43 protein-coding genes and 1 riboswitch (1 of these 44 only partly in view) are annotated in these 57,671 nt (G+C 56.3%); of the genes, 21 read left to right on the forward strand and 22 right to left on the reverse strand.

Going from position 1 to position 57,671, the window contains the following annotated elements; genetic code table 11:
* Positions 1–420 precede the first annotated feature (420 nt).
* From nikA to nikR, 6 genes are read left to right on the forward strand one after another with little or no spacing between them, the layout of a single operon-like run.
* Positions 421–1,995 (forward strand): nickel ABC transporter substrate-binding protein, encoded by a 1,575-nt coding sequence (gene nikA, locus OGX81_RS13380; RefSeq protein WP_104868072.1) that lies wholly within the window; start codon positions 421–423, stop codon positions 1,993–1,995.
* Complete coding sequence (gene nikB / locus OGX81_RS13385; RefSeq protein ID WP_012135612.1) at positions 1,995–2,939, forward strand: nickel ABC transporter permease subunit NikB; 945 nt, start codon at positions 1,995–1,997, stop codon at positions 2,937–2,939. The genes nikA and nikB overlap by 1 nt, the downstream gene beginning before the upstream one ends.
* On the forward strand, positions 2,936–3,769 hold the full coding sequence (gene nikC, locus OGX81_RS13390; RefSeq protein WP_012135613.1) for a nickel ABC transporter permease subunit NikC: 834 nt from the start codon (positions 2,936–2,938) through the stop codon (positions 3,767–3,769). The genes nikB and nikC overlap by 4 nt, the downstream gene beginning before the upstream one ends.
* Complete coding sequence (nikD, locus tag OGX81_RS13395; RefSeq protein WP_104868071.1) at positions 3,769–4,533, forward strand: nickel import ATP-binding protein NikD; 765 nt, start codon at positions 3,769–3,771, stop codon at positions 4,531–4,533. The genes nikC and nikD overlap by 1 nt, the downstream gene beginning before the upstream one ends.
* Positions 4,530–5,336 carry a nickel import ATP-binding protein NikE gene (gene nikE / locus OGX81_RS13400; RefSeq protein WP_104868070.1) on the forward strand — a complete coding sequence of 269 codons (807 nt, stop codon included), beginning with the start codon at positions 4,530–4,532 and terminating at the stop codon, positions 5,334–5,336. Before nikD ends, nikE begins: the two co-directional genes overlap by 4 nt.
* Before the next feature lie 5 nt (positions 5,337–5,341).
* Entirely contained in the window at positions 5,342–5,743 is a 402-nt protein-coding gene (gene nikR, locus OGX81_RS13405) for a nickel-responsive transcriptional regulator NikR (RefSeq protein WP_012135616.1), read from the forward strand.
* Between the two features lie 104 nt (positions 5,744–5,847).
* Here nikR and OGX81_RS13410 read toward each other — a convergent pair whose 3' ends face one another.
* The 3 genes from OGX81_RS13410 to OGX81_RS13420 are packed head-to-tail and all read right to left on the reverse strand — an operon-like array spanning position 5,848 to position 10,783.
* Positions 5,848–6,972, reverse strand: a complete 1,125-nt coding sequence (locus OGX81_RS13410) for an ABC transporter permease (protein ID WP_049011518.1) — start codon at positions 6,970–6,972, stop codon at positions 5,848–5,850.
* Positions 6,972–9,719, reverse strand: coding sequence for a ribosome-associated ATPase/putative transporter RbbA (gene rbbA, locus OGX81_RS13415; protein ID WP_104868069.1), 2,748 nt, complete (start codon positions 9,717–9,719; stop codon positions 6,972–6,974). Before rbbA ends, OGX81_RS13410 begins: the two co-directional genes overlap by 1 nt.
* Entirely contained in the window at positions 9,716–10,783 is a 1,068-nt protein-coding gene (locus OGX81_RS13420) for an HlyD family secretion protein (protein WP_012135621.1), read from the reverse strand. The genes rbbA and OGX81_RS13420 overlap by 4 nt, the downstream gene beginning before the upstream one ends.
* Positions 10,784–11,196: 413 nt before the next feature.
* A riboswitch (M-box (ykoK) riboswitch) is annotated at positions 11,197–11,380 on the forward strand.
* 56 nt (positions 11,381–11,436) lie between these two features.
* Here OGX81_RS13420 and OGX81_RS13425 point away from each other — a divergent pair.
* Positions 11,437–12,450: a magnesium transporter gene (locus OGX81_RS13425; RefSeq protein ID WP_104868068.1), complete on the forward strand. Its 1,014-nt coding sequence runs from the start codon at positions 11,437–11,439 to the stop codon at positions 12,448–12,450.
* 37 nt (positions 12,451–12,487) lie between these two features.
* Here OGX81_RS13425 and OGX81_RS13430 read toward each other — a convergent pair whose 3' ends face one another.
* Positions 12,488–13,681, reverse strand: coding sequence for a BaiN/RdsA family NAD(P)/FAD-dependent oxidoreductase (locus OGX81_RS13430; protein WP_104868067.1), 1,194 nt, complete (start codon positions 13,679–13,681; stop codon positions 12,488–12,490).
* Positions 13,682–13,911: 230 nt separating this feature from the next.
* Here OGX81_RS13430 and pitA point away from each other — a divergent pair, with 230 nt between their 5' ends.
* Positions 13,912–15,408 (forward strand): inorganic phosphate transporter PitA, encoded by a 1,497-nt coding sequence (gene pitA, locus OGX81_RS13435; protein WP_012135626.1) that lies wholly within the window; start codon positions 13,912–13,914, stop codon positions 15,406–15,408.
* 142 nt (positions 15,409–15,550) lie between these two features.
* Here the strand turns inward: pitA and uspB are convergent, their stop codons facing one another.
* Entirely contained in the window at positions 15,551–15,886 is a 336-nt protein-coding gene (uspB, locus tag OGX81_RS13440; RefSeq protein ID WP_012135627.1) for a universal stress protein UspB, read from the reverse strand.
* Between the two features lie 391 nt (positions 15,887–16,277).
* On the opposite strand from uspB, the gene uspA reads away from it, so the two are divergent.
* The 4 genes from uspA to nadS all read left to right on the forward strand — a co-directional run bounded on the left by uspA (position 16,278) and on the right by nadS (position 19,221).
* Positions 16,278–16,712 carry a universal stress protein UspA gene (gene uspA, locus OGX81_RS13445; RefSeq protein WP_000323571.1) on the forward strand — a complete coding sequence of 145 codons (435 nt, stop codon included), beginning with the start codon at positions 16,278–16,280 and terminating at the stop codon, positions 16,710–16,712.
* Between the two features lie 299 nt (positions 16,713–17,011).
* Positions 17,012–18,484 (forward strand): dipeptide/tripeptide permease DtpB, encoded by a 1,473-nt coding sequence (gene dtpB / locus OGX81_RS13450; protein ID WP_104868066.1) that lies wholly within the window; start codon positions 17,012–17,014, stop codon positions 18,482–18,484.
* A gap of 111 nt (positions 18,485–18,595) precedes the next feature.
* Positions 18,596–18,937: a type II toxin-antitoxin system RelE/ParE family toxin gene (locus OGX81_RS13455; protein WP_308385090.1), complete on the forward strand. Its 342-nt coding sequence runs from the start codon at positions 18,596–18,598 to the stop codon at positions 18,935–18,937.
* Positions 18,934–19,221, forward strand: coding sequence for a NadS family protein (nadS, locus tag OGX81_RS13460; protein WP_058668245.1), 288 nt, complete (start codon positions 18,934–18,936; stop codon positions 19,219–19,221). The genes OGX81_RS13455 and nadS overlap by 4 nt, the downstream gene beginning before the upstream one ends.
* Positions 19,222–19,286: 65 nt before the next feature.
* On the opposite strand, the gene OGX81_RS13465 is transcribed toward nadS, so the two are convergent.
* Positions 19,287–19,790, reverse strand: a complete 504-nt coding sequence (locus OGX81_RS13465) for an RrF2 family transcriptional regulator (RefSeq protein WP_012135633.1) — start codon at positions 19,788–19,790, stop codon at positions 19,287–19,289.
* 233 nt (positions 19,791–20,023) lie between these two features.
* Here OGX81_RS13465 and OGX81_RS13470 point away from each other — a divergent pair, with 233 nt between their 5' ends.
* Positions 20,024–21,226 (forward strand): NAD(P)/FAD-dependent oxidoreductase, encoded by a 1,203-nt coding sequence (locus OGX81_RS13470; RefSeq protein ID WP_012135635.1) that lies wholly within the window; start codon positions 20,024–20,026, stop codon positions 21,224–21,226.
* Positions 21,227–21,299: 73 nt separating this feature from the next.
* Here the strand turns inward: OGX81_RS13470 and rsmJ are convergent, their stop codons facing one another.
* Positions 21,300–22,058: a 16S rRNA (guanine(1516)-N(2))-methyltransferase RsmJ gene (gene rsmJ, locus OGX81_RS13475; RefSeq protein WP_047460446.1), complete on the reverse strand. Its 759-nt coding sequence runs from the start codon at positions 22,056–22,058 to the stop codon at positions 21,300–21,302.
* 8 nt (positions 22,059–22,066) lie between these two features.
* A complete protein-coding gene (gene prlC, locus OGX81_RS13480) occupies positions 22,067–24,109 on the reverse strand; it encodes an oligopeptidase A (protein ID WP_104868065.1) in 2,043 nt (680 codons plus the stop codon).
* A 206-nt stretch (positions 24,110–24,315) separates the two neighbouring features.
* Between prlC and OGX81_RS13485 the strand changes: the two genes are divergently transcribed.
* Together OGX81_RS13485 and gorA are read left to right on the forward strand one after the other, a co-directional pair.
* Positions 24,316–25,158 (forward strand): 23S rRNA (adenine(2030)-N(6))-methyltransferase RlmJ, encoded by an 843-nt coding sequence (locus tag OGX81_RS13485; RefSeq protein WP_012135639.1) that lies wholly within the window; start codon positions 24,316–24,318, stop codon positions 25,156–25,158.
* A 104-nt stretch (positions 25,159–25,262) separates the two neighbouring features.
* Positions 25,263–26,615 (forward strand): glutathione-disulfide reductase, encoded by a 1,353-nt coding sequence (gene gorA, locus OGX81_RS13490; RefSeq protein ID WP_047460436.1) that lies wholly within the window; start codon positions 25,263–25,265, stop codon positions 26,613–26,615.
* Positions 26,616–26,769: 154 nt separating this feature from the next.
* On the opposite strand, the gene OGX81_RS13495 is transcribed toward gorA, so the two are convergent.
* Positions 26,770–28,164 carry a cytochrome-c peroxidase gene (locus OGX81_RS13495; RefSeq protein ID WP_071259278.1) on the reverse strand — a complete coding sequence of 465 codons (1,395 nt, stop codon included), beginning with the start codon at positions 28,162–28,164 and terminating at the stop codon, positions 26,770–26,772.
* Between the two features lie 427 nt (positions 28,165–28,591).
* Between OGX81_RS13495 and OGX81_RS13500 the strand changes: the two genes are divergently transcribed.
* A complete protein-coding gene (locus OGX81_RS13500) occupies positions 28,592–30,241 on the forward strand; it encodes an alpha,alpha-trehalase (RefSeq protein WP_012135642.1) in 1,650 nt (549 codons plus the stop codon).
* A 5-nt stretch (positions 30,242–30,246) separates the two neighbouring features.
* On the opposite strand, the gene OGX81_RS13505 is transcribed toward OGX81_RS13500, so the two are convergent.
* Positions 30,247–31,836: an STY4199 family HEPN domain-containing protein gene (locus OGX81_RS13505; RefSeq protein ID WP_104868064.1), complete on the reverse strand. Its 1,590-nt coding sequence runs from the start codon at positions 31,834–31,836 to the stop codon at positions 30,247–30,249.
* A gap of 281 nt (positions 31,837–32,117) precedes the next feature.
* On the reverse strand, positions 32,118–32,876 hold the full coding sequence (locus OGX81_RS13510; protein ID WP_104868063.1) for an SDR family NAD(P)-dependent oxidoreductase: 759 nt from the start codon (positions 32,874–32,876) through the stop codon (positions 32,118–32,120).
* A 119-nt stretch (positions 32,877–32,995) separates the two neighbouring features.
* Here OGX81_RS13510 and OGX81_RS13515 point away from each other — a divergent pair, with 119 nt between their 5' ends.
* The 3 genes from OGX81_RS13515 to OGX81_RS13525 all read left to right on the forward strand — a co-directional run bounded on the left by OGX81_RS13515 (position 32,996) and on the right by OGX81_RS13525 (position 36,596).
* Positions 32,996–33,895 (forward strand): LysR family transcriptional regulator, encoded by a 900-nt coding sequence (locus tag OGX81_RS13515; protein WP_012135645.1) that lies wholly within the window; start codon positions 32,996–32,998, stop codon positions 33,893–33,895.
* 47 nt (positions 33,896–33,942) lie between these two features.
* Complete coding sequence (gene yhjD / locus OGX81_RS13520; protein WP_012135646.1) at positions 33,943–34,971, forward strand: inner membrane protein YhjD; 1,029 nt, start codon at positions 33,943–33,945, stop codon at positions 34,969–34,971.
* A gap of 302 nt (positions 34,972–35,273) precedes the next feature.
* Positions 35,274–36,596 (forward strand): MFS transporter, encoded by a 1,323-nt coding sequence (locus tag OGX81_RS13525; RefSeq protein WP_104868062.1) that lies wholly within the window; start codon positions 35,274–35,276, stop codon positions 36,594–36,596.
* Between the two features lie 59 nt (positions 36,597–36,655).
* Here the strand turns inward: OGX81_RS13525 and OGX81_RS13530 are convergent, their stop codons facing one another.
* A complete protein-coding gene (locus tag OGX81_RS13530) occupies positions 36,656–38,713 on the reverse strand; it encodes an AsmA family protein (protein WP_104868061.1) in 2,058 nt (685 codons plus the stop codon).
* A 121-nt stretch (positions 38,714–38,834) separates the two neighbouring features.
* Complete coding sequence (gene pdeH / locus OGX81_RS13535) at positions 38,835–39,602, reverse strand: cyclic-guanylate-specific phosphodiesterase (protein WP_012135651.1); 768 nt, start codon at positions 39,600–39,602, stop codon at positions 38,835–38,837.
* A 232-nt stretch (positions 39,603–39,834) separates the two neighbouring features.
* On the opposite strand from pdeH, the gene kdgK reads away from it, so the two are divergent.
* Positions 39,835–40,764, forward strand: coding sequence for a 2-dehydro-3-deoxygluconokinase (kdgK, locus tag OGX81_RS13540; protein ID WP_049011537.1), 930 nt, complete (start codon positions 39,835–39,837; stop codon positions 40,762–40,764).
* Between the two features lie 85 nt (positions 40,765–40,849).
* On the opposite strand, the gene OGX81_RS13545 is transcribed toward kdgK, so the two are convergent.
* The 9 genes from OGX81_RS13545 to bcsR form a co-directional block, all read right to left on the reverse strand.
* Positions 40,850–42,343: a M16 family metallopeptidase gene (locus OGX81_RS13545; protein WP_047460417.1), complete on the reverse strand. Its 1,494-nt coding sequence runs from the start codon at positions 42,341–42,343 to the stop codon at positions 40,850–40,852.
* A 219-nt stretch (positions 42,344–42,562) separates the two neighbouring features.
* A complete protein-coding gene (gene dctA, locus OGX81_RS13550; protein WP_012135654.1) occupies positions 42,563–43,849 on the reverse strand; it encodes a C4-dicarboxylate transporter DctC in 1,287 nt (428 codons plus the stop codon).
* Between the two features lie 157 nt (positions 43,850–44,006).
* The gene (hmsP, locus tag OGX81_RS13555) at positions 44,007–46,013 is read right to left on the reverse strand and encodes a biofilm formation regulator HmsP (protein WP_024131042.1); all 2,007 of its coding nucleotides are present in this window, start codon (positions 46,011–46,013) and stop codon (positions 44,007–44,009) included.
* 277 nt (positions 46,014–46,290) lie between these two features.
* Complete coding sequence (gene bcsC / locus OGX81_RS13560) at positions 46,291–49,875, reverse strand: cellulose synthase complex outer membrane protein BcsC (protein WP_104868059.1); 3,585 nt, start codon at positions 49,873–49,875, stop codon at positions 46,291–46,293.
* Entirely contained in the window at positions 49,857–50,966 is a 1,110-nt protein-coding gene (gene bcsZ, locus OGX81_RS13565) for a cellulose synthase complex periplasmic endoglucanase BcsZ (RefSeq protein WP_080750344.1), read from the reverse strand. The genes bcsC and bcsZ overlap by 19 nt, the downstream gene beginning before the upstream one ends.
* Before the next feature lie 3 nt (positions 50,967–50,969).
* A complete protein-coding gene (gene bcsB, locus OGX81_RS13570) occupies positions 50,970–53,321 on the reverse strand; it encodes a cellulose biosynthesis cyclic di-GMP-binding regulatory protein BcsB (protein WP_104868058.1) in 2,352 nt (783 codons plus the stop codon).
* A gap of 10 nt (positions 53,322–53,331) precedes the next feature.
* Positions 53,332–55,938, reverse strand: coding sequence for a UDP-forming cellulose synthase catalytic subunit (bcsA, locus tag OGX81_RS13575; RefSeq protein WP_104868057.1), 2,607 nt, complete (start codon positions 55,936–55,938; stop codon positions 53,332–53,334).
* A complete protein-coding gene (gene bcsQ, locus OGX81_RS13580) occupies positions 55,935–56,687 on the reverse strand; it encodes a cellulose biosynthesis protein BcsQ (protein ID WP_286487575.1) in 753 nt (250 codons plus the stop codon). The genes bcsA and bcsQ overlap by 4 nt, the downstream gene beginning before the upstream one ends.
* Positions 56,688–56,698: 11 nt before the next feature.
* Positions 56,699–56,893 carry a cellulose biosynthesis protein BcsR gene (gene bcsR, locus OGX81_RS13585; protein WP_012135663.1) on the reverse strand — a complete coding sequence of 65 codons (195 nt, stop codon included), beginning with the start codon at positions 56,891–56,893 and terminating at the stop codon, positions 56,699–56,701.
* Positions 56,894–57,183: 290 nt separating this feature from the next.
* Between bcsR and bcsE the strand changes: the two genes are divergently transcribed.
* On the forward strand, positions 57,184–57,671 hold the 5' end (the start) of the coding sequence (gene bcsE, locus OGX81_RS13590) for a cellulose biosynthesis c-di-GMP-binding protein BcsE (RefSeq protein ID WP_104868056.1). Its footprint extends 1,072 nt past the window's final position; only the first 488 of its 1,560 coding nucleotides appear in the window; the start codon lies at positions 57,184–57,186; the stop codon falls past the right edge of the window.

Here is a 57,671-nt window from a genome sequence, read left to right on the forward strand (position 1 = left end):
ATGCCCCTGTTCCGGCTGAAAATCGATGAGACGTTGACGGCTGACCGGGTCCGCCCGCAGGGACGCGGGCGGAGGGGACGCAGGCTCGGCCCCGACCCGAAAGGCAGACGGAATAAGGCGAATAAACCGCGCAGCGGCGATTTTCCCTGCCGGAGAGCCTGGGTTGCAAGGGAGGCGGCGGCGAGCCTCCCTTGCACGTTCACAGGTGACGAGGCTCCAGATAAATGCTGAACCTAAAGTGAACGGAACAATATTTCAGAGTGAAATAATCTCCTCATAGAAAACATCCGCTACCATATGATTTTCGTATACCTTTCCCCTTTGACCGCCCAACTATTGATCCAGAACACGTCAAAAGTATGATGAATCTTTAGAATCGTCATACTCATTTAGTCGTACCTCTTTTTAATCGGGGCCACCATTTTGTCCAGACTACGCCACACACTTTTTGCGCTGCTGGCCTGTGCGTCATTCCTCGCGCATGCCGCCGCACCTGACGAGATCACCACCGCATGGCCGGTAAACGTAGGGCCGCTAAACCCGCACCTTTATACGCCTAACCAGATGTTCGCCCAGAGCATGGTGTATGAACCGCTGGTGAAGTATCAGGCGGATGGTTCAGTAAAACCCTGGCTGGCAAAAAGCTGGACCCACTCGGCAGATGGCAAAACCTGGGTGTTTACGCTGCGCGATGACGTAACCTTCTCTAACGGCGAAGCGTTTAACGCCCAGGCCGCAGCAGAGAACTTCCGCGCGGTGCTTGATAACCGCCTGCGCCATGCCTGGCTGGAGCTGACGAACCAAATCACCGACGTCAAAGCGCTGAGTAAAACCGAACTGCAAATCACCCTGAAAAGCGCCTATTATCCTTTCCTGCAAGAACTCGCCCTGCCGCGCCCTTTCCGCTTTATCGCCCCGTCCCAGTTTAAAAACAACGAAACGATGAACGGCATTAAAGCGCCTGTCGGAACCGGGCCGTGGGTTCTGAAAGCGTCGAAGCTCAACCAGTACGACGTGCTGGTACGCAATGACCACTACTGGGGCGAGAAACCCGCGATCCGCCAGATAACGATTAAAGTGATCCCGGACCCGACGACCCGCGCGGTGGCCTTTGAGACCGGCGATATTGACCTGCTGTATGGCAATGAAGGACTGCTGCCGCTCGATACCTTCGCCCGTTTCAGCCAGACGCCGGAATACCGTACCCAGCTTTCCGCGCCGGTTGAGACCGTCATGCTGGCGCTGAACTCCGCCAAAGCGCCAACCAACGAGCTGGCGGTGCGTGAAGCGCTGAACTATGCGGTAAATAAAAAATCGCTGATCGATAATGCCCTGTACGGCACCCAGCAGATCGCCGATACGCTGTTTGCCCCCTCCGTGCCTTACGCCGACATTGGCCTGAAACCACGCCAGTACGATCCCCAACAGGCTAACGCGCTGCTGGAAAAAGCGGGCTGGACATTGCCTGCCGGGAAAACCATTCGTGAAAAAGCCGGTCAGCCGCTGCACGTTGAGCTGGCCTATATCGGCACCGACGCGCTGAGCAAATCAATGGCGGAAATCATCCAGGCCGATATGCGCAAAGTGGGCGTCGATGTGTCGCTGGTAGGCGAGGAAGAGAGCAGTATTTATGCCCGTATGCGCGATGGCCGTTTCGGGATGATTTTCTCCCGCACCTGGGGCGCGCCATACGATCCGCATGCGTTTATGAGCTCAATGCGCGTACCGTCCCACGCCGATTATCAGGCGCAGCTTGGGCTGCCGGACAAAGCGCAAATTGATAAAGAAATTGGCGAGGTGCTCACCACCACCGATGAGGCGCAGCGTAAGTCTCTGTATCGCGACATCCTGACGCGTCTGCATAACGATGCGGTGTATCTGCCCATCAGCTATATGTCGATGATGGTGGTGGCGAAACCCGAGCTGGGGAAAATTCCTTATGCGCCCATCACCTCCGAGATCCCATTTGAACAGATCAACCCGGTGAAACCCTGATGCTGCGTTATATTGTGCGGCGCATTTTGCTGCTGATCCCGATGATTTTCGCCGCGTCGGTGATTATCTTTTTGATGCTGCGCATGGGCACCGGCGACCCGGCGCTCGACTATCTGCGGCTCTCTAACTTACCGCCAACGCCAGAGATGGTCGCCTCCACGCGGGTTATGCTGGGGTTGGATCAACCGCTGGTCGTGCAGTACGGCTCCTGGCTGTGGAAAGCGCTGCATCTGGATTTTGGCATCTCTTTCGCCACTCAGCGCCCGGTGCTGGAGGACGTACTGAACTTTCTGCCCGCCACGCTACAGCTGGCGGGCGCGGCGCTGGTGCTGATCCTGCTCACGTCTGTACCGCTGGGGATCTGGGCGGCGCGCCATCGTGACCGTTTGCCGGACTTCATCGTGCGGCTGATCGCGTTTCTCGGCGTATCAATGCCCAACTTCTGGCTCGCCTTCCTGCTGGTGATGTTCTTCTCGGTGTATTTAAAGTGGCTACCGGCAATGGGCTACGGCGGCTGGCAGCACATCATTCTGCCTGCGGTGTCGATTGCGTTTATGTCGCTGGCGATTAACGCCCGCCTGCTGCGCGCCAGCATGCTGGAAGTCGCCGGGCAGCGCCACGTCACATGGGCGCGTCTGCGCGGCCTGAACGCGAAACAAACCGAGCGCCGCCATATTCTGCGTAACGCGTCGCTACCCATGATTACCGCCGTCGGGATGCACATTGGCGAACTGATTGGCGGCACGATGATTATCGAAAACATCTTCGCCTGGCCGGGCGTCGGGCGCTATGCGGTGTCAGCCATTTTTAACCGCGACTACCCGGTCATTCAGTGCTTTACGCTCATTATGGTGGTGGTTTTCGTGGTCTGTAACCTGATTGTTGACCTGCTGAACGCCGCGCTGGACCCGCGCATTCGTCGCCATGAAGGAGCGCATTCGTGAATTTTTTTCTCTCTGCACGCTGGCCGGTGCGCCTGGCGCTCCTCATTATCGCTTTGCTGGCGATCATCGCGCTCACCAGCCAGTGGTGGTTGCCGTACGATCCGCAGGCGATTGATTTACCGTCACGTTTACTGTCGCCGGACAGCCAGCACTGGCTGGGCACCGACCATCTGGGACGCGATATTTTCTCCCGCCTGCTGGCGGCAACCCGCGTCTCGCTCGGTTCCGTAATCGCCTGTTTGTTGCTGGTGTTAGCGCTGGGGCTGATCGTCGGCGGCAGCGCCGGGCTGATGGGCGGTCGCGTCGATCAGTTCACCATGCGCGTCGCGGATATCTTTATGACGTTCCCGACCTCCATCCTCTCTTTTTTCCTCGTGGGCGTGTTGGGGACGGGGTTGACCAACGTCATCATCGCAATCGCCCTGTCGCACTGGGCCTGGTATGCGCGGATGGTGCGCAGCCTGGTGATCTCCCTGCGCCAGCGTGAATTTGTGCTCGCCTCGCGCCTTTCCGGCGCCGGGCATGTGCGCGTGTTTATCGACCACCTGGCCGGGGCGGTAATTCCCTCCCTGCTCGTGCTGGCGACGCTGGATATCGGCCATATGATGCTGCACGTCGCCGGGATGTCGTTCCTCGGCCTCGGCGTCACTGCGCCAACGCCGGAATGGGGCGTAATGATTAACGATGCGCGCCAGTATATCTGGACTCAGCCGCTACAGATGTTCTGGCCGGGACTGGCGCTGTTTATCAGCGTGATGGCCTTTAACATGGTGGGTGACGCCCTGCGCGATCACCTCGACCCTCATCTGGTGACGGAGCATGCCCACTGATGCCACAACAAATTGAATTACAAAACATTGTGTTGCAAGCAGACAGACCGTTGGTGCACGGCGTGTCGTTAGCGCTCAGGCGCGGGCGCGTACTGGCGCTGGTAGGCGGCAGCGGCAGCGGTAAATCGCTGACCTGCGCGGCGACGCTGGGCATCCTGCCCGCAGGCGTGCGTCAGACAGCGGGCGCCATTCTGGCCGATGGTCAGCCGATTTCCCCCTGCAAGCTGCGTGGAATTAAGGTCGCGACCATCATGCAGAACCCGCGCAGCGCCTTTAATCCGCTGCACACGATGGCGGCCCACGCAAAAGAAACCTGCCTGGCATCAGGTAAACCGGCGGATGACGCCACGCTTATCGCGGCACTGGAGGCGGTAGGTCTGGAAAATGCCGCGCGGGTGCTGAAGCTTTACCCGTTCGAGATGAGCGGCGGCATGCTGCAACGCATGATGATTGCGATGGCGCTGCTGTGTGACGCGCCGTTCATCATCGCGGACGAACCAACAACCGACCTGGACGTGGTCGCCCAGGCACGAATCCTCGATCTCCTGGAAAGCATTATGCGCAGCCGCGCGCCCGGTATGCTGCTGGTCACTCATGATATGGGCGTCGTCGCGCGACTGGCGGACGATGTGGCAGTAATGGACAACGGCAAGATCGTAGAACTGGGTGACGTTGAAACGTTATTCCGCACCCCGCAGCATAGCGTGACGCGTAATCTGGTTTCGGCGCATCTCGCGCTGTACGGTATGGAGTTAGCCTCATGACGTTACTGACGGTAAGCGGTATTTCCCATCAATACGCGCACGCTAACCTCAGCGGCAAACATCAGCATCACACGGTGCTGAAAGAGGTGTCATTAAGCCTGAAAAGCGGCGAAACCGTGGCGTTATTGGGGCGTAGCGGCTGCGGGAAAAGCACGCTTGCCCGCCTGCTGGTCGGGCTGGAATCGCCGACGCAGGGCCGCGTCTGCTGGCAGGGCGAGCCGCTCTCCACGCTTAACCGGGCCAGACAAAAAGCGTTTCGCCGTGATATCCAGATGGTGTTTCAGGACTCAATCAGCGCGGTAAACCCGCGTAAAACCGTACGCGAGATCCTGCGTGAACCGATGCGCCATTTGCTGTCGCTTTCCAGAGCCGAGCAAATCGCGCGCGCCAGCGAGATGCTGCGGGCGGTGGATCTGGACGACACGCTTCTGGATAAACGTCCGCCACAGCTGAGCGGCGGGCAATTACAGCGCGTCTGCCTGGCGCGGGCGCTGGCGGTCGAACCCAAATTACTGATTCTGGATGAAGCGGTCTCCAACCTCGATCTGGTATTGCAGGCGGGCGTCATTCGTCTGCTCAAAAAGCTGCAACAGCAGTTCGGCACCGCCTGTCTGTTTATCACCCACGATTTACGTCTGGTGGAACGTTTTTGCCACCGGGTAATGGTGATGGATGAAGGGCAGATTGTTGAGACGCGAACCGTAGGTGACACATTAACCTTTTCCTCTGACGCCGGGCGTGTGTTACAAAATGCGGTACTTCCCGCATTTCCCGTGCGCCGTCGCGCAACAGAAAAGGTTTAATTCAGATGCAACGTGTCACTATTACTCTCGATGACGATTTACTCGAAACGCTGGATAGCCTGAGCCAGCGTCGGGGTTACAACAACCGCTCCGAAGCGATTCGTGACATTCTGCGCGGCGCGCTGGCGCAGGAGGCCACGCAGGAGCACGGCACCCAGGGTTTCGCGGTGCTCTCGTATGTTTATGAGCATGAGAAACGCGATTTAGCCAGCCGCATCGTTTCCACTCAGCATCATCACCATGATTTGTCGGTGGCGACGCTGCATGTACACATTAATCACGACGACTGTCTGGAGATCGCCGTACTGAAAGGCGATATGGGCGACGTTCAGCATTTTGCCGATGACGTCATCGCCCAGCGCGGCGTGCGCCACGGTCATTTGCAGTGTTTGCCGAAAGAAGAGTGATTGCCTGTTTCGTTGCCGGGGGCGCTTCGCTTGCCCGGCCTACGTCCGTTTTCGTTGGTAGTTCACAGGCCGGATAAGGCGTAGCCGCCATCCGGCAATAATGTTTACGCCATCGTGCCAATCGTCTTTCTGAAACGCAGTAGCGCTATCAGGAAGAAAGCGCTGCCGATCGCCAGTAGCGTCAGAAACTGCGGCCAGACGATGCCAAACCCGGCGCCGCGATAAAGTATCGCCTGCGCGAGGCTGACAAAGTGAGTGGTCGGCATCGTCAGCATGATGTCCTGCACCATCTGCGGCATACTTTCACGCGGCGTGGAACCGCCGGAGAGCATCTGCAACGGCAGCAGCACCAGAATCATCAGCAGCCCCAGTTGCGGCATCGAACGCGCCAGGGTGCCCATAAAAATGCCGATAGACGTGGTGGCGAACAGGCTTAACGCGACCCCCAGCATAAACAGCGGAATGGAGCCCTCAATCGGCACGCCGAGTGCCCCCTTCACCATCAGCATCAGCGACAGCCCGGAAACCACCAGCACCACCAGCCCCATCGACCAGACCTTCGCCATCATGATCTCAAACGGGGTGATCGGCATCACCAGCAGGTGTTCAATCGTCCCGTGCTCCCGCTCACGGATCAGCGCCGAGCCGGTCAGCACAATTGCCAGCATGGTGATGTTATTAATAATCGCCATTACGCCGCCGAACCATGCCGGGTCCAGATTCGGGTTGAAGCGCATCCGGGTTTCCAGCGAGACCAGCGGCTCGCTATTGTCGCGGTAACGCGCCACAAAGCTGTTCACCTCGCCGCTGATAATGTTCTGGATATAGCTGTTGCCGGTAAACGCCTGACTCATGCGCGTCGCATCGACGTTCACCTGAATATCCGGCTGCCGCCCCGCCAGCACATCCCGTTGGAAATTGGGCGGAATATTGACGGCAAAGGTGTAACGTCCGGCATCCAGTCCGGCGTCCATCTCATCGGCGGTGATCATCTCCGGCGGCAGGAACCACGGGCGATAGAAGCTGTTCACAATGCGATTCGACAGCTGAGACTGGTCCATATCGGCAATCGCGATTGGCGCAAGGTGCAACGAACCCGGCAGAACGGTGGCGGAGGAGTACACCGAAATCGTGAAGGCAAAGACAATCAGCGTCAGCATTGCCTTATCCCCCAGCAGGCTGCGTAACTCTTTGATACCGAGGTTATAAATATTGCGTAATCGGCGCATCACCCCTCCTGTTTTTTCAGCAGCAATACGCTCAGGCCAATCACCAGCGGAATGGCGATCGCCAACGGCACGAACAGCGGCCAGAGATCCATCAGATCCAGCGCTTTCGAGAACGTACCGCGCGCGATCGTCAGAAAATGGCTGGTCGGGTAGATCTCGCCGATCCATCTCCCCGGCCCTTCCAGCGACGCCACCGGGTCGATCATCCCGGAGAACTGGGTCGCCGGGATCAGCGTAATGATCGAGGTGCCGAAAATCGCGGCGATCTGGCTTTTCATAAACGTCGAAATCAGCAGCCCCATTCCGGTGGCGATGGTGACGTAAAGCAGCGCCGCCAGGGTGAGCGTCAGGAAGCTGCCCTTATGCGGCACGCCAAAAACGGACACCGACAGCGCGCAGAGCAACAGGAAGTTCAGCATCCCCAGCGCGATGTACGGCAACTGTTTACCGAGTAAAAATTCGCTGCGGGTGGTCGGCGTCACATACAAGTTGATAATCGATCCCAGCTCTTTTTCACGCACCACGCTCAGGGCGCTGAGCATCGACGGGATCATCATCAACAGCAGCGGAATCACCGCCGGCACAATCGCTGGCAGGCTTTTCACATCCGGGTTGTAGCGATAGCGCGTTTCAATGGTCATCAGCCCGCCCTGGCTGCTGGCATTCGGCTGACGGCTCGCTACATCCTGTAGCCAGCTCTGGTGCATCGCCTGTACGTATCCCCTCACCGTTTCCGCGCGACTGGGCATTGCGCCATCCACCCACACGCCAATCTGCACCGGCGTGCCGCGGGCGATATCCCGTCCAAAATTGGGCGGAAGTTCTATCGCGACCGCCACCTCGCCCGAGCGCATACGTCGGTCAAGATCGTCATAGCTGGTGAGCGGCGACTGCTCGATAAAATAGCGAGACCCCGCCAGGTTCAACGACCAGGCCTGGCTGCTGACGGTCCGATCGCGATCGAGCACGGCAAAGCGCAGATTTTCCACATCCATGCTGATACCGTAGCCCATGATCAGCATCAAAATGACCGTCCCCAGCAAGGCCAGCGTTGACCGCACCGGATCGCGGCGCAGCTCCAGCGCTTCACGGCGGCTGTAGCTGAACAGGCGTCGCAGACTAAAGCCCTGGCGCGGCGGTTTACTCGTTTTATGCGCGTCTGGCGCGTCCGCTGGCGGCAGCGGTGATACAGGCGCTGGCCCTGCGGCTTCCTGTAACCAGGAGATAAACGCCTCTTCAAGACTGGCTGCGCCCCGCCGCTCTACCAGTTCCTGCGGCGTGCCGCTGGCAAGCACCTTTCCGGCGTGCATCAGCGACATACGGTCACAGCGTTCCGCTTCGTTCATAAAGTGGGTGGAGATAAAAATGGTCACCTTATCCTGGCGCGACAGATCCACCATCAACTGCCAGAACATATCCCTGGCGACCGGATCCACACCGGAGGTCGGCTCATCCAGAATCAGCATTTCCGGGCGATGGATCACCGCCACCGCCAGCGACAAGCGCTGGCGAATACCGAGCGGCAGCGCTTCCGGCAGCATATCTTCGACGTCAGAGAGCATAAAACGCTCGCTCATCTGCGCTACGCGCTGCGGAATCTCTGCGTCCGGGATGTGGAACAGGCGGGCATGTAGCTCCAGGTTTTGCCGCACGGTCAGCTCGCTGTAGAGTGAAAACGCCTGCGACATGTAACCCACCCGGCGGCGGGTTTCGATATCCTTCGGGTCAACCGACTGTCCGAACAGCCAGGCTTCCCCTTCGCTGGCAGGCAGCAGCCCGGTGAGCATTTTCATGGTGGTGGACTTGCCGCAGCCGTTCGAGCCCAGAAAACCAAAAATCTCTCCGCGCGGGATGCGGAAATTGACGTGATCGACGGCGACGAAATTGCCAAACCGCATGGTCAGATCTTTCGCCTCAATGGCGATCTCTTCCTGCGTCGCATCATAAGGCGGGATAACAACGGGTTTGTGCGCCTGGCGCTGCGCCTCTGGCAACAGGGCGATAAACGCCTGCTCCAGCGTGGCGCTGCCGGTTTTGTCCCGCAGTTCTTGCGCACTGCCCGTCGCCATCACTTCACCTGCGTTCATCGCCACCAGCCAGTCGAAACGCTCGGCTTCTTCCATATAGGCCGTGGCGACCAGCACGCTCATGTTAGTCTGGCGCTGACGAATGCTGTCGATCAACGCCCAGAACTGGGCGCGGGAAAGCGGGTCAACCCCGGTGGTAGGCTCGTCAAGAATCAGCAGTTCCGGGTCATGGATCAGCGCGCAGCACAGCCCCAGTTTTTGTTTCATGCCGCCCGAGAGCTTCCCCGCCGGGCGATCGCGAAACGGCGCCAGCCCGGTGCTGTTCAGCAGATCGGTAATTCGCGCTTCACGCTCCGCTTTATCATGCCCGAAGAGACGCGCGAAGAAATCGACGTTCTCATACACCGACAGCGTATGGTAGAGGTTCTTTCCCAGCCCCTGCGGCATCCAGGCTATCCGTGGGCAGACATCGCGGCGGTGCGTCGCATCGCGCATGTCGCCGCCCAGCACCCGCACATTGCCTTGCTCGATAACGCGCGCGCCGGAGATAAGCGACAGCAGGCTCGACTTACCGACGCCATCCGGGCCAATCAGCCCCACCATACAGCGAGCGGGGATATCCAGCGTGATGTTGTTCAGCGCCACCGTTGCCCCGTAATGCTGACTCACGCCGTCAAGGTGCGCCACGGGAGGAATGGGAAGACGCGCCAGGTTCGTCATTGCGGTAGCCTCACCGCCAGATCGTCAGGCCAGGGACGCTGTTCATCCAGCCGCACCCATGCCATACCCGGCAAACCGGTTTTAACGTATTCCAGATGCTGCTGTAACAGCGCTGGCGGGATACGCGCCTTCACGCGGAACATCAGCTTCAGCCGTTCATCGCTGGTTTCGACGGTTTTCGGCGTGAACTGCGCGACGCTGGCGACAAAACTGATGGTGGCCGGAATGCGCAGGCTGGGCGCGGCATCCAGCACCAGGCGCGCTTCTCCGCCAATTTTCAGCAGGCCGGCCTGCTCGGTCGGCAGGAAGAAGGTCATGTAGACATCGCTGAGATCGACCATATTCAGCACCCGACCGCCCGCAGACAGCACCTCTCCCGGTTCGGCAACGCGGTACTGGACGCGGCCATCTCGCGGCGCTTTTAATTCACTGTCATCGATGTCCGCCACAATGCGTCGCTCGGTAGCCTGCGCCGCGTCTACGCGGGTCTGCGCCTGAATAATGCTGGTGCGGGCCGCTTCAATCGCCGCTTTCGTCGCAGAGACCTGGGCTTTGGCGGATTCCAGCGCGGCGCGAGCGCTTTCGGCAGCGGCGCGATCGTCATCCAGCTGTTGAGCGGAAACCGCACCGCGCTGCGACAGCGAGCGGGAACGCACATGACGTTTGGAGACCGAATCCAGCTCTGCTTCACGCTGCTTCACCACCGACTGGGCGGCGCGCGTTTCGCTCTGGCGTTGCTCCAGCAGGGCGCGCGCGGCGGCAACCGCGCTTTCAGCCTCTTTGATTTGCGCGATGGCTTCCAGCCGCTGTTCCTGCAACACGCGGGTGTCCATCTTCGCCAGCACCTCGCCCTGGCGCACAAACTGCCCTTCCGACACCAGAATGGTGTCAATTCGACCGGCGATTTTGGTGGCAATATCGACTTCTGTTGCCTCAATTCTGCCGTTGCTGGCGGCAAAGCCATCCGGTACGCCAGCAGGACGTAGCATCCACCACGCTACGGCTGCTATTGCCACCAGGATGCCAACACTCCACCACACCAGATGACGCTTTATTTTGTCCATATCCGACCCGCCGTGATCCCTGTTAGCCAACAATGCGTGTCACAACACCCCCGAACACATGTTCAGCGGGATATTCCATCCGGGATAAGAAGGAAAAAAAGAAAATGGCCAGACGGCATGCAGGCGTCAGCGCGGCGCTCGCCGTAAAGGAAAGTGAATGACGGAAATGCTCGAAAAACGGGTACTAATGTTGTCATCATCAGCGTTCCTGGCCGTAAATGAAACACGCATACTCATATGTACTATCAATGAAATACTAACACCAATACCCGTGATGTCTATTCACTTCATTCTTTAATGGGTTTCGCTGGCTTTTATTGGCAGAGAGACAATGTGGTATATCAACCGTTGATAAACCATCTAAATTATAAACATTGTGAATGGTTAACATTCTCTATACTGGCGGCTCATTTTATCGATCTCGTTATGGCGAGGCTCCTGCACAAATATAAGTTACCGCCCTGCTGGTATCGAGAGAGACCACTCAGGGAAATACAGGCATCCATCGAATCAAGGTGTTGCCAAGGTAACTTCTGACGGCGTAAACACCGGACAGATACGTTGTGCAGTGCTAAAACCAGGACGTAGGGATCTGCCTGTGCTCATCCTGTCTTGTTCGCCCCTATGAGAGCTTTTTATAGGGAATTACATCAATGTCATCCATCCACGTTTGCAACGCACATCACCCGGCTCCGGCTTTTGACGGCGATGCTATCGCGCAATATATGCGTACCGATTTTATTACGCTGCCGGATCATCTCAGCGTTCACGAGGCGCGTGAATTCTTTGTGTCGCAACTCACCTCAGATGATATTCCCGGCCAGGTGTTTGTGGTTGCGGAAAAACAGCTGCGCGGGGTTTTATCCATCAAGAAACTTTTACAGGCAAGCGACACGGCGCAATCTATCCACGCCTTAATGGACAGTTGCCTGTTTCGCGTCAAACCCGACGACGAACGTCCACACATCATTGCCGAGCTGACCGAACGCCAGCTCGATCTGGTGCCGGTCGTCGATAAAGGCGAGCTGGTCGGCTGCCTGATGGAAAAAGAGATTGCCCATCTTCTGGAAGATGACGTCACTGAAGACGTGCAGCGCCAGGGGGCGACGCTGCCGCTGGAGAAACCGTATCTGGACATCAGCCCGTGGACGCTGTGGAAGAAACGTTCTGTGTGGCTACTGTTGCTGTTTGTGGCGGAAGCCTATACCAGTAGCGTACTGCAACATTTCGAAGAGGCGCTGGAGTCAGCGATTGCGCTGGCCTTCTTCATCCCCCTGCTGATTGGCACCGGCGGCAACAGCGGTACGCAAATAACCTCTACGCTGGTACGCGCAATGGCGCTGGGCGAAGTGCGGCTGCGCGACATGGGGCGGGTCATTCGCAAAGAGGCGTCGACCTCGCTGCTGATCGCCATAACGCTGGGCCTGGCGGGTTGTCTGCGCGCCTGGATGATGGGTATCGGCGTAGAAATCACGCTGATCGTCAGCCTGACGCTGGTATGCATTACGCTGTGGAGCGCGGTGGTGTCATCGGTGATCCCGATGGTGCTCAAGCGCATCGGCATCGACCCTGCGGTGGTCTCCGCGCCGTTTATCGCCACGCTGATCGACGGCACCGGACTGATTATCTACTTTAAAATCGCCCAGTATTTTCTTGGCCTGAACTGACAACTGCGCCCGACCGCTCTCTGGTCGGGCAAACCCGTTATCCTTCGCTCAGCGCCTGCGCGCATGCCCACGCGCTCGACCAGGCCCACTGGAAGTTGTAGCCCCCCAGCCAACCGGTGACATCCATCACCTCGCCGATAAAATAAAGTCCCGGCACTTTTCGGGCCTCCATCGTGCGCGAAGAAAGTTCATCGGTGTTCACGCCGCCAAGCGTCACTTCCGCCGTGCGATAGCCTTCCGTACCGTTAGGCTGTACGCGCCATTCGGTCAGCGTTTCAATCAGCGCTTGCTGCTCGCGTGCGTTCAACTGTTTCAGGGAAACATCCGGGATCTGCCCAAGCTGCTGTAAACATTCCACCAGGCGCTTCGGCAACTGCATCGCCAGCGTATTTTTCAGGCTTTGATTCGGGTGCGCGCAACGTTGTTCATTGAGGAAATCATCAGGATCGACCTCCGGCAGCAAATTGATGCTGACAAATTCGCCGGGCTGCCAGAAACTCGAAATCTGTAAAACCGCCGGGCCTGACAGCCCACGGTGGGTAAAGAGCAGATTTTCACGGAATACCGTACCGTCCTGCGCCGCGATCACCGCAGGCACCGAAACGCCGGATAACACCTGAAGCTGCTCCAGCAGCGGTTTATGCAACGTGAAGGGCACCAGCCCGGCGCGGGTCGGCAGGACATCCAGACCAAACTGTTCAGCAATTTTATAACCCAACGGCGACGCGCCCAGACCCGGCATGGAGAGACCGCCCGTGGCGATCACCACTTTTTTCGCCGCGACCGTCATGCCGTTCAGTTCCAGGGTAAACCCTTCGTCATCACGCGCAATACTGAGCACTTCGCTGCGCAGGCGCATCGTCACGTTGCCCTTTGCGCATTCCGCCACCAGCATATCGACAATTTGCTGCGCAGAGTCGTCGCAGAACAGCTGGCCAAGCGTCTTTTCATGCCAGGCGATGCCGTGTTTGCCCACCAGATCGATAAAGTCCCACTGGGTGTAACGCGCCAGCGCCGATTTGCAGAAATGGGGGTTCTGGCTCAGATAGGCAGCAGGTTCGACATACAGATTCGTAAAGTTGCAGCGCCCGCCGCCGGACATCAGGATCTTACGCCCCGGTTTTTTACCATTATCGACGAGCAGCACGCGGCGCCCCGCCTGACCGGCCTGCGCCGCACAGAACATACCCGCCGCGCCAGCGCCTATAATAACGGCATCAAACCTTTCCACTTTGCGATCCTCTCTGAAAACAGGGCGTGAATTGTAAAGATTCCTCAGTGGTCGCACCAGCGACAAAATCAATGGATATGAGTATTTAATTGAATTCTATAAGATAATTCTTTAGTGGCATGACATTAAGCAGGCGTTATATCAAAAAAAGTCTATATTTCACTTTGCCCGCGCCGCGAAAGTCACTGATAATGCGCCGCGTTCATGTCCTCAAAATGGCGTAACGTCCTATGCTACATTTGTTTGCTGGCCTGGATTTACATACCGGGCTTTTATTATTGCTTGCTCTGGCTTTTGTGCTGTTCTACGAAGCGATTAACGGCTTCCATGATACAGCCAACGCAGTGGCAACCGTGATTTATACCCGTGCGATGCGTTCGCAACTGGCGGTTGTTATGGCTGCGGTCTTTAACTTCTTTGGCGTTCTACTGGGCGGTCTGAGTGTAGCCTATGCCATCGTGCATATGTTGCCTACGGATTTGCTGCTTAACATGGGTTCCGCACATGGCCTCGCTATGGTGTTCTCTATGTTGCTGGCGGCCATTATCTGGAACCTCGGTACATGGTACTTTGGTCTGCCTGCCTCCAGTTCCCATACGCTGATTGGCGCCATCATTGGTATCGGTTTAACCAATGCAATGATGACCGGCACTTCAGTGGTGGATGCGCTAAATATACCTAAAGTTATCAATATCTTTGGGTCATTGATTGTCTCCCCTATCGTAGGCCTGGTGTTTGCTGGCGGTCTGATCTTTTTGCTGCGTCGCTACTGGAGCGGCACTAAAAAGCGCGCACGTATCCACCTGACCCCTGCTGAACGTGAAAAGAAAGACGGTAAGAAAAAGCCGCCATTCTGGACGCGTATCGCACTTATCCTCTCGGCTATCGGCGTGGCGTTCTCTCATGGCGCTAACGATGGTCAGAAAGGCATTGGTCTGGTCATGCTGGTTCTGATTGGCGTGGCGCCTGCGGGCTTCGTCGTCAATATGAACGCATCCGGCTATGAAATTACCCGTACCCGCGACGCCATCAACAACGTCGAAACGTACTTCCAGCAGCACCCTGATCTGCTGAAAAAAGTCACCGGCGTGGATCAGCTGATTCCCGCACCGGAACCGGGCGCGACAGAACCCGCAGAGTTCCATTGCCACCCGGCGAATACCATCAACGCGCTTGATCGCGCGAAAGGTATGCTGGCGAATCTGGAAAGCTACGACACGTTAAGCGTTGACCAGCGTAGCCAGCTGCGTCGCATTATGCTGTGCATCTCCGACACGACCGATAAAGTCGTGAAGCTGCCTGGCGTAAGCAATGACGACCAGCGTCTGCTGAAAAAACTGAAAACCGATATGCTGAGCACCATTGAGTACGCGCCGATCTGGATCATCATGGCCGTCGCGCTGGCGCTGGGTATTGGCACCATGATCGGCTGGCGCCGCGTGGCGACCACCATCGGTGAGAAGATTGGTAAGAAAGGCATGACCTATGCGCAAGGGATGTCGGCGCAGATGACGGCCGCAGTCTCTATCGGTCTCGCCAGCTACACCGGTATGCCGGTATCCACCACACACGTCCTTTCTTCCTCCGTCGCGGGGACAATGGTTGTGGACGGTGGCGGTCTACAGCGCAAAACGGTCACCAGCATTCTGATGGCCTGGGTGTTTACCCTGCCAGCGGCGATTATTCTGTCCGGCGTGCTGTACTGGATCTCGCTGAAGATTATCTAAGCGCGACCGTGCCGGATGGCGGCGATGCCTTATCCGGCCTACAAAAACGCAGCACGTAGGCCTTAAAGCGACGCGCCATCAGGCAAAGGAATGCAGAATCAACCGTATTGAGCGGGTCAGGAAACTGACCCGCTTTTTTTGCTCAGTGCCAAATCAACAGCGCAACCATACTGATCAGCACCAGACCGCATAATGCGCTGGTGAGGATGAACTGGCCGCGAACGCGTTCACAACGGCGGATGAATTCATCATCGTGGTGATCGCGATAACGTTGCGCGTAGATATACCACACCAGACGCATCTGTTTGTTGGGTTGACCATGCGAGGTAAAGAAGCCACCTCCATCCACATATTGGTAGAGCAATGGATCGCAACCACGCAGTACCACTAACAGCGCGCGTAACGATGAGAAATAGCGCGCCATATTAACAATGCAAACGACACATAAAGCCCAGAATAATGCGACGGTGCTTATCATACCTCCTCCCCGGCGACCCGCCCACGGAGCTCCTCTCCGGGACTACCGCTCCCCCGATACTCAGCCAGACAGTTCAGTGAAAGAGTCCTGCTAAACCGTTCACGCCAGTGCCCTGCATCCGAACGGCTCTATTAAATAGTGTAGGAGATCAGTTAATTTTTTTGCCAGAAGGTTAACCGCTATCAATGCAATTAACTGAAAATTTTGTTTAACTGATTGGCAAGCAAGGCGGATTGACGGATTATCCAGGTCGCTATAATGTAAGGATAGTCTTTACATTCACTTCTCGGCTGGGCTAGCCCCGCGCTGTAGTTCGCAGGACGCGGGTGACGCGGCGGCACAAGAAACGCTAGCTGGCTAGTCATCGACAACTTATGGAAGGAGTAACACTATGGCTTACAAACACATTCTCATCGCGGTTGACCTTTCCCCGGAAAGTAAAGTTCTGGTAGAAAAAGCGGTTTCAATGGCGCGTCCTTACAACGCGAAAGTCTCTCTTATCCACGTTGATGTCAATTACTCTGACCTGTACACCGGCCTGATCGACGTGAATCTGGGCGATATGCAAAAACGCATCTCTGAAGAAACACACCATGCGCTGACCGAACTTTCCACCAATGCCGGTTACCCTATCACCGAAACCCTGAGCGGCAGCGGCGATCTGGGTCAGGTACTGGTTGACGCGATCAAAAAATACGATATGGATCTGGTCGTTTGTGGTCATCATCAGGACTTCTGGAGCAAACTGATGTCTTCAGCACGCCAGCTGATTAATACCGTGCATGTCGACATGCTGATTGTTCCGCTGCGCGACGAAGAAGAGTAAGTTCCTGTTGTGCCGGATGGCGGCTGACGCCTTATCCGGCCAGACATTCATCAGCCCGATATACACAGCGCCCGCCAATGCGGGCGTTTTTGTTTATGCCTTCCCTCGAACACATTCCAGTACAACATTCCAGGCCACAAATCATAATTAGTGTGATCAACTAATTAGATCGAAAACCATCTCTATAATAATCTATTCATTCGGTTAATGACCGCAGTCTATAACAGAGTCAGACTTTTTCGGCGCGTTTTGGCATACGCGTTCATACTTTTCGGGATGGCATTGAAAGGCGAAGGAATATGAATACAACTGCACCTACGGGCTTGCTACAGCAACCCCGTCCGTTCTTCATGATCTTTTTTGTAGAATTATGGGAGCGATTCGGCTATTACGGCGTCCAGGGCATCCTGGCGGTTTTCTTTGTTAAACAGCTTGGCTTCTCTCAGGAACAGGCATTTATCACCTTTGGCGCATTTGCCGCACTGGTGTACGGCCTGATATCCATTGGCGGCTACGTTGGCGATCACCTGCTGGGAACTAAGCGTACCCTGGTACTGGGGGCGATTGTCCTGGCGATCGGCTACTTCATGACCGGGTTATCGTTACTGAAACCGAACCTGATTTTTATCGCGCTAGGGACGATTGCCGTCGGTAACGGGCTGTTTAAAGCCAACCCTGCGAGCCTGCTGTCCAAGTGTTACCTGCCCAAAGACCCCCGTCTGGACGGCGCGTTCACCCTGTTTTATATGTCGATTAACATCGGGTCGCTGCTGTCGCTCTCCCTCGCCCCGGTCATCGCCGACAAATTCGGCTATGCCGTTACCTATAACCTGTGCGGCGCCGGGCTGATTGTCGCGCTGCTGGTCTACTTCGCCTGTCGCGGCATGGTGAAAGATATCGGTTCAGAGCCAGACCATAAGCCGCTGAGCTTCCGTAATCTGCTCGCCGTACTGATCGGCACCGTCGCCATGATTTTCCTCTGCGCCTGGCTGATGCATAACGTAAAAATCGCCAACCTGGTGCTGATCGTCCTGTCGATTGTGGTCATCATTTTCTTCTTCCGTGAAGCGTTTCGTCTGGATAAAACCGGACGCAACAAAATGTTCGTCGCTTTTATCCTGATGCTTGAAGCGGTGCTGTTTTATATTCTGTACGCACAGATGCCTACATCGCTGAATTTCTTCGCAATCAATAACGTACATCACGATATTCTCGGTTTTACCATTAACCCGGTCAGCTTCCAGGCGCTGAACCCATTCTGGGTGGTGGTTGCCAGCCCGGTACTGGCGGCGATTTACACGCGTCTGGGGAGCAAAGGCAAAGATCTGACCATGCCGATGAAGTTTACGCTGGGCATGTTCCTCTGTTCGCTGGGCTTTCTGACCGCCGCCGCCGCAGGCATGTGGTTTGCCGATGCGCAGGGGCTGACTTCACCGTGGTTTATCGTGCTGGTGTACCTGTTCCAGAGTCTGGGTGAGTTGCTGATTAGCGCCCTGGGGCTGGCGATGGTTGCCGCGCTGGTGCCTCAGCACCTGATGGGCTTTATTCTCGGGATGTGGTTCCTGACGCAGGCGGCGGCTTTCCTGCTAGGCGGCTATGTCGCAACCTTCACCGCCGTACCGGAAAACATCACCGACTCGCTCCAGACGCTGCCTATCTACACCGGCGTGTTCAGCAAAATAGGCCTCGTCACACTGGCGGTCACCGTTGTGATGGCGATTATGGTGCCGTGGTTGAACCGGATGATTAATACGCCGGATAGCAGTAAATAAGCGTCAACTTTTAGTTCTGACCGCGAGTAACATCGCGGTTTTTTTATCTGTTAACTCTTACGATGTAAGAGTATAATTTGAACAAACAGGTCATCATGGACGGACATGACCATGAACTACATTGAATTTATTGAGACTTCTGTCTTTGCCCGCCAGCGGGAAACGCTGCTCACCGAGGATGAATATCGCGCATTTCAGGAAATGCTCATTATAAACCCGCTGGAAGGTGATTTAATTCAGGGTACAGGTGGTTGCAGGAAAGTTCGTTTTGCTCCAGCAAGCCACTGTAAGGGCAAAAGCGGCGGGATTCGTAGTATTTACTATTTTCAAAATAGCGAAGGGCGTATCTGGCTTTTCATGGCTTACCCTAAGAACAAAAAGGATAGTCTGAGCGGCGAAGAAAAAAACGCCCTCAAATCCATCATTCACCAACTAAAAGAGGGCTCGTTATGAACGATTTCTTTAAAGATCTGATGGAATCTGCAAGCGAGGCCGTTGAAATCAGCCAGGGTCGCAAACCTGCTGCCCGAATCACCCGATATGAACTTCCAGATGTCAAAGCTATCAGGAAGAAAGCCAATATGAAGCAGAATGAGTTTGCACAGGCAATAGGCGTCTCATCTTCCCTGATTCAGGCCTGGGAGCAGAAGAGGCGTATCCCTACCGGAACTTATCTTAAGGTTCTTCGGGTGATAGAGCGTAATCCAGAGATGGTTAATCTTTTCAAAACAGTCTAATCGCAACATAGTCCGATAAGCACAGCGCTATCGGACATAGCCGCATCCGGCCTGCGTTCGGGCATTTACCCTTTACGCGCGTCAATCCATTCCTGCACTTCAACCACAAAGGTCTCTGGCGCTTTGCGGTACATCTTACGCGCCAGATCGAGAATGGTATGCTGCCCTAACGCTTCTTCCATACGCTGCTGCGCCATGTCCATTACCGAGCGCACGCCGCAGATACCTTCGCAGGCCCACGCCGGAGGTTGCTCATCAAAAACAGCCAGACGCTGGCGAATTTCACGGCATTCAAAGATGCGCTTGTCACCGTCAATGGCGTTGACCACATCCAGCACCGTGATGTGTTCGGCAGGCCTGGCGAGCTGAAAACCACCGCCTTTGCCTTCGATGCTGCGCACCAGGCCCGCTTTCGACAGACGGGTAAAAATCTTGGCCAGATAGTCGTAGGGCACGCTTTGCAGGTCAGCAATTTCGCGAACGCTCATATCGCGGGCGTCGCCTTTGCTGTCCACCATACACATCAGGCTATGGATGCCGTACTCAACCCCGGAACTGTAGAATGCCATGCTCTTATCTCAGCCAAAATAATTCTGAGTTATTGTAGCTTTTTCGACAGGCGCTTGCCAGACAGAGAACCACAGCACATTAGGAATTAAAATTTAATTCATTATTTATCATAATGATAACCAACAGATCTGGATCATTTTCCACCGGATCGCACAAATGACATTGCATTCATTAACTACGACCAATAAAATCCGAGTAAATAACTTCATCGTTAACATTGAGTGCAACCTAAATGCGTAAACAAATTCTGATCGTTGGTGCAGGTTTTTCCGGGATGTGGGCCGCGCTGAGCGCCGCCCGTCTGGCAGATAAACACCAGAATGACACAATTGATATCACCGTTATCGCCCCACAACCCGAACTTCGCGTACGCCCTCGCTTTTATGAAAATGCCGTCCAGACGCTGGTCGCTCCCCTGCAACCGCTGTTCGACGAAACCGGCGTCAACTTCCTGCGCGGGACGGTTGCGCAGATCCTTCCCGACTCAAAAGAGGTGAGCTGGGCGGATGCCTCTGGCAAAACGCACTTGCATCGCTACGACCGTTTGATTCTGGCAAGCGGCAGCCACGTTAACCGTTCACTCGTAACGGGCGCAGATGCGCATGCGTTCGATCTGGATCAACTGGAAAGCGCCGCCGTACTGGAGCAGCACCTGAAGGATCTGGCGAACAAAGAAGAAAGCGACGCGCGCAATACCGTTGTTGTTTGCGGCGGCGGCTTTACCGGGATCGAGATGGCGCTGGAGTTGCCTGGCCGTTTGCGTGATATTCTCGGCGCTGATGCTAAGACCAGAGTAGTCGTAGTTGAACGCGGCCCGCAGCCTGGCGCTCGCTACAGCGAAGAACTGCGCAACGTGATTATCGAAGCGTCGGCAGAACTGGGCGTGGAGTGGCTGGTGAATACAGAAGTGGAAAGCGTAGACGCAACGGGCATCACGCTGAAAGACGGGCAAACCATCGCGTCGCAAACCGTCATCTGGACCGTCGGCGTTCAGGCGAACGATCTGACCGGGCAGATTGACGCTCCGCGCGACCGTCAGGGGCGTTTACATGTGAACGCTCAGCTTCAGGTGGTGGGTCACGATGACATTTATGCCACTGGCGATGTGGCGTACGCCGCAACCGATGACAAAGGCAACCATGCGTTAATGACCTGCCAGCACGCGATTCTGCTGGGCAAGTTTGCCGGGAATAACGCGGCCGCTGACCTGCTGGAGGTCGCTCCTCTGCCGTATCGTCAGGAAAACTATGTCACCTGTCTGGATCTTGGCGCATGGGGCGCGGTCTACACCGAAGGCTGGGATCAGCAGGTAAAACTGACGCGTGCGGAAGCGAAAAAACTCAAGCTGTCGATTGTCAGCGAGCTGATCTATCCACCGAAGGCCGACAGAGCCGTGGCGTTTGAGATTGCCGATCCGCTGGCGCCGTTTGTTTAGTCAGCCTTGCCGGATGGCGGCATACCCTGCATGAACCGTAGGCCCGATAAGCGAAGCGCCATCGGGCAACTCGTTACTCCACCAACGCCGTACCGGCATAAATATCAAACCGGTGGCCTTTGGTGACAACCGCGTTCGGCGTGGCGACATCCGCTAACGGTGGCGCGTAATCCGGGCGCTTCACCACGACCCGTTTGGTCGCCAGCTGGCGCGCTGGCGCCAGCAAACCATCGGCATCAAGATCCGGCCCGACCAGCGACTGAAACACCCGCATCTCTTTTTTCACCAATGCGCTTTTCTGCTTATGCGGGAACATCGGATCGAGATAAACCACCTGCGGGCGCGGCGTGATATCCGTCAGCGCCGTCAGGCTGGAGGCATGGATCAACTGCAAGCGTTCCTGCAACCACGGGCCGATTTCCGGGTCGGCATACCCGCGCGCCAGACCGTCATCCAGCAACGCTGCGACCACCGGGTTGCGCTCCAGCATGCGCACTCGACACCCCACGGAAGCCAGCACAAAAGCATCGCGCCCCAGTCCCGCCGTCGCATCGACCACGTCCGGCAGGTAATCGCCTTTAATGCCGACCGCTTTCGCGACCGCTTCGCCGCGACCGCCGCCGAACTTGCGGCGATGAGCCATCGCCCCGCCGACGAAATCGACAAAGATGCCGCCAAGCTTCGGCTCATCGCGCTTACGCAGCTCCAGATGCGCAGTCGTCAGCACCAGCGCCATCGGGTTGTTTTCGTCATGCTCTAACCCCCAGCGGGCGGCAAGAACAGATAAGGCGCCGTCTCCGGCGCCTGTTTCATCAACTAAGCAGATCTTCACGTACGCTATCAGCCTTTAATGCCGTAGTGCGTCAGCATCGCGTCCAGCTGCGGTTCACGACCACGGAAGCGCTTGAACAGCTCCATCGGCTCTTCCGAACCGCCGCGCGTCAGGATGTTGTCGAGGAACGACTGCCCGGTATCGCGGTTGAAAATGCCTTCTTCCTCAAAGCGCGAGAAGGCATCCGCCGCCAGTACATCGGCCCACAGATAGCTGTAGTAACCTGCCGCATATCCCCCGGCGAAAATATGGCTGAAGGCGTGCGGGAAGCGGCCCCATGACGGCCCCGGCACCACGGCGACCTGTTTTTTGATCTCAGAAAGCGTCTCCAGAATTTTCGCCCCTTGTTCCGGGTTAAATTCCGCATGCAGACGAAAGTCGAACAGGCCAAACTCCAGCTGACGCAGAATAAACAGCGCCGCCTGGTAGTTCTTCGCCGCCAGCATTTTATCCAGCAGTTCCTTCGGCAGCGGTTCGCCGGTCTCGTAGTGACCGGAGATAAACGCCAGCGCGTCCGGCTCCCAGCACCAGTTTTCCATAAACTGGCTCGGCAGTTCGACCGCATCCCACGGCACGCCGCTGATGCCGGAAACGCCCGCCGTTTCGATGCGGGTCAGCATGTGGTGCAGACCGTGGCCGAACTCGTGGAACAGGGTGATCACTTCATCATGCGTGAACAGCGCCGGTTTACCGTTAACCGGACGGTTAAAGTTACAGGTCAGGTAGGCGACCGGTTTTTGCAGCGAGCCATCGGCTTTGCGCATCTGGCCGACGCAGTCATCCATCCACGCCCCGCCACGCTTGTGCTCACGCGCATACAGATCGAGGTAGAAACTGCCACGCAGTTCGTTGTTTTCGTCATACAGCTCGAAGAAGCGCACGTCGGGATGCCAGACATCCACATCGTTACGCTCTCTGGCCGTAATGCCGTAAATGCGTTGTACCACTTCAAACAGGCCGTTCACGGCTTTGTTTTCCGGGAAGTACGGGCGCAGTTGCTCATCGCTGATGCTGTAAAGGTGCTGCTTTTGTTTCTCGCTGTAGTACGCGATATCCCACGGTTGCAGTTCATCGACGCCGAACGTCGCTTTCGCGAAGGCGCGCAGTTGCGCCAGCTCTTTCTCGCCCTGCGGACGCGCGCGTTTCGCCAGATCGGTTAAGAAATCCAGCACCTGCTGCGGGTTTTCCGCCATTTTGGTGGCGAGCGATTTAAAGGCATAGCTGTCGAAACCCAGCAACTGCGCCAGTTCATGACGCAGCGCGAGGATCTCTTCCATCACCGGGCTGTTGTCCCATTTACCCGCGTTCGGCCCCTGATCGGAGGCGCGCGTCACATAGGCGCGGTACATCTCTTCACGCAATACCGGGTTGTCGCAGTAGGTCATCACCGGCAGATAGCTTGGAATATCCAGCGTCAGCAGCCAGCCTTCCTGTTCTTTCGCTTCCGCCTGCGCTTTCGCGGCGGCCAGAGCGCTTTCCGGCATGCCCGCCAGTTCCGCGTCGTCAGTCACTAACTTCGTCCAGCCCATCGTGGCGTCGAGCACGTTGTTGCTGTACTGATTACCCAGCTCGGACAGGCGAGTGGCGATTTCACCATAGCGCTGCTGTTTTTCCTTCGGCAGACCAATACCGGAAAGCTCAAAATCACGCAGCGCGTTATCAACCGCTTTTTTCTGCGCGACGTTCAGGGTCGCGTAATGGTCGCCATCGCGCAGGTCGCGGTACGCATTGTACAGACCCTCGTGCTGACCAACCCAGGTGCTGTATTCAGACAGCAGCGGCAGCGTCTGCTCATAGGCTTCGCGCAGTTCCGGGCTGTTTTTAACGGAATTCAGGTGGCTGACCGGAGAGAAAATGCGCCCCAGCACGTCGTCCACTTCCGCCAGCGGCTGGCAGAGATTTTCCCAGGTGTACGGCGCGCCCTGCGCCACTACCCGCTCCACGTTTTCACGGCAGTCATTCAGCGCCTTTGTCACGGCAGGCACCACATGCTCAGGCTGGATTTGGGAAAACGGCGGTAGCGAGAAAGGCGTCAGTAATGGATTGGTCATAAGCGCTGTCCTGTTGAATGAGGTGAATGAAGCGCGCATCCGGCGCTGTGCATATTTGTTTCAGATGGGGGTAAGTGTAGTGAATTTCAATGGCGAGCGTAGCGGAAAAATACCCGGTAGCGCTGCGCTTACCGGCCTACGGGTAATCTGCCCTTTTCTGCTGTAAACTGTGACAAATCGTCTATTTCAGCGGAATTTAATTACCCATGCTCAGTTATCGCCACAGCTTTCACGCTGGCAACCACGCCGACGTCCTCAAACACACTGTTCAGAGCCTGATTATCGAGTCGCTCAAAGAGAAAGAGAAACCGTTTCTTTATCTGGACACGCACGCTGGCGCTGGCCGTTATCAGCTGAGCGGCGAACACGCCGAACGCACCGGTGAATATATGGAAGGGATCGCCCGCATCTGGCAGCAGGACGATTTACCGGCCGAGCTGGAGCCTTATATCGGCGTGGTAGAGCACTTTAACCGTAACGGGCAACTGCGTTACTACCCGGGTTCCCCGCTCATCGCCCGCCAGCTGCTGCGTGAGCAGGACAGCCTGCAACTGACGGAGCTGCATTCAAGCGATTTTCCGCTACTGCGTTCTGAGTTTCAAAAAGACAGCCGCGCCCGCGTGGAGCGTGCCGACGGCTATATGCAGTTGAAGTCCAAACTGCCGCCGGTTTCGCGTCGCGGCCTGATCCTCATCGACCCGCCTTACGAAATGAAAACCGATTATCAGGCGGTCGTCAGCGGCATCAGCGAAGGGTATAAGCGCTTTGCCACCGGCACCTATGCGCTGTGGTATCCGGTGGTGTTACGCCAGCAAATTAAACGCATGATTCACGACCTGGAAGACACTGGAATCCGCAAAATCCTGCAAATTGAGCTGGCAGTTCGCCCGGACAGCGACCAGCGTGGCATGACCGCCTCTGGCATGATCGTCATTAACCCGCCGTGGAAGCTGGAACAGCAGATGAACAACGTGCTGCCGTGGCTGCACAGCAAGCTGGTTCCAGCGGGCACCGGGCACGCTTCCGTCAGCTGGATCGTGCCAGAGTAATCACAGCCATCGGTGGAACCTTTTAATTCCAGGTATACAATCGCGAATATTTTGGCGAATGGCATTGCGCTCATTCGCCCTACAATGAACATGAAGGAGCGGTCATGACCAAACACTATGATTACATCGCGATCGGCGGCGGAAGCGGCGGTATTGCCTCGATTAACCGTGCCGCTATGTACGGTCAGAAATGTGCGTTGATTGAAGCCAAAGAGCTGGGCGGCACCTGCGTCAACGTCGGTTGCGTCCCTAAAAAAGTGATGTGGCATGCCGCGCAGATTCGCGAAGCGATCCATATGTACGGCCCGGACTATGGCTTTGACACCACCATCAACGCGTTCAACTGGGACACGCTGATTGCCAGCCGCACGGCCTATATCGACCGTATTCACACCTCGTACGACAACGTGCTGGGTAAAAATAACGTGGATGTGATCAAAGGCTTCGCCCGCTTCGTGGATGCCAGAACCCTTGAAGTGAATGGGGAAACGATCACTGCCGATCACATTCTGATCGCCACCGGCGGTCGCCCGAGCCATCCGTCCATTCCGGGTACGGAATACGGTATCGACTCCGACGGTTTCTTTGCGCTACCTGCGCTGCCGGAGCGCGTTGCGGTGGTCGGCGCGGGTTACATCGCCGTAGAACTGGCTGGCGTGATTAACGGCCTGGGCGCCCAAACGCACCTGTTCGTGCGTAAACACGCGCCGCTGCGCAGCTTTGACCCGATGATCACCGAAACGCTGGTTGAAGTGATGAACACGGAAGGCCCGACGCTTCACACCCACGCGATCCCGAAAGCGGTGGTGAAAAACGCCGACGGCAGCCTGACCCTGCAACTGGAAGACGGTCGCAGCGAAACGGTGGATTGCCTGATTTGGGCGATTGGCCGCGAACCGGCAACCGACAACGTTAACCTTGCCGCCACTGGCGTGAAAACCAACGAAAAAGGGTACATCGTCGTCGATAAATTCCAGAATACCAGCGTGGAAGGTATTTATGCGGTGGGCGATAACACCGGTGCGGTTGAGCTGACGCCAGTCGCCGTGGCCGCGGGTCGTCGTCTCTCCGAACGTTTGTTCAACAACAAGCCGAACGAGCATCTGGACTACAGCAATATTCCGACCGTGGTCTTTAGCCACCCGCCGATTGGCACCGTGGGCCTGACCGAACCACAGGCGCGCGAACAGTACGGCGACGACCAGGTGAAAGTGTACAAATCATCGTTCACAGCCATGTACACTGCGGTGACGTCTCACCGTCAGCCCTGCCGCATGAAGCTGGTGTGCGTTGGCGAAGACGAGAAGATTGTCGGTATTCACGGCATCGGCTTCGGGATGGATGAAATGTTGCAGGGCTTCGCGGTCGCGCTGAAAATGGGCGCCACCAAGAAAGACTTCGACAACACCGTGGCGATTCACCCAACGGCGGCGGAAGAGTTCGTGACAATGCGTTAATCGTCGATAAGCGCCGGATGGTGTGACGATCCTGTCGGCCGGATAGGCGTTTACGTCGCCATCTGGCGCCATGCCCGATGGCGCTATGCTTATCGGGCCTACGCGTGCGGTTTTCGTAGGCCCGATAAAACCTCAGCCGTCATCCGGCATTCTTTTATTTTCCTTGCATATACGGCGTATACACCCCGTTCAGGCTTTCCAGGAATGCGACGATATCATCAATATCTTTCTGCGGAATCTCTTTCCCCACCTGATAACGCAACATCAGTTTCACCGCTCCGTCGAGGGTTGGCACATCCCCCCGGTGGAAATACGGCGCGGTCAGCGCAACGTTACGTAATCCGGGCACTTTCTGACGCAATTTATCGCGAACTTCATTGGTGACGTTCATACGTCCAATGTCCGCAGCGGTAATTTCGCCGAAATTAAAGTCTTTCTTCAGACCCAACGGCTCGAAGGAACGCCCACCGAGAATAATACCGCCGTGACAGGTCGCGCATTTATTCTCTTTGAACAGCTCATAGCCATGTTTCTGCTGCGCCGTCAGCGCATTTTCATCCCCTCGTAACCACTTATCGAAAGGCGAATTTGGCGTAATCAGCGTCTTCTCAAACTCGGCAATGGCATCCGTAATCGTTTCTCCGCTGAAGCCCTGCGGATATATCGCCGTGAACTGCTGTTTTAGCACCGGATCTTTATCGAGTTTCCCAATGATTTCATCCCAGGATTTAGAGGCCATTTCAATCGGGTTTAACGGCGGCCCACCAGCCTGCGCCTGCAACGTCGGCGCGCGACCATCCCAGAATTGCTCAACGTTAAAGATCGAGTTGAACACCGTTGGCGCGTTGATTGGCCCTACCGCGCCGCCCACGCCGATGGAGGTTTTCCTGCCGTCCACACCGCCCGCGTTCAGCGCATGGCAATGCGCGCAGGAGATGGTGCTGTCACCCGATAAACGGGCATCGTGGTAGAGGGTAAAACCCAGTGCGACTTTTTGATCGTCAACCGGCAGTTTTTCGGGGACAGGCTGAACCGGCTCATTACGATGCGCCGCCGCCGTATCCGCGCTGGCGTAGTAACGCTCGCGCTGTTTAGCGATCCAGCCGAGAATCTCCTCCCGCTCCGTATCACTGACCTTACCGGCCCAGTGCAGCGCGGTATAGCGCGTTGGCGGCATTGTTTCGTACTGCATCACCCATTCAATCTTATTCAGATCGCTTTGCGTGACGGGTTTATCCGCGACCAACGCGGCGCGTACTGCTTCAAGGTTGAAAGATTTATAGCCTAGTTGAATATCATAATTCATCAACTGCTTAGCAACGGGAAAAGAGGAATAAAAAGGCAGTTCAGCAGAGGGGGTATGACAATAATCGCATCCCTTTTCCCGTAAAAAACCCAGGATTTTATTATTGTCTTCCAGCGTTGAGGCTTGCACATCAGCTTCTTTACTACGTTGATTATCGTGATACCAGACGTAACCAGATAATCCTAAATAACAAATCGCAATGCCTGCTATGGCTATCGCGGTAAGACGGGTAATGATTTTCATTATTTTACCCTCACTATAGTGAGATATTATGGCCCAGAAGATGAACATAAATCAGGCGTATGTCTTTATTAGACATAGCCATCATAGGAAATACAGGCGAAGGGTTTTTGATAAGTATCAAGCAATTACATGGGGATAAACTATCGATAAGATAGCTTTTCCCTATTATAAGCAGGGTCTTTCGGCGTCGGTATTCATAACTCGTTGCAATCGAATGTTCTGAAAGTGAAAATCTTCCTGTTACGGCTATTCCATATTTTTTATATTATTATCAGTAATCTATATTTAAAGACTCTTTTTCACGTATTAACAAAGCGTGATCTATCGCACAGTTTGCACCTCATATACCGAAGCGAATGTCTACGCTTAATAGACAGCCGGGCAACACCCGTATCATTTACGACGCAATCCGGAGGTCCTTCTCATTATGCTCAACCAGAAATTACACCCCGCCCCATCCGACGAATTAACGATCGAAATCGATCTGCTTTATGAAACGGACCCGTGCGAGTTAAAGCTGGATGAAATGATCGAGGCAGAACCGGAACCTGAGATGATTGAGGGGCTACCCGCCTCCGACGCCCTTACCCCAGCCGATCGCTATCTTGAGCTGTTCGAGCATGTGCAATCATCCCGGCTTTTTGCCGACAGTAAAACTTTCCCCGACTGCGCGCCGAAAATGGACCCGCTGGATATTCTGATCCGCTACCGTAAAGTCAGACGACACCGCGACTTTGACCTGCTGCGCTTTGTTGAAAATCACTTCTGGCTACCGGAAACCTGGTCCAGCGAATATGTCTCCAACCCGGAAAATTCACTGAAAGAGCATATTGATCAGCTCTGGCCGGTGCTGACGCGTGAGCCGCAGGATCACATTCCCTGGTCCTCGCTGCTGGCGCTGCCGCAATCCTATATCGTGCCGGGCGGACGTTTTAGCGAAACCTACTACTGGGACTCCTATTTCACCATGCTGGGCCTGGCGGAAAGCGGCCGGGAAGACCTGCTGAAATGTATGGCAGACAACTTCGCGTGGATGATTGAGAATTACGGCCACATCCCCAACGGAAACCGCACATATTATTTGAGCCGCTCTCAGCCACCGGTCTTTGCGCTGATGGTCGAACTGTTCGAAGAGGATGGCGTGCGCGGGGCGCGGCGCTATCTGGATCATCTGAAAATGGAGTACGCCTTCTGGATGGACGGCGCGGAATCTCTGGTGCTCAACCAGGCCTATCGCCATGTCATCAGAATGCCGGACGGTTCCCTGCTCAACCGCTACTGGGACGATCGCGACACCCCCCGCGACGAATCGTGGCTGGAGGATGTGGAAACCGCCAAACATTCGGGTCGCCCGGCCAATGAAGTATACCGGGATCTCCGTGCTGGCGCGGCCTCCGGTTGGGATTACTCATCACGCTGGCTGCGCGATGCAAGCCGACTGGCCAGCATCCGCACAACCCAGTTCATCCCCATTGACCTGAACGCTTTCCTCTACAAACTGGAGAGCGCGATTGCCAACATTTCCGCCCTGAAAGGCGACCGTGAAACCGAAGCGGCATTTCGCCAGAAGGCCAGCGATCGCCGCGCCGCCGTAAACCGCTATCTGTGGGATGACGAGAATGGCTGCTATCGGGATTACGACTGGCGGCGCGAGCAAATGGCGCTCTTTTCCGCCGCCAGTATCGTGCCGCTGTATGTCGGCATGGCGACTCACGAGCAGGCAGACCGCCTCGCTAACGCCGTTCGCAGCCGTCTGCTGACGCCTGGCGGGATCATGGCGACAGAGTATGAAACCGGCGAGCAATGGGATAAGCCTAACGGCTGGGCGCCACTACAGTGGATGGCAATCCAGGGCTTCAAGCTGTACGGCGACGATATGCTGGGGGATGAAATTGCCCGCAACTGGTTAAAAACCGTCAATATTTTTTACCAGCAGCACCATAAACTGATCGAAAAGTACCATATTGCCTGCGGCACGCCGCGTGAAGGGGGCGGCGGGGAATATCCGTTGCAGGATGGGTTTGGCTGGACCAATGGCGTGGTTCGCCGTTTGATTGGTTTATACGGCGAACCATAGCGGCGTTACCGAATCACGTTATAAATGGCGGTCTGAATCTTTAACCATTTTTTGTTTTCCACGCTGGGCTCGGCCTGAACACGCAGCCGGGCCTGCTCCATATCATGCTGCTGGCGCATCACCACCGCCGGAACGGTACAAAAACTTTGCAGATACTTTTTATGCAGCGACGTCAGCGACGCTCCGTTCAGCATGGCGTGGCTCAGCGACGTCAGGAAGCGTCGGCAGGGTTTTACCTCATCCATCAGCGAAGGGTAGCGCAGCAGCAGTTGCAGCACATCGGCGTTGCCCGTCGAAAACGCCTGTTCGGTCCAGGCCAGCTGCCAGTTCATCCCGCCCTGTAAGAACAACGCCGTAACGCGCGTATCATTACGGTCGATCGCCGAGCGCATATTAAACGGGTCCCAGGTGATCCCCATGCGGCTCATGGTTTCCCGCGCGGAGGGCGCCTCAAGCCGGGCGTCATCCTGCATGACCTCGTCGCGTTGTACGGGCGCAGCAGAGGGAGGCGGCGAGCTGAACAACCAAAACGCCCCCACCAGAATCGCCAGCACCATTGCGCCAACCCCGCCCCACAACACCCCGGAAATCAGCTGCTCACGCTCTTCAGCCGTCCGCTGCTGTCGCTTGTGAGGCGGTTCAATACTCTCGCCAATTTCCTGGTTATCTCCCCCCGCCAGCGCGTCTTTTTCTCGCGCCTCCTCCCAGAATTTCTCCACCACGCCCTCATCGGACGCCATAAACGAAGCCGGGTTTATGCGAGTGCGTTTTTCATTAAACGCCCGCTGTACCGAGCGGGTGATCTGGCGGAACTGACAATCCAGTAGCGACAACTGTACGGAACTGAGCGGCTGCCCGGCGATGATGCCGTTACGCGCCTGACGGCAATCCTCAAGGAACATACGCAGGGTCGTACGCGGCTCAACAAACAGCGTCAGCGCAGACGCGTCTTTGAAAAATGCGGAATAGTGACGGGCAAACGACTTTTTATCGACCACCATCAATGCCAGCTCGCTGAACAGCATCGCGCTGAGCGCATCCTGTCCTTCGCTGAGTTTTAACCAGCGTCGCAGACGATCGGCGCCAAAATGCAGCTTCAGGTAACTATTCAACTGATGACGATCCGGCCACACCTGCGAAATAAGCGCTTTCAGCGTGAGTTCAATCGCCCGCAGCTGACGCCGGGCCTGTATTTGCGCGTCCTGATTGCCTGCATCAATATCAGTCTGATAAGTGAGAAGCGGCTGCCGCTGGCGCAGTTGTTCCAGCGACGCCACAAAACGCAGGGCGGCAAGCAGTTGGTTTTCACTGACATCCTTCCCGCTGTCATATTGCGGAACATACTGCTGGAGATGTCGCAAATGCAGCATAAACTGGCTCAGTTGCGCATCGTTTATATGTAATTTTTTTGCCACCACGCTCCAGCCGCCTAAATTAAGGCGGGCTTGATCCAGTTGTTCCATAAACCAGCGCGGTTCTTTTCCTTCCGCAACATGTACGCCCAGCAGCAGCAGGATCTCCACTGACGCCTGACGGATGATGCCCAGACAGTGTTCAAAAGGCGAATGCATCGCCTGCGAAGCGTTATTCGTCATGATCGTCCCTAAAAAAGCCCCTCCATAAAGAAGGCTTTTAATATTATTTTAATTATCTGTTTTGATAGATATAACAGATTTTTTTGGCATTACAGTGACTACAACGCAAAGGTTGAGAAATTTATTGTGGGCGGCGAGGGAAATAAAGAGAAGTTGATGAACAGTCATCGCGGAATATTAAAATTAACGTCAGGAATAAAACAGCGTTCCTGAAATAAGTTTATCCTTAATCTAAATTAATGTTGCGGGTGTAAACCACCCGCTTAATATTATCATCCTGATTATAAGAACATGCCGCCCGACACTTCGATACGCTGCGCGGTCATCCAGCCCAGTTCATCGCTGAGCAACGCGGCGATGGCATCACCAATATCGTCCGGCAAACCAACCCGTCCCAGGGCGGTTTGTGACGCGATATACGCATTCAGTTGTTCATTGTCCCGCACATTGCCGCCGCCAAAATCAGTTTCAATGGCTCCCGGCGCGATAATGTTCACGGTGATGCCGCGTTCGCCCAGCTCTTTTGCCTGATAACGCGTCAGCACTTCCATCGCCCCCTTCATCGCGGCATAAGCGCTGTAGCCAGGCAACGCAAAACGGGCCAGCCCCGTCGACACATTGAGGATCCTGCCGCCATTCTTCAGCAGGGGTAACAGCCCCTGAGTCAGGAAAAACGGCCCTTTAAACTGAATATTCAAAAGCTGGTCAAACTGCGCTTCAGTGAAGGTCGAATACGGCGCGTTGATGCCGATTCCGGCATTGTTCAATAAATAATCAAATGAATCACGCTGCCACTCCGTTTTCAGGGTTTCCCGCACCTTTTCAACAAACGCCGGGAATCCCGAAATATCCCCGACATTCAACTGCAATGCTGCGGCTTTCCCGCCTGATTGCGTAATTTCATGCACGACCTGCTGCGCCTCTTTTTCATTGCTGTTCCACGTCAGAATGATCCCGATTCCTTTGCTCGCCAGCTTAAGCGCCGCGTTTTTACCGAGCCCTCGGCTGCCGCCGGTCACTAATGCGATACGTTGCGTCATAAGAAACCTCATTTCAGGTGTTGTGAAGATTGAGAAAGAGCTTATTAGGTGTTAGAAAAACAATAAATGTAGCGAAATGCGCTTCACTGTTTCATTCAGAACAACACCGGGACCTCGCGATGGATAAAATTCACGCAATGCAGTTGTTCATTCGCGTCGCTGAACTGGAGAGTTTTTCCCGCGCCGCCGAAACATCAGGCCTTCCTAAAGGTAGCGTATCCCGCCAGATACAGGCGCTGGAAAACCACCTCGGCACGCAGTTGCTGCACCGCACCACCCGGCGGGTTCAGCTTACTCAGGACGGAATGGTGTATTACGAACGTGCGAAAGATCTGCTGACGAACCTGGACGAGCTGGACGGTTTGTTCCAGCACGACCCGGCCAGCATCAGCGGCAAGCTGCGGGTCGATATGCCGGTTGGGGTCGCCAAGAACCTGGTGATACCGCGCCTGCCCGCGTTTTTACAGCAGTATCCGGGTATTGAGCTGGAACTCAGCAGCAGCGATCGCCTGGTGGATTTGATACGGGAAGGGTTCGACTGCGTGGTGCGGGTCGGGGCGCTAAAAGATTCCGGGTTGATCGCCCGCCCGTTGGGAAAGCTGTCGGTCATTAACTGCGCCAGTCCGCAGTATCTGGCGCGTTTTGGCTACCCAGAAGGTCTGGACGATCTGGCCTCGCATGCGGTGGTTCATTATTCCGTCAATCTGGGCACGCGCCCGCAAGGCTTCGAAGTGGCAACGGCAAACGGCACGCAGTGGATTAAAACCGGCGGCATTCTGACGGTCAACAGCACCGAGACCTACCATGCCGCCTGCCTGGCGGGGCTAGGAATCATTCAGGTGCCGCGCATCGGCGTTCGTGAGGCATTGCGCGCCGGGACGCTCATCGAGATCCTGCCGCAGTATCGCGCTGACCCAATGCCGGTGTCCCTGCTCTACCCGCATCGCCGCAACCTCTCCCGCCGGGTACACCTGTTTATGGAGTGGCTGACCGGCGTAATGAAAGACTACGTGGACTGACACGCTATACTGTTCTGAGAGTTAACAAAAGAAGGACTATCGACCTGATGACGCAGGAAAAAGATGTAAAACGCCCTATTCAGGAACTCGACCATGCGCCGGTGCCCAAAGTGGAGACGCACGATCGTGACGAACCAGAAACAAACAACAAGGCCACCCAGGCGCTCAAAACGGTCTCCACGACGGCAGCGAGAATCCAGCGTCAGCCGGTGATTGCCCACCTGATCCGCGCCGCAGAGCGTTTTAACGATCGGCTGGGCAACCAGTTTGGCGCCGCTATCACCTATTTCTCGTTTCTGTCGATGATCCCTGTCCTGATGGTGTCGTTTGCCGCCGCCGGTTTTATTCTCGCGTCACATCCCACGCTATTAGAGGACATTTTCAATAAAATCCTGATGAACGTCAGCGATCCTACGCTGGCGTCCACGCTGAAAAGCACCATCAACACCGCCGTTCAGCAGCGAACCACCGTCGGCCTGGTGGGGCTGGGCATTGCGCTCTATTCCGGGATCAACTGGATGGGCAACCTGCGTGAAGCGATTCGCGCCCAGTCTCGGGACGTGTGGGAGCGCACCCCGCAGGATCAGGAAAAAATCTGGATAAAATACCTGCGCGATTTTGTCTCGCTGATTGGGCTGTTGGTTGCGCTGATTATCACGCTGTCTATTACCTCGATTGCCGGTTCTGCGCAGCAGATGATTATCTCCGCGCTGTATCTCGACAGCATTGAGTGGCTAAAACCCGCCTGGCGGTTGATTGGGCTGGCCATTTCAATTTTCGCCAACTACCTGCTGTTCTTCTGGATTTTCTGGCGGCTACCGCGCCATCGACCGCGCAAGAAGGCATTGATTCGCGGTACGTTTATCGCCGCGATCGGTTTTGAGGTGATCAAAATCATCATGACCTACACGCTGCCTTCCCTGGTGAAATCCCCGTCCGGCGCCGCATTCGGTTCCGTGCTTGGCCTGATGGCGTTCTTCTACTTCTTTGCCCGCCTGACGCTGTTTTGCGCGGCCTGGATAGCCACCGCCGAATACAAAGACGACCCACGTATGCCAGGGAAAACCCACCGCTAGTTCATCATTTGATGCCGGATGGCGCGATGCTTGTCCGGCCTACCGCCCGGCAGGTTGCTACGCCTTATACGGCACGCATTGCAGCATATAAATCCAGACCGTAACTTTTATTTAACCTAAAACCAGTTTTATCATCTAAGTTTAAAATTGTGTGAAGCATTTCATAGACGTGAAATCGCAGGTCTAAACATTATCCCCTTTTTGACCATTATTTGAGCAAAATCCCGCTTTGTTACAGATTGAAATGTCGCTTTTGCTGTGCGTAATATGGCCGTTCGTTCGCCAAAAAATAAGAAAATACTATGCAAGCAACCGCCACCACACTCGACAACGAACAGGAACACGTTCCGGTAAACTCGCGCAATAAAGTCGTCGTTGCCTCCCTCATCGGCACCGCCATTGAGTTCTTCGACTTCTACATTTACGCGACTGCCGCAGTAATCGTGTTCCCCCATATTTTCTTCCCGCAGGGCGATCCGGCAGCGGCAACGCTTCAGTCCCTCGCCACCTTCGCCATCGCCTTTGTCGCGCGCCCAATTGGCTCTGCGCTATTCGGCCACTTCGGCGACCGCGTCGGGCGTAAAGTGACGCTGGTGGCGTCATTGCTGACGATGGGGATCTCCACCGTCGTGATCGGCCTGCTGCCGGGCTATGCCACCATTGGCATTTTCGCCCCGCTGCTGCTGGCGCTGGCGCGCTTTGGCCAGGGTCTGGGTCTCGGTGGAGAATGGGGCGGCGCGGCGCTGCTGGCGACCGAAAACGCCCCGCCGCGCAAGCGCGCGCTGTACGGCTCTTTCCCGCAGCTTGGCGCGCCTATCGGCTTCTTCTTCGCCAACGGCACGTTCCTGCTCCTCTCCTGGCTGCTGACCGATGAGCAGTTCATGACCTGGGGCTGGCGTTTACCGTTCATTCTCTCTGCGGTGCTGGTCATTATCGGCCTGTACGTCCGCGTCTCGCTGCATGAAACACCGGTATTCGCTAAGGTCGCCGCGGCGAAAAAGCAGGTGAAAATCCCGCTGGGCACCCTGCTGACCCGGCACGTACGCGTAACGGTACTCGGGACATTCATCATGCTGGCGACCTATACGCTGTTCTACATCATGACGGTCTATTCCATGACGTACAGTACCGCAGCCGCTCCTGCGGGGCTCGGTTTGCCGCGTAACGAAGTGTTGTGGATGTTGATGCTGGCGGTGATCGGCTTTGGCGTGATGGTGCCGGTTGCAGGCCTGCTGGCAGACGCTTTTGGTCGCCGTAAGAGCATGGTCATTATCACGACAATGATCATTCTGTTCGCGCTGTTTGCCTTTAAACCGTTGCTCGGTTCCGGTAATCCGGCATTGATATTCGTTTTCCTGCTGCTGGGGCTGAGTCTGATGGGGCTGACCTTCGGCCCGATGGGCGCGCTGTTGCCGGAGCTGTTCCCGACAGAAGTTCGCTACACCGGCGCGTCCTTCTCGTATAACGTGTCGTCAATTCTTGGCGCGTCCGTAGCGCCATATATTGCCGCATGGTTGCAGGGGAACTACGGTCTGGCGGCGGTCGGCACCTATCTGGCGTCAATGGCCGCCCTGACGCTGATTGCGCTGCTGTTGACCCACGAGACGCGCCACCAGTCGTTGTGATTTGACCGCCATCACCCGTAGGCCGGATAAGGTGTTTACACCGCCATCCGGCACTATCATCATTTCTTCATCTGCGACAAAATCATCCGACACTGATTCGCATCGCCTTCTGACGGGGAAATCAACGCCAGAAGCGCGGCGGCAGGCGTGACTAACGTCGCCAGCGCCGCAGCGACCGCGCCTCGCGCGATCAGCGGCCCGGCTTTCACCCCCGCCTGCGGGTTTTTAAACGACCCGCGCACATACAGCGGCGAACGCAGCGTAATAATGCGAATCCCTTTGCTCTCTGGATCGATGGTTAAATCCAGTTGCTCAGAGGCGAAACTCGCGGTTCCGGTGACGTTAACCAGCGCATTTTCCGTATCAAAAGCAAAGATTTGCGGGCGCGCAACGCCATTAACGATGTCAAGATTAGCCGCCGCGCAGTTGACCCGTACCTCATCGTCGCCAAATATCTGCCCGACAATAAAGTTGCCCACGTTCAGGCCGACAATCTCCATCAGGTTGCGGCTGATCACGCCATCGTTCATCAGCAGCTTCAGGTTGCCATTACTGTTACCTAACAGCGCCGCCACTGAATTGCCGCTTCCCCGGATATCCGCGTCACCGTTCATTTCGCCCAATGTTTTCTGCATCAGTTCGACATCCGGCATCAGCGCTTTCAGTTTAAGACGACGCGCCTGGATATTCGCCCTTCCCTGCATCGGCTTTTTATCCCCTTCCAGATGAATGCTGGAGACAATGCTGCCGCCTGCCAGGCCAAACTTCAGCGGCTGCAAACGTAAATCGGCATTTTTCAGGATGATATGGGTAGAGAGATCGCTGACCGGCAGGCTGCTGCCGTGCTCAATGCGCCCGCCCTTAAAGCGCACGTCGGCATCCATCACGTCCCATTTATCGGTTTCAAAGCGGTCATAAGGCAGCACTTTGTCGGCAGGCTGAATGCTCTTTTCGCCCTTGCTTTGCTCGGCGCGTTTCGACTGCTGCGCCCCCTTCCCGGAATCCACGCCGATCAGCGGCCCCAGGTCAGCCAGGCGAAGCTGGCGCGACTCCACATCCCCTTCCAGTTTGGGGCGCGGCTTGCCGGTGGTGTAAGTAAGAGAGCCGTGAATATCGCTGTCGCCGATGCGGCCATTAAAATTGCGGTAGTCAAAAACCGAGGATGTCTCCGTATCGATTTTCGCCACCAGGCGACCGTCCGTTTCAAACGGCGGCGTGTCCGGCAGCAGTACGCCGGTCAGGTCGTACAATTCGCCCAGCGAGTCGCCGGAAAACTTAAGCTGGAGATCGACGCCGCCCATGTTCAGCGGATCGTTGACCACCCCGGCAAAGGCCACGCGAGTATTGCCCGAGCGGAAATCAGCCTGCACCGGGAAAGGCGCGCCTTCGCTGCGTAACGCCAGCATACCGCCAATTTTGCCCGTGCCGGTCAGCGGTTCCCCGTTATAACGCCCCTGCGCCTTAAGGCCGAAAACATAATCCCCCACGTTGTTGTCGTTGTTGCTTTTGGCTCCCGTGACTTCGCTAAAAGGCAGTGGTTTACCCAACGGATCAACCAGGATCTCGATATCGGCTTTGCTGACCTTATCGTCAATGGCGATACGCCCCTGATCGAACAAAATCGTATCCAGACGGAACGACCAGGCGGACGGCTGCGCATTGGGATCGTTTTTCTCGTCAGCCGCAAGATTGAAGGTCCAGTTATTGTTTTTCTCCGAGAGGCGGATAAGGCGGGCGTCAGGCTTCACCAGTTTGATCCACGGCAGCCAGACGGTTTTGGTCAGCAACGCCAGCGGCGCCAGCGTGGCTTCAACGCGCGGGAGATGCACCATCGTGACTTCGGGGATATCCGGCGGATTGCCGAGGATAATGTCTTCGGCATGAACGTGCGGCCAGGGCACCCAGCTTCGCCAGCCGGTTTCCTGTTTTTGACGTTCCCACACCACGCCCAGATCGCCGCGAATGGCGAATGGCCGGTTGAGTTCTGTAGAGACTTTCTGGTTGATGGTCGGTTTGAGGCGATTCCAGTCAAATGTCGCAATCAGGACGATGAGTACGACGATCAACAGCAACAAAGTCCCTGATATGGCAGCGGTTATTTTGCCTGCTTTCGTCATGTTTTACTTCCTCACTTCTTTCCTTGCCAGTCCTAAAGATAGTCCAGCAGACGGAAAAGGGAGGCAGGCTGCGTCCTGGAATACCGCGTGAAAGACGCGCCATTCCGGGAAACAGCGGGTATTACAGCATCAGGATCACCTGTTCAAGGTTCTCCAGCGGAACAGGACGCGACAGAAAATACCCCTGCGCCGCGAAAGCGGGCGAACGTTGTACATCGCGCCACTCTTCCAGCGTTTCCACGCCTTCGACGATAACGCCTCGGCAATAGCGGTTCATCAGTTGCAGCAGCAGCGTAAAGAGGTTTCGCCCTTCCGGCGTCTGGCGCAGCATCACAAACAGATCCCGCGCCACTTTGATGTAGTCGTAACGCACTTCGCTCAGGGCAGAGAAATTCGCCATGCCGGTGCCGAAATCATCCAGCCAGAGCGGGCCGAATTCACACATTGAGGCGAACGAAGAGTCTTTCGGTAAACGAATATGTTCCACCAGTTCGAATCGCAGCCAGGGCAGGCGCTCAATCGTTTTCAATACCTCTGGCTGCTGACGCATCGCGATCAGCGTCGGGCCATCGACATTGACCGAGGCCAGCAGGTCATGACGCATGAAAAAATCGGCTTTCTGCTCCAGAAACTGGAGCTGTTCTTTCACCACATCCACGCGGTGTCTTACCGCCAGTTCGGCAAAATAGCGATCCGGGGCAACGCGCCGGGAAGGGTTATCCGGGTGTACCACAACCGTCAGCAGTTCCACGGCCATCAATCGCCCGTTGGTCTGGTAGATTGGCTGATAAGTGTAAGCACGTTCGCACTGCAACCAAAAGCGCCGCTCCTGCAAGCTTTCAATGCTTGCCTCAGGAATGCTTAGCTGCTGGATAACCTGCTTTATCATCTCAGATGTCCTGTTAATGAGAGTGTGACTGCCCGGACTCGTCAAAGGTTATCGGCGCTCTGGCAAAGAACTTTATGTTCAGCGTCCCGCAAAATAGAAACAGCATGACAAAAATCAACACAGAATACGCGTTGGCTCAAAAAAATAATGGAACGATGTTTTAATATAGTTGACCGCTGAATACACCACAGCGCACACTAACGCTAATTTTTTTCAGAGCAGGTTCACGACTATGTCCAAAAAGATTGCCGTGATTGGCGAATGCATGATTGAGCTGTCACAGAAAGGCGCAGACGTTCAGCGCGGTTTCGGTGGCGACACGTTGAATACATCCGTTTACATCGCCCGTCAGGTCGATTCTGCGGCCTTGTCCGTACACTACGTGACGGCGCTGGGCACTGACAGCTTCAGCCAGCAAATGCTGGATTCATGGCAAGGCGAAAATGTCGATACCTCCCTCACGCAGCGCATGGAAAACCGTCTACCGGGCCTCTATTACATCGAGACGGACAGCACTGGCGAACGCACTTTCTATTACTGGCGCAACGAGGCGGCAGCGAAATTCTGGCTGGAGAGCGAGCAGTCTGCGGCAATCTGCGAAGAGCTGGCGACCTTCGACTACCTCTACCTGAGCGGGATCAGCCTTGCCATTTTAAGCCCATCCAGCCGCGATAAATTACTGTCGCTGATGCGCGAATGCCGCGCCAACGGCGGGAAAGTCATTTTTGACAACAACTATCGTCCGCGCCTGTGGGCAAGCAAAGAAGAGACGCAGCAGGTATATCAGCAGATGCTGGAATGCACGGATATCGCGTTCCTGACGCTGGATGATGAAGACGCGTTGTGGGGTGAAAAGCCGGTTGCCGAGGTCATTGCCCGCACGCACGACGCAGGCGTCCAGGAAGTGGTGGTGAAACGCGGCGCAGATTCCTGCCTGGTTTCCATCAAAGGCGAAGAGGTGATTGACGTTCCGGCGGTGAAATTGCCAAAAGAGAAAGTGATCGACACCACCGCAGCGGGCGACTCCTTTAGCGCCGGGTATCTGGCAATACGTTTAACCGGCGGCGACGCTGCCGGGGCCGCACAGCGCGGGCACCTGACCGCCAGCACGGTCATTCAGCATCGCGGGGCGATTATCCCGCGCGATGCGATGCCGCAATAACCGCACTGTAGGCCGGATAAGCGTAGCGCCATCGGGCATGACATTCTCACCGGATGGCGGCGTGACCGCCTTATCCGGCCTACTGCTACTGCGCAGCCGGGATATCCGTGACTTCCGGGTGGACATCATCGGTTTCTGCGCTTGTTGCTGCTGCTGTCACTGGCGCCATGATTTGATCCCACGTTGCCTGTAGGTCCTTCATATTCAGCTCCGGTTCTCCCTTCGGCTGAAGCAGAATCAACGCCATATCTTGCGATAGCTGCTGACGCAGGTTTTGATTCAACATCTCAACGGTCAGGTTATTCAGGAAGTTCTGCCGTAAACGCTGGTACTGTTCCGGGGCAATATCGACCACCTGATTTTGCAACGAGCGCATCCGTTGGCTGATCAAGATATCGGTATCGGTACGCGCATAAGTGGCGAACAGCTTCTGCAACTCCAGATTCTTCTGCGCCACCAGCGCGTTAAACTCCTCTTCCGGCAAGCCGTTATCACGGACTTTCGCCAGTTCACGCGCCACCAGCCCCAGGTTCAGATTCAGCTTATCGCCGGGGGATTCAACGTTGATCGCGCACTGCGCACGCAGGAACAGCACCCGGCAGTCAAAGCCGAGACCAATCTCTTTAGCGTTGTTCTTGCTGAGCGCCTGCTGAACATGCCAGAACAGGGCTTCACGGGCTAAATCCGCCTGCCAGTAGCGCAGCAGCGCGGCGGACTCGCGAATGGGCTGCCACGGCGTATCCCACATGATGGAGAGACGATCCTGGCGCACGGCGTCAGTCATAATGCTGACCGCTTCGGCGCGCAGAGGGGAAAGCGTCGGCACCGGCGCAGGCGTTTCACGTTTGCCTTGCAACTCGCCGAAGGTTTTGTTGATCTGCTCAGAAACCGAACGCGCGTCCACGTTACCGACGATAATCAGCGTCATCGCGTCCGGGGTGTACCATTTCTGGTAAAACGCGTTAAGTTTCTCCACATCCACAGGCTGTTTCAGCGGCTCGGCCGGATCGTGGCCTAACAGCGCAGACCCTTTCAGACGATAGCGCCACCAGCCCTCTTTGGTGTCCATAGGCCAGGTGGCAACCATATCTTCACTATTGACTGCATGCGCAACCGTCTCTGGCGTGATGGACAGTTTGCCGGAGGTATGCGCCAGATAAGAGAGCGCCTCTTTTAGCAGATCGTTACGGGTGTTGGGCAGGCTGAGGTTATATAACGTGGAATCATAAGAAACGATAACGGGCGGCACAGGGCGTTTGGGGTCAAAGCCCTGCTGCCAGAGTGAACGTGCTTGCGCGGCGTCAAGGCCGCCGCTTTGCGTCAGCGCGATACGGGGAATGGCGTGGCTGAAACCGCTCTGTTGCGTACTTTCGGTGAGCGAACCGGTATTGACCAGCAGACGAACCTCAATACGATCGCTTGGGCGCTGCGGGGTAGCTAATACTTGCCACTGTAATCCATTTGCCAGCGTCCCCTGTTGCCATGCCGGGTCAGGCTGGAGCGCATCTGCCTGCACATAGCCGACAGTAGCCATCATCAGCAGACTGCCCGCTAAGAGTCGAATTTTTGTGCCCTGCATGTAAACCCCTGATCAACAATCCTGGTAATAAAAAGACAGCCTGGAAGGCTTATCTGAATATGACGTTAAAAACACTTCGTGTTAGACCGCGCGAACATAAAAATGTCACGCCAGAAGTGAAAAAATCCCGAAGCCACATGTTGAGTGATTCGGGTGCAGGGGTCAATTATGCGCAAACACCCGCAGTCCTGGAAGGGACTGCGGGCATAAGAGGTGAGATTAAGAGGATAATTCGTGCGTTTTGCCATCAGGCGCACGATTATTCAGCACATCATCCAGCTTTTTGTGGTCCAGTTCTTTCACCCACTTCGCCACAACGACCGTTGCCACGCCGTTACCGACCAGGTTGGTCAGCGCGCGGGCTTCAGACATAAAGCGGTCGATACCGAGGATCAGCGCCAGACCCGCAACCGGTAAGTGGCCCACCGCAGAGATCGTCGCAGCCAGCACGATAAATCCGCTCCCCGTTACCCCGGCCGCCCCTTTCGAGGAGAGCAGCAGCACCACCAGCAGAGTTACCTGATGGAAGATATCCATATGACTGTTGGTCGCCTGGGCGATAAACACCGCCGCCATCGTCAGATAGATCGAGGTTCCGTCCAGGTTAAACGAGTAGCCTGTGGGAATAACCAGCCCCACCACCGACTTACGGCAGCCCAGCTTTTCCATCTTATCCAGCATACGCGGCAGCACGGATTCGGAGGAGGACGTCCCCAGCACAATCAGCAGTTCTTCACGGATGTAGCGGATAAATTTAAAAATGCTGAAGCCAGCTGCGCGGGCAATCGAGCCAAGCACCACCACCACGAACAGAATACAGGTGATGTAGAAGCAGACAATCAGCTGCCCCAACTGCACCAGCGTACCCACGCCGTATTTACCGATAGTAAAGGCCATCGCACCGAAAGCACCGATAGGCGCCAGGCGCATGATCATGTTGATGATGCCGAAAATGACCTGCGAGAAGCTTTCAATCACGTTGAAAATCAGCTGGCCTTTGCTGCCCAGACGATGCAGCGCAAAGCCGAACATCACCGCAAACAGCAGAACCTGTAGGATATTACCGCTGGCGAACGCGCCGATGACGCTGCCCGGGATGATATCCATCAGGAAGCCCACGATTCCCTGGTCTTTTGCTTGTTCGGCGTAGATCGCCACCGCTTTAGCATCCAGCGTCGCCGGATCGACGTTCATCCCGGAGCCAGGCTGAACGACATTGACGATAATGAGACCAATGATCAGCGCAATCGTACTGACAATCTCAAAGTAAAGCAGCGCAACCGCACCGGTGCGGCCCACCGCTTTCATGCTTTCCATACCTGCAATGCCGGTAACGACAGTACAGAAGATAACCGGTGCGATGACCATCTTAATCAGCTTAACGAACGCGTCGCCAAGCGGTTTCATTTGTGCGCCTAATTCAGGGTAGTAATGGCCAAGGAGGATACCAATGGCAATTGCTGTCAGGACCTGAAAGTAAAGGCTTTTGAACAGAGAGGTTTTCATAGGGTGTCCTTGAAGTAAAAACCACAGGTCTTGTAAGGTTATGGTTAACCTGCGGCCTTAAAATAACACCCACACAACATGACAGAAATGCACCTGGATCATAATTGAAACAAAAATGTTAAAAACTTTGAGCTGGCTCGCACAAGTCTGACCTTTTTTAAGTTTTGTAATCAGGCTGCGCGTTCTTCAGGTAACGTTCTTCAAACACATCCGGCGGAACCGCGCGGGCAAACAAGAAACCTTGCGCCACGTCCACCCCTGCCTGCGCCAGCCAGTCGCGCTGCGCTTCGGTCTCCACGCCTTCCGCAATCATTTTCAGGTTAAGGCTGCGCGCCATCAGGATAATCGCCGTAACCATGCTGTCATCCTCCGGCAATCCCTCAACAAACATTTTGTCGATTTTTAGTATATCGACCGGCAGCGATTTCATGTGCTGAAGCTGACGCAACCCTGCGTATCCCATACCAAAGTCATCCAGCGCGATGCGTACGCCCGCGCTGCGCAGCGGGCGCAGGATGGCGACGGCGGCATGCGGGTCGTCGATGCGTCGGCTTTCCGTTACTTCCAGAATCAATGTATCCGGCTGAATACGATAGCGGCTTAGCAGCTCCAGCAGATCCGACACCATATTCGGGTGCATGAGCTGCAATGCGGAAAGATTCACCGAGAGCGGCATCATCACGCCACGCTCCTGCCAGGCGGAAAGCTGGCGACAGGACTCTTCCAGCACCCAGTACCCGACCGTCACCATCAGACCGCAGGATTCGATACGGTCAATTAACCCTTCCGGGAGTTCCCAACTGCCATCCGGCTGCTGCACGCGTAATAATGCTTCTGCGCTCAGTACCTTACCGCTGGACATCTCCACCTGCGGTTGCAGCCAGATAGCGAACTGGTGGTTATCCAGCGCGTTGAGAATATCGCTCTCTTCCGTCAATCTCTGCTGCGCGGCTTCCATCTGCGCCGGGTCAAAGAACTGAATCTGATTTTTACCTTTGCGGCGGGCGGTAAAGGCGGCGGAGACGGCGCGACCATAAAGCGCCTCGGCCGTCAGGTCGCCGTAAAACATCGCCACCCCAATGCTGCAACTGGGGCGCAGCTGGATGCTTTCGATCGGCAGCCGTTCATTAATGACAGTGAGCACTTGCTGACCTAACGTAATCGCGTGCCACGGTTCTTTTACGCCGTGCGCGATGATGGCGAAATCAAAGCCGCTTACCTGCGTCAGCACCATTCGCGGCGCCAGTACCGATTTCAGTTTTTCCACCAGCGTAAGCAACAGGATTTCCCGCTGCGTCTCTTTGAGCACGCCTGCGGTATCGCGCAGCGTTTCACAGGTGACAATCATTAACGCCGTCGTCTGCTGACGCGTCACAACCTGTTCCAGAAGCCCCATCAGAAAAGCCTTGTTGGGAAGCTCGGAAACCGGAAAGCGCATCGCATGATCGTTTTGCTCAATGCTGTGACGCTGGGCAATCTGCTGATTCAGGTTGTAGCTACGCACCAGCATACCGATCTCATCGTCATGATGCAGACGCGGCAGCGCCAGCTGATGGCCTGTCAGCTCTTGCGGCGGGATATCGTTAAGCTCCCGGGCGATTTTGCGTAGAGGATGCACAATCAGGCGGTTCATACACCAGGTTATCGCCACCGTCAGCATCAGCGATAAAAGTAAGTAAATGGTCACTAACGTCGAGAGCGTGCTCATCACGAACTTATACATGCGGAACGAGTCCGCCTGGAGCACCAGATACGCCAACGGCTGTGGGTTGGCTGGCCGCTCAAGGGAATAGACCGGCAGCGAGATCTGCACCGGCAGTTCAAACAGACGCGTCACCGTCACCGGGACGGAGCGCTCAGGAATAAAACTCATTCGTAGCGCCTGGAATTGGTTCGGCAGCACCACGTCGGCGCGGCTGACCACGCCCGCTGGCTGAATGCGCGCCAGGATGGTTTCCGCTTCAGGGATATCCGCTTTCAGGATTGCGGCGGACAGCGGTTCGCGGACAGAACGGGCGATACTTTCCAGTTGCGTAGCCGTGTTATAGCGGTTCTGCTGTACTAAATGAAACAGCAAAACGGTGCAAAAAATAAATACAAACACCAGGACAACGGCCGCAACCATTGCCATCTGCTTAATTGTTAACGAGCGGCTGACGCGCAAATTGACTCTCCATGACTATCCCCAGGCTGCCGCCAGAGTATACCCGATCGCGCAGACATAAAGAGAGGCCGTATCTGAAAAGGACTTTTCCGAATCATCAGTGCCGGATGGCGGCGTAACCGCCTTATCCGGCCTACAGAAAGCGCACACTGCCGGATGGCGGCGTGGCCGCCTTATCCGGCCTACGAAAGAGCGCATTGCCGGATGACGGCGTAACCGCAAGCGCGCGTTGTAGGCCTGATAAGACGCGAATGCGTCGCCATCAGGCGTTCGGCGCTTACCAGTCCGCGTACGGCACCAGCGGCTGCGGCGGTAAATCCATATCGCCCTGCCATCCCGCAGCGGAATAACGCACATACAGCAGGAAATGGCTCGGCGTATAATCCTTCGCTTCCTGAATATCAATTGCCGTTCCGAGGAACCAGTTAGACGTCACCCGTCGCTCGATCAGCGCCCGCGCCGTATAACCAAAGCCCTGACTGCTGCCGCCGCCATTCGTCTGCGTGGCCGCCTCTTCGCGGTAATCCGTCGGGATCAGATTCATCAGCGGATAACGCGGCATGGTTTTGGTGCGTGAATGCGACCAGGATACCGAACCGCCCAGCTCCCACGACCAGTTTTCCGTACGCTGCCGCCACATCACCGGCACGGCGAACGACACATACTCCTGCGGACTGTAATAACCGCCATGCCCCAGCGAATACCCGCTCAGGTCTTTGTCGTAGTGCCAGATCATATTGTTCAGGCCGACGGTGACGCGACGGTTATTCTCATTGATGATTTTATAGTAATAGCCCGTCATCCAGCGCACGCGCCAGTTATCCGCGACGTTCTTACCGGTCAGTTGATCGCCGCTCAGCGAAGCCCAGACGCCGTTGGCTTCACCTTTGTCATAGCTCAGGCTCACACCGCCGCCGTCCGCACGCACGCCGCCCCATTTTGTGCCCGTGTTGCTCGGCGCGTCTTTCTGCCCGCCGAAGGCCAGCAGAGAGCTGGAGATTGGCCGACGGTGCGCGTTCAGCGTATAGCCCAGCGGCCCGATATCATTGCTGTAGCTCACGCCGCCAACCACATCGACAACGTTAAAGCCCATCGGCGTAGTCCCGATATCCCAGCTCCAGGTCTTGTTTTTCCAGCCGACCGCCACGCTCGTGCCGGTATCAGACTGGCTGCGGTTGCCGCTACAGTCATGCAGCGTACAGGTGCCCCAGTTCTTGTCCCAGGTGCCGTCCGCATGGGTCGAGAAACTGCCGACATCCACGTTCACCAGGTCAGCACGGAAGAACATCCGGCCATCTGACAACGGCGCGTCAACCTGGAACATGGTGGTATGCGCTTTCAGATCGGAGTAGCCGCCGGTGCCGCTCGATCCCCAGTAATCATGCTCCAGCGTAACGTTCAGATCCTGCTGTCGGTATAAATCCGCCGCATCGCTGCGCACGCCGCGTTTTAACCAGTCATCTTTCGCGTCATTACGGGTCAGGCGAGTAAAGGTGTCATTATCCTGCGGGCGGGTCGGCGTAATGCCGGAAGCCACCATCGCGTCTTTGTACGTCTCAAGCGCCTGCTGCGGTTCGCCGTTTTGCGCCTGAAAGCCCGCCGCGTCGCGCAGCACCATCGCAGTTTCCATAGAAGGCGGCTGTGACTTCGCCTGCGGCACAATCGTGTTGAAGGTCTGCTGCGCCGCGACGGTATCGCCCAGTTGCGCCTGGGCCCGCGCCATACGGCGCTGCATATTGATGGACAGCGGCTCCCCGGTCGCCGGGGCGGGAAGTTTCGCCAGCTCCGCCCGCGCCGCCGCGTTATCACCCTGCGCAATATAGACTTCCGTCAGGCCAAGTCGGGCATCGACATTACCCGGCTCCCGCGCCAGAACCGCATCATAGGCGGCGCGCGCCGAAGAATAATCGCGCCGCTGCTGCGCCCAGTCGGCAAGGGTTAAATCAATGCGCGTAGAGGCGGGCTGTTGGCGAAGCAGCGTTTCCGCTTCCCGCTCTTTGCCGCTATCACGCAGGCGGCTGGCGGTTTCCAGCACCTGATTATTTTGCAGCCTGTCCGCCAGTTCCTGAATGTTACTGTTCCACTGGCTACGCGGCAGATTATTGATATGCGCCATCGCCGCGCGATCCTGATCGTTGCCCGCGAGGTACAGCCCATAGGCATACACCTGATCCGGGTCGTTCGGTTTCTGACGCGCCAGTGCGCGCATGTGCGCATCGGCCTGGCTGCGCTGCCCGGCGTTCCACAGATCGCGGGACAAACGATACGTTACCCAGACGCTGCCGGGGTCCAGCGCCAGCCTGCGACGATGCAGTTCCGCCGCCTGCGCCCAGTTCCCCTGGTTTTCCAGCGCTTCGGCCTGCTGCGCCAGCTGGTCGTTTTCAAGGCTACGCTCAATATCATCAATACTTTGCCGCTGACGACTGGAGAGCGACGCGATAAACGCCGAGGCTTTCTCCGGGGACTGCTGACGATAGATATTCGCCAGGCCGCGCACGGCGTTGCTGTTGCCGCTGTCCATTCGCAGCGTCTGCTGATAGTAGCGCTCGGCGGCGGGATAATCTTTACGCGCCACCGCCACGTCGCCCAGCCCCAGCACGGCATAGCTGTCGGTATTGTCGATGCTCCTGGCCTGCCGGTAGAGGCGTTCCGCCTGGTCCGGGTTATTCGCTTTCAGCGCGGCGTCGCCCTGCTGAATCGCCAGCCAGTAGCGGTTTACCTTCAGCAGGCTTTCCCATTTACCGCGACTGCTGCTGTTCGGGTCCATCGCAAGCGCTTTCTGGAACTGCGCCACCGCGCGGGCACGATCGCCACGCTGCGAATAGGCCTGCCCCAGCGCGCCGACGGCTTCGCTGTCACGGTGATCCGCGCTTACCGCCTGCTGCAATTCCGTTACGGCTTTGCCGCCCTGTCCGGCTTCCACCGCCGCCAGGCCTTGCGCTCTGGCTCTGAACGCCGGGTCGGAAAGCTGTTGCTGCTGTTCACTCAACTTGCTGCGCGCGGCATTGACGCTGTCGCCTTCGCTAAACACCGTCAGGTATTTTTGCAGCGCTTTTACGCTGGCGTCGCTGGCAGGCAGATCTTTAATCTGCTGATACCAGAGAGCGGAAGCCGTCGTGCGCCCGGCGCTGGAATTCGCCATCTGCTCTAATACGGCAAATCCCTCATCGCGTCGCCCGCCGTCAAACAGCAACTGCGCCAGCGTGTTTTGCAGGGCGGTATTGCCCGGCGTACTGGCGTTAATTCTTTTAAGCTGATTAATCGCCTCGTTACGTCTCGCGGGAGATTTTGCCACCGTCGTCCAGTATTCCACCGCCAGATCGCCTTGCGGCGGATGACCTTTAAACAGCGCGTCGTAAGCGGCAATCGCTTCTTCGGTATGACCGGTGGTCGCCTGTAAACGCGCCTCCTGCAAGGACTGGCGCCCTTCCGGCGTGGAAAGCATCATCGTCGTGCGGGAGGACTGATACGCGCTGGAACTCGGCGCTAACTGGGAAAGCCTGTCGAGCTGTTTCTGCGCCCCGTCATTGTCGCCCTGGCGCAGCAGGTAGCGAAACCGGGCGGCGACCACTTCCGGGTTGTTCGGGTCGATCAGTTCCAGGCGATAAAGCGACTGGCGCACCAAATCCTCACGGTGCGAGGCTTCGCCTAACCGAACCTGTTGCAGCAACTGCTGTTGCGCGGAAGGCGCCGCCTCGGCGAACGGCATCCAGGCGATGCCGAGCGTCAGGCCGAGCACGGCCCGATGGCGATGCTTTAGCGTCTTATCCGGCCTACAATCAGCGGCATCCCGTAGGCCGGATAAGGCGTTACCGCCACCCGGCAAAAGGAGATGGATGAGACTTAATTTGAACTTGCGCATTCCTGGCCCCAGTCAGGTAGTAATTCACCTTTAGCGGTGAAGCGAAAACGATGCTGATCCCATCCTTGTCCGAAAAGCGTTAGCACATAGCTATAGTAGGCATCGCTACCGGGAAAATTGTCCGCCACGCGCTGTCGCTGCACCGCCTGAGCATCACGGTTTTGCAGGAAAGGCAATAAAGAAGCCGAAAAGCCCACCGGCCCGTCGCCCTGGGCTTTACCACTGGCGACATCCACCTTCTCTGGCGGAACGCCGTTTTTTGTCGTCAGCGTCGCCATCGGTTTCAGGCGCGTCAGCAGCCGCGCTTTTTGCGGATCGCCGTCGTGCATCATCCCCGCCCATAAATAAACGCGGATGGCATCGTAACTGCTGACCAGCGTTTTTTCCGGTTTCAGCTGCCAGCCTTTGTCTTTTTCATAGCGCACCCAGTCCGGCGAGAACCCTTTCGGGGCGGTTTCCATCAGCAAACGCATATTGGTTTCACGCAGCGTGGTCCAGGGCGCGCCAAAGCGGGTAAAATATTGCGCCAGCTGCGGGGGTAAATAGCTCGGGTTAAAGCGCCAGCGCGTCTTTTCCGCAAAACCCACGTTCCCCGGCAGCAGCATTGAACCCAGCCCCGGCACCGTTACCACCTCTTCACGCGCAATGCGTTTTAGCAGCGCGGCGCCAGTGTCGGTATAGCGCGACGTTTTCCATAAGCGCCCGGCTTCCAGCAGCGACCAGGCCATCCAGATATCGCCGTCGGAAGCGGAGTTTGCATCCAGCACCTCCCAGGTCGAGGGGTCTTTCTGCCCCCACAACCAGGCAGGCAGATGCGCCTGTAAGGAACCCTGCGCCAGGTTGTTTTGCGTCCAGTCGAGGATCAGGTCAAATGCCGGCCGATCGTTGGCGGCGAGGGCAAAGAACAGCGCATAGCTTTGCCCTTCCGACGTCGTGATTTTGCGCGCGTCGCTGGGGTCAATCACCCGTCCTTCCTGACTGATATAGTCCTTTTTGAACTGTATCCATGCCGGCCACGTACAGGCCGCCTGCACGCTGACGGTCGCCAGCATCAGGGCAGTTAACATCCATCCACGCAGCGCGTTCATCATCGATTACTCGTTATCGGGATCGAGTCGACGACGGCTGATAATGCGCAGCAGACGCCACAGAACCCAGGCCAACAGCACGACGCTAACCGCCGCCAGTACCGCCAGCAGCACCGGATGATTCGATAACGCGTACCAGAGGCGTTCGAACCACGGTAAATGCCCTACGTAGTAAATATCGCCCACCCGCAGGCTGTTGACGCCAGACTCGCGGATCACCGACACGGAGCCAAACATGGCGGCGCGTTTTCCGCTGTCGTTCATCGCTTCGGTCAGCAGTTCATACCCGCGCGGGCTGTCTGCCAGCAGCGCCACCACGCTACGCTGGTCGTTGAACGGCGACTGGAAGCCCACTACCGCCGCCATCGCGCCAGCAGAAGTGATGGTGGATTTCGCATCCGGCGCGCGGTCGGCCTCATCCGGCATGATGCTCGGGAAGGTCGTCTGGCGCATCGGCGTGTTCACCCAGCTTTGCGTCGCCTGTACCAGCAGGTCGATGCGTTTGTCATCTTTCAGTGCGTCGGGGATTGTCCCGATCACCATAATATCCGCGTCTTTACCCTGAATCTGGCGGCTATCGTCGGTGATATTCAGGTTAATCGACGGGAAACCGGTCTGCGCGCCAATCGTTCCGGTCACATCCAGCAGCGTTTCCATCTGCGCTTCGTTCGGGTTTTTCGGCATCACGGCAATGGTTTCTGAAAGGTCAGCCATCCGGCTGAACGGGAAGCCCGCATTGGCGAAGGCACGCAGATCCGGCATCGCGATAAAGTGATAATATTTCGAGAAATCAATGGTGGAGTCGTCGCCAATCACCACATGGTTTTGTACCGGCTGGAACGTCACGCAATTATCCACCGAGCCGCCCGGCATCGGGTTCATGTACTGGAAGTCAAAGCGCAGCTGGTTCATCGCCCCCAGCTTCAGCGCCGGGATCGACACGTCCGTTTTACCGTCAATCAGCCCCTGCAATACCGGCAAACGCAGCAGCAGGCGATTGCTTTCCTGGGTGCTGTTCAGGCTGAACGCTTGCAGGAACTGATCGTTCAGGCTGATATCCATACGCGAGCTGTCTTTGCTCGGCGGCGTGGTGTAACGGTAGTTGAGGTTCATATCAATACCGTTGCTGCGCAGCAGATAGAGATCCGGCGGCAGATTCAGCGACAGCGAAATCGCCGCAGGTTCCAGCCCGGTGGACTGGAGCTGCTCTTTATAGGTTTTCAGCTCGCCGAACGTCACCGCACGGTCAGTACGTACCCAGTTCGGCGCATCATAAGGTTTACGCGCCAGCAGAGGCTTCACCTCATCCACCACCACGCTGTCGCCACGGAACAGGATATTCCCTTGCGCAATGCCTTTCGCCGCCTGCAACAGATCGTTATCGTCGCGGCCAAAGACCACCAGCAGCTTCACATATGGGTTGTCCGGGTGGCTGATCATCTCAATCACCGGCGCTTTTACCGGCGGATGATCGCGCAGGAAATCAGGGCGCTTATCGTTCGTGGCAAAGACGATGGCATTACGATCCGGCAGCGTGTTGTACATCACCGGGAAATGCTGGCCGCGCCAGCCTGCGCGCGAACCGAACCATGAAGAGACAATGGATGCCGCCTGCTGCTGCATCAAATCCGGCGAACCGGCAAAGACCACAGGCAGCGTAACCTGGCGGTTGTCCCGCGGATCGAAGAACGGCACCGGGAAGTGCGACAGATCGTTTTTCACCGGCAGGGTCTGGTACGTCAGATCCAGCACGCTGCTGCGGCCAACATCCAGCCAGAGCGTACTGCTGGCCGGGTTTTCGCAGACATCGCGATAGTGCCCGACGAACTCCAGCCGCACGCGGTTAAAATCGGTGATAAAGAGCGGGTTGATCGGCATCTGGGCCAGCGTCTTTTTGCCCAGTTGCTCTTTCGTGACCGGCAACACGCCCATCAGCTCATCATTGAGGTAGACCTTCAGCTGCGACTGGATCGGCAGCAACGACGGCGACGGGGTGTATTCCAGGTTCAGCATCGCTTTCGACACCACCTCATCGCTGCGCATACCGAACTCAATGCTGCCATTCGGGTTCACGCCACGCAGCACCATGCTGCCCGGCGGCGGCGCGATTTGCGCGAAGGTCAGCTTCACATCGCGGGAAGGCCCGTTTTGCGCCACCACGGGCGCATCGGCGCCTGGTACGCCCGGCATTACCTGGCCGACCGGCTGTTCCGCCGTTTCTGGCGCAGGCGCTGTCGGCGTTTGCGCTGGCTCAGCATTGATCAATGGTTGCGTTGCAGGCGTCGCATTCGTCATGAAAGTGGGGAAAGCGCTTATCCCCATAGCCACTGCATAAACCCAGGAAAGTTTTCTTTTCATCGCGTTATCATCATTGTTGAGCCATCACCTGATCCGGCTGCCGCTCCGGGCGACGCGGAATAAACGACACAATCCAGGAAACCAGCGTCGTCAGAGAACGGAAAATTACTTTGACGGAAGACGGAGCAAATTCCGCAAGATGGCGGTAGCCACGGAAGCCCAGCTTCAGAATATCCAGCAGGCTTTCCAGCGGTTTGTCTTCCGGGAAGCTGTCCTGCCAGAGCGCCCACGTATCCGCGCGGGCAAATGTGCACTGCACAAAGTCGATATGTTGTTTCGTGGTCATCGGCAGCAATTGCAGCCCGACCTCATTGCCCAACACGCGCACGACCTGAGTAGGAAAGACGTACTCTTGCTGGCCGCGTTTAAGCAATAAATTAACCTTTTGCCCTTCCAGCACCTGCGCCTGCCCGTTGATCCGAATCCCCAGGCCGCCGTCGGAGAAGTCATGCACGGTGCATGAGAACAGGTGGCCATCTTCACGGGCAATGGCCGCCGGCATGGAGATTTCAACGCGGTGCGCCCGGCGTACCTGCTTACTTTCCACAGAGACCGCCACCGCGCCGCCCAGAATGATCAGGTTATAGAAAACCCACACCAGGCTGACGATCACCGTGAGTATTTCGTTGGCGGGGCCGTAGTAGTAACGCCAGACGCCCACCACGACCCCCAGCAGGTTGAGCAGCACCAGGAAGATATAGGGCCGGGAAATCACCCAGTCGACATACTCTTCCTCTACCAGCCCGCCTTTCGCGGTAACGTTGAATTTCCCTTTATGCGGGTTGATCAGCGCCACCATCGTCGGCGGCGCGATATACCAGGCCAGCACCGTTTCGTAGATTTCACTCCAGAAGGAGTGGCGGTATTTCCCCTGAATCTTCGAGTTGGTGAGGCTGGCGTGAATCATGTGCGGCAACACAAACAGCGCAATCATCAGCGCGGGCGCATAGATGATATAGGCGTGCAGCAGCAGGAAAGCCAGCGGCGCCGTCAGGAAGATGAGCCGTGGAATACCCGATAAAAAGTGGAACATGGCGTTGACGTAACACAGACGCTGCGCCAGCTTTAAGCCTTTGCCGAACAGCGGGTTATCCAGACGGAAGATTTGCACCATGCCGCGCGCCCAGCGAATACGCTGCCCGATGTGTGCGGACAGGCTTTCCGTCGCCAGACCTGCCGCCTGTGGAATGCGCATATAGGCCGAGGTGTAGCCGCGACGGTGCAGGCGCAGCGAGGTATGCGCATCTTCGGTCACGGTCTCAACGGCAATGCCGCCAATCTCATCCAGCGGTTTACGGCGAATCACCGCGCACGATCCGCAGAAGAACGTCGCATCCCACATGTCGTTGCCATCCTGCACCAGCCCATAAAACAGCGTGCCTTCGTTCGGCGTTTTACGGAAACGACCGAGGTTGCGTTCAAACGGGTCCGGCGAGAAAAAGTGGTGCGGCGTCTGCATCATGGCGAGCTTTTTCTCTTTCAGGAACCAGCCCATCGTCATTTGCAGGAACGAGCGTGTCGGTACATGGTCGCAGTCAAAGATCGAGACAAACTCGCCTTTCGCGTATTTCAGCGCGTTATTGATGTTGCCGGCCTTGGCGTGTTCATGCGTGGTACGGGCGATATACTGTACGCCGACGGTCTGGGCAAACTGGCGGAACTCTTCGCGCCCACCGTCGTCAAGAATCCAGATGCTCAGCTTGTCTTTCGGCCAGTCGATGCCCAACGAGGCGTAAACGGTGTTTTTCACCACGCTGAGGTCTTCGTTGTAAGTCGGAATAAAAATGTCCACCGTCGGCCACTGCGCCATCTCTTTCGGTAGCGGCACGGGCTGGCGGTTAAGCGGCCAGACGACCTGGAAATACCCCAGCACCAGGACAATCCAGGCGTAGGTTTCCGCAAACAGCAAAATCAGCCCGCAAACCAGGCTCAGCGGGTCATCCCAGTTTAGCGTCGAGGTATAGCGCCACCAGATATAACGGCATGACACCGTCAGCGACAGCACGATCAGCATCAGGGCGGAGAAACGCCCCGGTATCCGCCGCACCAGCAGCGCGACGCCCCACAGCAGTATCAGGAAGATAAACTGCGACAGCGGGTTAAACGGCTGGGTAATACAGATGATCGCCAGAATCAGGGAAAAGGTGACGATAACGCCGAGGATAAAGCGGCGCACCCCGTTGCTAAGATGGCCCAGCTCTTTTTCGCTTTCCAGGTGCGTGGTCTTTTTACTGACGCGGTCGGGCAGCGTGTCCATCCACTGATGATAGCGACCGCGCACGCCCAGCAGGCGGGAGAGCGACCGCCAGCGCGGTTCGACCTTCTTCTCTTTACGCGGCGAGAAGGCCATCAACCAGAGCGTTTGAATGGCATAGCGGGCCGGGTCCAGCGGACGCGGTCGGTTGGCGTTAATATGCGGATAGAGCGCTTTATGCTGCGCGCGAATGCGCTGCCAGCGCGGATGCTCAAGCGGAATAAAAATCCACGCCAGAATCACCCACAGGCAGCCCAGCATCGCACTGAACGGCGACGCGCCATGACGGCGATACCCTTGATAGCGCTCGCTCAGGCGTGCGCCGACCGGCGGAATGAGAAGCCACCGGGTCAGGATGTTCATGATGCGCTCCCGGCAGGGGCGCGATTGCCCGCATAGTGCAGCAAACACCAGTTTGCCAGCGTCAGCACCTCTTCTGCCGCCAGCGAATCGCCACGGTACTCGCCCAGCGGCTGTTTCGAAGCCATACACTCCGCCATCGCTTCATCGCGATGGATCACCATCGGCAGCAAACGACGCTGGCTTTGCAGCCAGACCTGGTACAGATCGTCCTGCAACTGGCTGGCAATGCGTAAATCGTTAATCAGAATATGCGCGCCCGTGGGCAGCGCCTGTTGATGCAGCCGGATATGGCAATTGGTGTCCGCTTTTACCACCGCCAGCGTATGATCGCAGAGACTGACCAACTGTTGCGTCAGCGGTGAGACGCCGTGGGGAAGATCCAGCAAAATCCACGAATAGCGTCGGCTCTCTTTCAGTTCGCGCAGGCCAGCGCAAATAGCTCCCAGCTTTTCCGCCCATTCCTGAGGATTCTCCCACTCTTCCACCGTAAGCTGTCCGAACGGCAGCAGATCGAGCTGGGTGGTATAACGCAGTCCGGCATCGCGCCAGTCTTTACCGTCCAGCAGCGCCCTGGCCCAGCCGTCGCGATGGGCAAAATCGACATTGAATGACATACGCAGCAGGTTATCGGGGCTGGCATCAACGACCAGCACATTTTCCCCGAGTATTTGCAGCGCCCAGGCGAGCGCCGAAGTGATTGATGTGGTGCCTACACCGCCGCGCACGCCCTGCAATCCCAGAATGGACATCCCTGACTCCCTTATGATGGTTGTTGCGCAAATTCAGCCAATAAAGGCCAACGTTTAATCGCCGCAGCCAGCTGTTCGCGTTGGGAAATATCGGTATAGTCTATTTCGGGCAAGGAGAAAGCCTGACTTAACGCCAGAAAATCATTTTGAAAGGTATAGCCCAATGCTGAATCAAACTGAGAGTCAGGTTCGTTGTTGTTATACATTCTGTATTGTGTCCCTTTTGAATATACTCACCATGCTTCAGACAATTTTTCTGGCAGCATCCCCCCCTCTTCACTGTTAATCTTCAATGCAGGGGATCGTTCATTTCTCGCCTTTCCGTTACGCAAACTGTAAGAGTAAAGAAAACACCATGACCGAGGTCGCAAGGCTTCCTGCCCGCCGAATTGATTCATATGCTAAATCTGATGTGTTTTAATTTCAATGTTAGGTTTATTTCTGAGCTTTCGCTAGTAAACTGATAAACAGATAAAATAGCGACAAGAGGGACGCTGTGGACCCCGTATTTTCTATCGGCATCTCATCATTATGGGATGAACTACGCCACATGCCTGCCGGCGGTGTCTGGTGGGTTGACGCTGATCGCAATGAAGATGCCATCAGCCTGGTGAATCAAACGATTGCCTCGCAGGCAGGGAACGCGAAAGTCGCGGTCATTTGTATGGGCAGCGATCCGGGTGAATTAATCAAATTAGATGAATCTCACGGCCCGGAAAAAATCCAGTTATTTTCAATGCCGGATTCTGAAAAGGGGTTATACTTTTTGCCCCGCGATTTGCTTTGTTCTGTTGATCCTACACATTACTTTTTCATTCTTCTTTGCGCGAATAACGCCTGGCAAAATATATCAGGGGAACGCCTTCATCAGTGGCTGGAAAAAATGAATAAATGGACCCGGTTCCATCACTGTTCGCTTCTGGTTATTAACCCTGGAAATAATAATGACAAACAGTTCTCCCTGTTGATGGGGGAGTATCGTTC

Source organism: Citrobacter sp. CK206, assembly GCF_030333125.1.
GTDB classification, from domain to species: Bacteria; Pseudomonadota; Gammaproteobacteria; order Enterobacterales; family Enterobacteriaceae; genus Citrobacter_B; species Citrobacter_B koseri.

Coding starts and splice junctions, on each gene's coding strand:
- yhjD (WP_012135646.1), top strand. CDS start 33,943: ATGACGCAGGAAAAAGATGTAAAACGCCCTATTCAGGAACTCGACCAT.
- kdgK (WP_049011537.1), top strand. CDS start 39,835: ATGTCCAAAAAGATTGCCGTGATTGGCGAATGCATGATTGAGCTGTCA.
- OGX81_RS13500 (WP_012135642.1), top strand. CDS start 28,592: ATGCTCAACCAGAAATTACACCCCGCCCCATCCGACGAATTAACGATC.
- OGX81_RS13425 (WP_104868068.1), top strand. CDS start 11,437: ATGTCATCCATCCACGTTTGCAACGCACATCACCCGGCTCCGGCTTTT.
- OGX81_RS13530 (WP_104868061.1), bottom strand. CDS start 38,713: ATGACGAAAGCAGGCAAAATAACCGCTGCCATATCAGGGACTTTGTTG.
- OGX81_RS13510 (WP_104868063.1), bottom strand. CDS start 32,876: ATGACGCAACGTATCGCATTAGTGACCGGCGGCAGCCGAGGGCTCGGT.
- nikD (WP_104868071.1), top strand. CDS start 3,769: ATGCCACAACAAATTGAATTACAAAACATTGTGTTGCAAGCAGACAGA.
- OGX81_RS13485 (WP_012135639.1), top strand. CDS start 24,316: ATGCTCAGTTATCGCCACAGCTTTCACGCTGGCAACCACGCCGACGTC.
- gorA (WP_047460436.1), top strand. CDS start 25,263: ATGACCAAACACTATGATTACATCGCGATCGGCGGCGGAAGCGGCGGT.
- OGX81_RS13470 (WP_012135635.1), top strand. CDS start 20,024: ATGCGTAAACAAATTCTGATCGTTGGTGCAGGTTTTTCCGGGATGTGG.
- prlC (WP_104868065.1), bottom strand. CDS start 24,109: ATGACCAATCCATTACTGACGCCTTTCTCGCTACCGCCGTTTTCCCAA.
- bcsA (WP_104868057.1), bottom strand. CDS start 55,938: ATGAACATCCTGACCCGGTGGCTTCTCATTCCGCCGGTCGGCGCACGC.
- dtpB (WP_104868066.1), top strand. CDS start 17,012: ATGAATACAACTGCACCTACGGGCTTGCTACAGCAACCCCGTCCGTTC.
- OGX81_RS13515 (WP_012135645.1), top strand. CDS start 32,996: ATGGATAAAATTCACGCAATGCAGTTGTTCATTCGCGTCGCTGAACTG.
- bcsR (WP_012135663.1), bottom strand. CDS start 56,893: ATGTATAACAACAACGAACCTGACTCTCAGTTTGATTCAGCATTGGGC.
- nadS (WP_058668245.1), top strand. CDS start 18,934: ATGAACGATTTCTTTAAAGATCTGATGGAATCTGCAAGCGAGGCCGTT.
- OGX81_RS13455 (WP_308385090.1), top strand. CDS start 18,596: ATGAACTACATTGAATTTATTGAGACTTCTGTCTTTGCCCGCCAGCGG.
- uspA (WP_000323571.1), top strand. CDS start 16,278: ATGGCTTACAAACACATTCTCATCGCGGTTGACCTTTCCCCGGAAAGT.
- uspB (WP_012135627.1), bottom strand. CDS start 15,886: ATGATAAGCACCGTCGCATTATTCTGGGCTTTATGTGTCGTTTGCATT.
- nikR (WP_012135616.1), top strand. CDS start 5,342: ATGCAACGTGTCACTATTACTCTCGATGACGATTTACTCGAAACGCTG.
- OGX81_RS13420 (WP_012135621.1), bottom strand. CDS start 10,783: ATGGACAAAATAAAGCGTCATCTGGTGTGGTGGAGTGTTGGCATCCTG.
- bcsQ (WP_286487575.1), bottom strand. CDS start 56,687: ATGTCCATTCTGGGATTGCAGGGCGTGCGCGGCGGTGTAGGCACCACA.
- OGX81_RS13410 (WP_049011518.1), bottom strand. CDS start 6,972: ATGCGCCGATTACGCAATATTTATAACCTCGGTATCAAAGAGTTACGC.
- bcsC (WP_104868059.1), bottom strand. CDS start 49,875: ATGCGCAAGTTCAAATTAAGTCTCATCCATCTCCTTTTGCCGGGTGGC.
- bcsZ (WP_080750344.1), bottom strand. CDS start 50,966: ATGATGAACGCGCTGCGTGGATGGATGTTAACTGCCCTGATGCTGGCG.
- pitA (WP_012135626.1), top strand. CDS start 13,912: ATGCTACATTTGTTTGCTGGCCTGGATTTACATACCGGGCTTTTATTA.
- OGX81_RS13505 (WP_104868064.1), bottom strand. CDS start 31,836: ATGACGAATAACGCTTCGCAGGCGATGCATTCGCCTTTTGAACACTGT.
- pdeH (WP_012135651.1), bottom strand. CDS start 39,602: ATGATAAAGCAGGTTATCCAGCAGCTAAGCATTCCTGAGGCAAGCATT.
- bcsB (WP_104868058.1), bottom strand. CDS start 53,321: ATGAAAAGAAAACTTTCCTGGGTTTATGCAGTGGCTATGGGGATAAGC.
- OGX81_RS13525 (WP_104868062.1), top strand. CDS start 35,274: ATGCAAGCAACCGCCACCACACTCGACAACGAACAGGAACACGTTCCG.
- OGX81_RS13545 (WP_047460417.1), bottom strand. CDS start 42,343: ATGCAGGGCACAAAAATTCGACTCTTAGCGGGCAGTCTGCTGATGATG.
- OGX81_RS13495 (WP_071259278.1), bottom strand. CDS start 28,164: ATGAAAATCATTACCCGTCTTACCGCGATAGCCATAGCAGGCATTGCG.
- OGX81_RS13465 (WP_012135633.1), bottom strand. CDS start 19,790: ATGGCATTCTACAGTTCCGGGGTTGAGTACGGCATCCATAGCCTGATG.
- nikE (WP_104868070.1), top strand. CDS start 4,530: ATGACGTTACTGACGGTAAGCGGTATTTCCCATCAATACGCGCACGCT.
- rbbA (WP_104868069.1), bottom strand. CDS start 9,719: ATGACGAACCTGGCGCGTCTTCCCATTCCTCCCGTGGCGCACCTTGAC.
- nikB (WP_012135612.1), top strand. CDS start 1,995: ATGCTGCGTTATATTGTGCGGCGCATTTTGCTGCTGATCCCGATGATT.
- dctA (WP_012135654.1), bottom strand. CDS start 43,849: ATGAAAACCTCTCTGTTCAAAAGCCTTTACTTTCAGGTCCTGACAGCA.